Source organism: Nocardioides sp. CER19, assembly GCF_029846275.1.
Classification (GTDB): domain Bacteria; phylum Actinomycetota; class Actinomycetes; order Propionibacteriales; family Nocardioidaceae; genus Nocardioides.
Genome location: NZ_JARVWS010000002.1, coordinates 560251 through 617729, shown reverse-complemented (window position 1 = coordinate 617729; position 57479 = coordinate 560251). Strand labels below are relative to the sequence as shown.

General features: G+C 71.4%; 48 protein-coding genes (2 of these 48 only partly in view). 27 read left to right on the top strand and 21 right to left on the bottom strand.

Going from position 1 to position 57479, the window contains the following annotated elements:
• Positions 1 to 440, bottom strand: partial view of a threonine/serine exporter family protein gene (locus QDS12_RS11430; RefSeq protein ID WP_279879112.1) — the 5' end (the start) only. 931 nt of this gene lie to the left of the window's left edge; the window shows 440 of its 1371 coding nt (coding positions 1–440); the start codon lies at positions 438 to 440; its stop codon lies off the left edge, out of view.
• Between the two features lie 61 nt (positions 441 to 501).
• Between QDS12_RS11430 and QDS12_RS11425 the strand changes: the two genes are divergently transcribed.
• Entirely contained in the window at positions 502 to 1632 is a 1131-nt protein-coding gene (locus QDS12_RS11425) for a glutamate--cysteine ligase (RefSeq protein ID WP_279879111.1), read from the top strand.
• A gap of 9 nt (positions 1633 to 1641) precedes the next feature.
• On the opposite strand, the gene QDS12_RS11420 is transcribed toward QDS12_RS11425, so the two are convergent.
• Genes QDS12_RS11420 through QDS12_RS11410 form a run of 3 tightly spaced genes read right to left on the bottom strand, consistent with a single transcriptional unit; the run spans position 1642 to position 4457 of the window.
• Entirely contained in the window at positions 1642 to 2754 is a 1113-nt protein-coding gene (locus QDS12_RS11420; protein ID WP_279879110.1) for an FUSC family protein, read from the bottom strand.
• A gap of 22 nt (positions 2755 to 2776) precedes the next feature.
• Positions 2777 to 3958 (bottom strand): site-specific DNA-methyltransferase, encoded by a 1182-nt coding sequence (locus QDS12_RS11415; protein ID WP_279879109.1) that lies wholly within the window; start codon positions 3956 to 3958, stop codon positions 2777 to 2779.
• 52 nt (positions 3959 to 4010) lie between these two features.
• On the bottom strand, positions 4011 to 4457 hold the full coding sequence (locus tag QDS12_RS11410; RefSeq protein ID WP_279879108.1) for a hypothetical protein: 447 nt from the start codon (positions 4455 to 4457) through the stop codon (positions 4011 to 4013).
• A 67-nt stretch (positions 4458 to 4524) separates the two neighbouring features.
• Here QDS12_RS11410 and QDS12_RS11405 point away from each other — a divergent pair, with 67 nt between their 5' ends.
• Complete coding sequence (locus QDS12_RS11405) at positions 4525 to 5109, top strand: mismatch-specific DNA-glycosylase (RefSeq protein ID WP_279879107.1); 585 nt, start codon at positions 4525 to 4527, stop codon at positions 5107 to 5109.
• Positions 5110 to 5148: 39 nt separating this feature from the next.
• On the opposite strand, the gene glgC is transcribed toward QDS12_RS11405, so the two are convergent.
• Positions 5149 to 6372: a glucose-1-phosphate adenylyltransferase gene (gene glgC / locus QDS12_RS11400; RefSeq protein WP_279879106.1), complete on the bottom strand. Its 1224-nt coding sequence runs from the start codon at positions 6370 to 6372 to the stop codon at positions 5149 to 5151.
• Positions 6373 to 6394: 22 nt separating this feature from the next.
• Between glgC and glgA the strand changes: the two genes are divergently transcribed.
• The 5 genes from glgA (at position 6395) to QDS12_RS11375 (ending at position 13015) form a co-directional block, all read left to right on the top strand.
• On the top strand, positions 6395 to 7582 hold the full coding sequence (gene glgA / locus QDS12_RS11395) for a glycogen synthase (protein ID WP_279879105.1): 1188 nt from the start codon (positions 6395 to 6397) through the stop codon (positions 7580 to 7582).
• Positions 7583 to 7656: 74 nt separating this feature from the next.
• Entirely contained in the window at positions 7657 to 9291 is a 1635-nt protein-coding gene (locus tag QDS12_RS11390) for an L-lactate permease (RefSeq protein WP_279879104.1), read from the top strand.
• Between the two features lie 2 nt (positions 9292 to 9293).
• Positions 9294 to 9515 carry a hypothetical protein gene (locus tag QDS12_RS11385; RefSeq protein WP_279879103.1) on the top strand — a complete coding sequence of 74 codons (222 nt, stop codon included), beginning with the start codon at positions 9294 to 9296 and terminating at the stop codon, positions 9513 to 9515.
• 18 nt (positions 9516 to 9533) lie between these two features.
• Positions 9534 to 11192, top strand: a complete 1659-nt coding sequence (gene ggt / locus QDS12_RS11380; RefSeq protein ID WP_279879102.1) for a gamma-glutamyltransferase — start codon at positions 9534 to 9536, stop codon at positions 11190 to 11192.
• A gap of 11 nt (positions 11193 to 11203) precedes the next feature.
• Positions 11204 to 13015, top strand: a complete 1812-nt coding sequence (locus QDS12_RS11375; RefSeq protein WP_279879101.1) for an SLC13 family permease — start codon at positions 11204 to 11206, stop codon at positions 13013 to 13015.
• A gap of 55 nt (positions 13016 to 13070) precedes the next feature.
• Here the strand turns inward: QDS12_RS11375 and QDS12_RS11370 are convergent, their stop codons facing one another.
• Positions 13071 to 15380 (bottom strand): immune inhibitor A domain-containing protein, encoded by a 2310-nt coding sequence (locus tag QDS12_RS11370; RefSeq protein ID WP_279879100.1) that lies wholly within the window; start codon positions 15378 to 15380, stop codon positions 13071 to 13073.
• Between the two features lie 217 nt (positions 15381 to 15597).
• Between QDS12_RS11370 and QDS12_RS11365 the strand changes: the two genes are divergently transcribed.
• Entirely contained in the window at positions 15598 to 15963 is a 366-nt protein-coding gene (locus QDS12_RS11365) for a hypothetical protein (protein ID WP_279879099.1), read from the top strand.
• Between the two features lie 7 nt (positions 15964 to 15970).
• Here QDS12_RS11365 and QDS12_RS11360 read toward each other — a convergent pair whose 3' ends face one another.
• Together QDS12_RS11360 and QDS12_RS11355 are read right to left on the bottom strand one after the other, a co-directional pair.
• The gene (locus QDS12_RS11360; RefSeq protein WP_279879098.1) at positions 15971 to 16426 is read right to left on the bottom strand and encodes an HNH endonuclease; all 456 of its coding nucleotides are present in this window, start codon (positions 16424 to 16426) and stop codon (positions 15971 to 15973) included.
• A gap of 168 nt (positions 16427 to 16594) precedes the next feature.
• A complete protein-coding gene (locus QDS12_RS11355) occupies positions 16595 to 17257 on the bottom strand; it encodes a nuclease-related domain-containing protein (RefSeq protein WP_279879097.1) in 663 nt (220 codons plus the stop codon).
• 150 nt (positions 17258 to 17407) lie between these two features.
• Here QDS12_RS11355 and QDS12_RS11350 point away from each other — a divergent pair, with 150 nt between their 5' ends.
• The 3 genes from QDS12_RS11350 (at position 17408) to QDS12_RS11340 (ending at position 21541) form a co-directional block, all read left to right on the top strand.
• Positions 17408 to 18364 carry an alpha/beta hydrolase gene (locus tag QDS12_RS11350; protein WP_279879096.1) on the top strand — a complete coding sequence of 319 codons (957 nt, stop codon included), beginning with the start codon at positions 17408 to 17410 and terminating at the stop codon, positions 18362 to 18364.
• Between the two features lie 105 nt (positions 18365 to 18469).
• Positions 18470 to 20788, top strand: a complete 2319-nt coding sequence (locus tag QDS12_RS11345) for an EAL domain-containing protein (protein WP_279879095.1) — start codon at positions 18470 to 18472, stop codon at positions 20786 to 20788.
• 48 nt (positions 20789 to 20836) lie between these two features.
• Positions 20837 to 21541, top strand: a complete 705-nt coding sequence (locus QDS12_RS11340; protein ID WP_279879094.1) for an HNH endonuclease family protein — start codon at positions 20837 to 20839, stop codon at positions 21539 to 21541.
• A gap of 7 nt (positions 21542 to 21548) precedes the next feature.
• Here the strand turns inward: QDS12_RS11340 and QDS12_RS11335 are convergent, their stop codons facing one another.
• Positions 21549 to 22214, bottom strand: coding sequence for a SprT-like domain-containing protein (locus tag QDS12_RS11335; protein WP_279879093.1), 666 nt, complete (start codon positions 22212 to 22214; stop codon positions 21549 to 21551).
• A 75-nt stretch (positions 22215 to 22289) separates the two neighbouring features.
• Between QDS12_RS11335 and QDS12_RS11330 the strand changes: the two genes are divergently transcribed.
• Positions 22290 to 23654: an NAD(P)-binding protein gene (locus tag QDS12_RS11330; protein WP_279879092.1), complete on the top strand. Its 1365-nt coding sequence runs from the start codon at positions 22290 to 22292 to the stop codon at positions 23652 to 23654.
• A 147-nt stretch (positions 23655 to 23801) separates the two neighbouring features.
• Positions 23802 to 24701 carry a hypothetical protein gene (locus QDS12_RS11325; protein WP_279879091.1) on the top strand — a complete coding sequence of 300 codons (900 nt, stop codon included), beginning with the start codon at positions 23802 to 23804 and terminating at the stop codon, positions 24699 to 24701.
• Here the strand turns inward: QDS12_RS11325 and QDS12_RS11320 are convergent, their stop codons facing one another.
• From QDS12_RS11320 to nrdR, 6 genes are all read right to left on the bottom strand, one after another.
• Positions 24702 to 25529: a class II glutamine amidotransferase gene (locus tag QDS12_RS11320; RefSeq protein ID WP_279879090.1), complete on the bottom strand. Its 828-nt coding sequence runs from the start codon at positions 25527 to 25529 to the stop codon at positions 24702 to 24704.
• 66 nt (positions 25530 to 25595) lie between these two features.
• Entirely contained in the window at positions 25596 to 26864 is a 1269-nt protein-coding gene (locus tag QDS12_RS11315; RefSeq protein ID WP_279879089.1) for a multidrug effflux MFS transporter, read from the bottom strand.
• 116 nt (positions 26865 to 26980) lie between these two features.
• A complete protein-coding gene (locus tag QDS12_RS11310; protein ID WP_279879088.1) occupies positions 26981 to 28504 on the bottom strand; it encodes a hypothetical protein in 1524 nt (507 codons plus the stop codon).
• Between the two features lie 10 nt (positions 28505 to 28514).
• Positions 28515 to 29918, bottom strand: coding sequence for a BTAD domain-containing putative transcriptional regulator (locus tag QDS12_RS11305; RefSeq protein WP_279879087.1), 1404 nt, complete (start codon positions 29916 to 29918; stop codon positions 28515 to 28517).
• A gap of 396 nt (positions 29919 to 30314) precedes the next feature.
• Complete coding sequence (locus tag QDS12_RS11300) at positions 30315 to 33200, bottom strand: vitamin B12-dependent ribonucleotide reductase (RefSeq protein ID WP_279879086.1); 2886 nt, start codon at positions 33198 to 33200, stop codon at positions 30315 to 30317.
• A 179-nt stretch (positions 33201 to 33379) separates the two neighbouring features.
• Positions 33380 to 33898 (bottom strand): transcriptional regulator NrdR, encoded by a 519-nt coding sequence (nrdR, locus tag QDS12_RS11295; RefSeq protein ID WP_279879085.1) that lies wholly within the window; start codon positions 33896 to 33898, stop codon positions 33380 to 33382.
• A gap of 370 nt (positions 33899 to 34268) precedes the next feature.
• Between nrdR and QDS12_RS11290 the strand changes: the two genes are divergently transcribed.
• Both QDS12_RS11290 and QDS12_RS11285 read left to right on the top strand, forming a co-directional pair.
• Positions 34269 to 34625 (top strand): hypothetical protein, encoded by a 357-nt coding sequence (locus QDS12_RS11290; protein WP_279879084.1) that lies wholly within the window; start codon positions 34269 to 34271, stop codon positions 34623 to 34625.
• 69 nt (positions 34626 to 34694) lie between these two features.
• Positions 34695 to 35444 (top strand): tail fiber protein, encoded by a 750-nt coding sequence (locus QDS12_RS11285; protein WP_279879083.1) that lies wholly within the window; start codon positions 34695 to 34697, stop codon positions 35442 to 35444.
• 77 nt (positions 35445 to 35521) lie between these two features.
• On the opposite strand, the gene QDS12_RS11280 is transcribed toward QDS12_RS11285, so the two are convergent.
• Positions 35522 to 36346: a sigma-70 family RNA polymerase sigma factor gene (locus QDS12_RS11280; RefSeq protein WP_279879082.1), complete on the bottom strand. Its 825-nt coding sequence runs from the start codon at positions 36344 to 36346 to the stop codon at positions 35522 to 35524.
• Between the two features lie 208 nt (positions 36347 to 36554).
• Here QDS12_RS11280 and QDS12_RS11275 point away from each other — a divergent pair, with 208 nt between their 5' ends.
• The 6 genes from QDS12_RS11275 to QDS12_RS11250 are packed head-to-tail and all read left to right on the top strand — an operon-like array spanning position 36555 to position 42092.
• Complete coding sequence (locus tag QDS12_RS11275) at positions 36555 to 37409, top strand: STAS domain-containing protein (RefSeq protein WP_279879081.1); 855 nt, start codon at positions 36555 to 36557, stop codon at positions 37407 to 37409.
• Complete coding sequence (locus QDS12_RS11270; RefSeq protein ID WP_279879080.1) at positions 37409 to 37807, top strand: STAS domain-containing protein; 399 nt, start codon at positions 37409 to 37411, stop codon at positions 37805 to 37807. Before QDS12_RS11275 ends, QDS12_RS11270 begins: the two co-directional genes overlap by 1 nt.
• On the top strand, positions 37788 to 38210 hold the full coding sequence (locus tag QDS12_RS11265; RefSeq protein WP_279879079.1) for an anti-sigma regulatory factor: 423 nt from the start codon (positions 37788 to 37790) through the stop codon (positions 38208 to 38210). Before QDS12_RS11270 ends, QDS12_RS11265 begins: the two co-directional genes overlap by 20 nt.
• 2 nt (positions 38211 to 38212) lie before the next feature.
• On the top strand, positions 38213 to 39232 hold the full coding sequence (locus QDS12_RS11260) for a SpoIIE family protein phosphatase (RefSeq protein ID WP_279879078.1): 1020 nt from the start codon (positions 38213 to 38215) through the stop codon (positions 39230 to 39232).
• Positions 39229 to 40545, top strand: a complete 1317-nt coding sequence (locus tag QDS12_RS11255) for a sensor histidine kinase (protein WP_279879077.1) — start codon at positions 39229 to 39231, stop codon at positions 40543 to 40545. The genes QDS12_RS11260 and QDS12_RS11255 overlap by 4 nt, the downstream gene beginning before the upstream one ends.
• Positions 40542 to 42092: a SpoIIE family protein phosphatase gene (locus tag QDS12_RS11250; protein ID WP_279879076.1), complete on the top strand. Its 1551-nt coding sequence runs from the start codon at positions 40542 to 40544 to the stop codon at positions 42090 to 42092. Before QDS12_RS11255 ends, QDS12_RS11250 begins: the two co-directional genes overlap by 4 nt.
• 163 nt (positions 42093 to 42255) lie before the next feature.
• On the opposite strand, the gene QDS12_RS11245 is transcribed toward QDS12_RS11250, so the two are convergent.
• A complete protein-coding gene (locus QDS12_RS11245) occupies positions 42256 to 42615 on the bottom strand; it encodes a LysM peptidoglycan-binding domain-containing protein (protein WP_279879075.1) in 360 nt (119 codons plus the stop codon).
• Positions 42616 to 42843: 228 nt separating this feature from the next.
• Here QDS12_RS11245 and lexA point away from each other — a divergent pair, with 228 nt between their 5' ends.
• The 3 genes from lexA to QDS12_RS11230 all read left to right on the top strand — a co-directional run bounded on the left by lexA (position 42844) and on the right by QDS12_RS11230 (position 46292).
• The gene (gene lexA, locus QDS12_RS11240; RefSeq protein ID WP_279879074.1) at positions 42844 to 43599 is read left to right on the top strand and encodes a transcriptional repressor LexA; all 756 of its coding nucleotides are present in this window, start codon (positions 42844 to 42846) and stop codon (positions 43597 to 43599) included.
• A 196-nt stretch (positions 43600 to 43795) separates the two neighbouring features.
• Positions 43796 to 44653, top strand: a complete 858-nt coding sequence (locus QDS12_RS11235; protein WP_279879073.1) for a phosphatase PAP2 family protein — start codon at positions 43796 to 43798, stop codon at positions 44651 to 44653.
• A complete protein-coding gene (locus tag QDS12_RS11230) occupies positions 44571 to 46292 on the top strand; it encodes an MXAN_6640 family putative metalloprotease (RefSeq protein ID WP_279879072.1) in 1722 nt (573 codons plus the stop codon). Before QDS12_RS11235 ends, QDS12_RS11230 begins: the two co-directional genes overlap by 83 nt.
• Here the strand turns inward: QDS12_RS11230 and QDS12_RS11225 are convergent.
• Positions 46273 to 48168, bottom strand: coding sequence for an ATP-dependent DNA helicase (locus tag QDS12_RS11225; protein ID WP_279880424.1), 1896 nt, complete (start codon positions 48166 to 48168; stop codon positions 46273 to 46275). The two genes, QDS12_RS11230 and QDS12_RS11225, sit on opposite strands and share 20 nt — an antisense overlap.
• A 314-nt stretch (positions 48169 to 48482) precedes the next feature.
• Here QDS12_RS11225 and QDS12_RS11220 point away from each other — a divergent pair, with 314 nt between their 5' ends.
• Complete coding sequence (locus tag QDS12_RS11220) at positions 48483 to 50237, top strand: BCCT family transporter (protein WP_279879071.1); 1755 nt, start codon at positions 48483 to 48485, stop codon at positions 50235 to 50237.
• Positions 50238 to 50388: 151 nt separating this feature from the next.
• Here the strand turns inward: QDS12_RS11220 and QDS12_RS11215 are convergent, their stop codons facing one another.
• Together QDS12_RS11215 and hflX are read right to left on the bottom strand one after the other, a co-directional pair.
• The gene (locus QDS12_RS11215; RefSeq protein WP_279879070.1) at positions 50389 to 51072 is read right to left on the bottom strand and encodes an SGNH/GDSL hydrolase family protein; all 684 of its coding nucleotides are present in this window, start codon (positions 51070 to 51072) and stop codon (positions 50389 to 50391) included.
• A 54-nt stretch (positions 51073 to 51126) separates the two neighbouring features.
• Complete coding sequence (gene hflX, locus QDS12_RS11210) at positions 51127 to 52476, bottom strand: GTPase HflX (protein WP_279880422.1); 1350 nt, start codon at positions 52474 to 52476, stop codon at positions 51127 to 51129.
• Positions 52477 to 52793: 317 nt separating this feature from the next.
• On the opposite strand from hflX, the gene QDS12_RS11205 reads away from it, so the two are divergent.
• Positions 52794 to 55904, top strand: a complete 3111-nt coding sequence (locus QDS12_RS11205) for a hypothetical protein (RefSeq protein ID WP_279879069.1) — start codon at positions 52794 to 52796, stop codon at positions 55902 to 55904.
• Here QDS12_RS11205 and QDS12_RS11200 read toward each other — a convergent pair.
• Complete coding sequence (locus QDS12_RS11200) at positions 55885 to 56661, bottom strand: SDR family oxidoreductase (protein WP_279879068.1); 777 nt, start codon at positions 56659 to 56661, stop codon at positions 55885 to 55887. The genes QDS12_RS11205 and QDS12_RS11200 overlap by 20 nt on opposite strands.
• A 36-nt stretch (positions 56662 to 56697) precedes the next feature.
• Here QDS12_RS11200 and QDS12_RS11195 point away from each other — a divergent pair, with 36 nt between their 5' ends.
• Positions 56698 to 57479: the 5' portion of an alkaline phosphatase family protein gene (locus QDS12_RS11195; RefSeq protein ID WP_279879067.1), read on the top strand. Its footprint extends 166 nt past the window's final position; 782 of the gene's 948 nt are visible here — the first part of the coding sequence; its start codon is at positions 56698 to 56700; the stop codon falls past the right edge of the window.

The following is a 57479-nucleotide window of genomic DNA, read 5'->3' as shown; positions in this document are numbered from 1 at the left end:
AGTACGACGACCGGCCCGGCGCCGCCGAGCTGCACGGCCACACCCGCGGCCATCACGGCGAGTCCCGCCGTGACCGCCCAGCGGTGTCGCCCGTGCCCGGTCGAGATGATCCGGGCGAGCTCGCTGCGGGCGTCCTTGAGATCGACGTCGTCGCGCAGCACCGCGCGCACCAGGTGGTCGACGCGGGTGAGGTCCTCGTAGTCGATGGCCCGCTGCTTGACCTGCCGGGTGGCGAAGACCGGGACCATGTCCGGGCTCTCCTGGTAGGCCATCTCGAGGTTGGTGAACGTGATGTCGACGTCGGCGCTGCGTAGCCCGAGGTGACGCGCCAGCGCCCGCATGGTCGCCGTCACGTCGGCGGCGCCGGCGCCCGATGAGAGCAACAGCTCGCCGACCTTGAGGCAGAAGTCGAAGGTCAGGTTCACCTCTCGTGCGTCCACGCTCGAAGGTTGCCAGGCACGGCAGCGGCATGCACGGCCGGGGGCATGGGAACCTGGGCCCGTGCGGATCGACTTCCATCCGTCCCCGGAGCCCACGCTCGGCGTGGAGTGGGAGCTCGCGCTCGTCGACCGGCAGACGCGTGACCTGTCCAACAACGCAGCCCACCTGTTCGCCCGCGCGAAGGCGCGGATGCCTGACCCCGGCCGCCTCCACCAGGAGCTGCTCCGCAACACCGTCGAGCTCGTGACGGGGATCTGCCCCACCGTCGCCGCCGCGATGGACGACCTGCGCCGCAGCATGGCTCCGGTGGTCTCGGCGTGCGACGACCTCGGCGTCGACCTCTACGGCGCCGGGACGCATCCGTTCGCGAGCTGGACCCAGCAGCAGCTCTCCCCCGGCCACCGCTACGAGGAGCTGATCAACCGCACCCAGTGGTGGGGCCGGCAGATGCTCATCTGGGGCGTCCACGTGCACGTGGGGCTGCCGGCGCAGGAGCGGGTGATGCCGGTGCTGTCCGGGCTGCTCACCTACTACCCGCACTTCCAGGCGCTCTCGGCCTCCAGCCCGATCTGGGCGGGCGTCGACACCGGCTACGCGTCCAACCGGGCGCTGATGTTCCAGCAGCTCCCGACGGCCGGCCTGCCGTTCCAGTTCGAGACGTGGGAGCAGTTCGAGTCGTTCGCGTCCGACCAGCTGACCACCGGGGTCATCGACGAGCTGTCGGAGATCAGGTGGGACCTGCGGCCCTCGCCCCACCTCGGCACGCTCGAGAACCGCATCTGCGACGGTGTCTCGACCTTCGACGACCTGGCCGCCGTCGTCGCCCTCGCCCACTGCCTCGTCGTCGACCTCGACGCGCGGGCCGCGGCCGGCGAGCAGCTGACCACCATGCCGCCCTGGCACGTGCAGGAGAACAAGTGGCGGGCCGCGCGCTACGGGCTCGACGCGATCGTCATCCTCGACGAGAGGTCGAACGAGCGACTCGTCACCGACGACCTGGCCGACCTGCTCGTCCGGCTCGAGCCGGTCGCGAAGCGGCTCGGCTGCGCTCCCGAGCTGGCCTCCGTCGCCGACGTCGTGAGTCGCGGGGCGTCGTACCAGCGGCAGCGCGTGGTCGCCGAGCAGACGCATGGCGACCTGGTCGCGGTCGTCGACTCGGTGGTGCGGGAGCTGCGCGAGTCGCTGCGGTAGGGCTCGTGGTCAGCGCGGCGGGGGCGGCATGGCGTCGGTCGCCTCGAACTGCCCCATCCCGGTGAGCTGCAGCAGGTCGACGATGACGCTGCGCAGCTGCAGCAGGACCCCCTCGGCGGTCATCTCGCTGCTGCGCTCCACGGCGGCCGACGCCTCGCCGAGCGCGAGCAGCGCAGGACGGGCCGCCTCGGCGAACTCCGAGGTGCCGCGCGCCTTGACCAGCTCCTCCGCGAGTACGTCGCTGGCGTCGGCCAGGTCGAAGGCGAGGGTGGCGTAGGACGCCGGTACCGGGCGGCCACGGTAGGCGGCGACCGCCACCTGACGGACCAGGACGCGCGTGCTGCGCAGCGCCCGGTCGAGCGGCTCGACGAGGTCCGCCATGTGCCGCACCGACGGCTTGTGCCTGACCCGGAACGGCGACGAGGCCACGACCGCCATGCCCTCGTCGGCGGCCGCCTGCAGCTCCCGGATCAGACCGTCGGTCGACCGGGCCTCGGCGAGCACGGCCATCCCGTGCACCGCGTCGGCCTCGAGCATGACGTCCCCGGCGGCCCGCAGGAGCTGGGCGATCTTGCGGATGACGACCGCCGCCCGCTCGCGCGGGCGGCGCAGCGGCGCGGCGGGGACGACGGACGCGGCCAGCAGCGCGACACCGCCGCCGACGAGCGCGTCGGTCCAGCGCAGCACCGCCGCACCCGACGTGGGCACCAGCGTCGCCACGAAGATCGACTGGACCGCGGCCTGGTTGACGAACAGCTGCGAGGCATCGAGCAGCAGGGCCGCCGACATCGCGAGCCCGACGATCAGGGTGATCTGCCAGGCACCCGAGCCGAGCCAGCTGACCAGCAGGTCGCCGAGGAGGACACCGATGGCGACGCCGATCGTGACCTCCGCGACCCGCCGCAGCCGCTGGCCGTACGACGTCCCGAGACTGACCACCGCCGCGATCGAGGCGAACAGCGGCGCCTGGTGGCCGAGCACGTCGTGCGCCACGAACCACGCCACGCCGGCCGCGACCGCGCACTGCGCGATCGCCCAGCGCTTCGATCGCCACCGGATGAGGCGGGCCCTGACCGACGTACGCCCCCGGTGGCGCCAACCGTCGAGGACGTCCCGCTGCATGACTCGAATCTTGGCAGAGGGGTCAGGAGCGCTCGTCGAGGCCACCGCCGACCGCGGCGGCCACGGCGCGCAGCCGGGCGCGGGTGATGTCGGCGACGGTCAGCAGGCCGGCGTTGGCGGCATTGGAGCCCGGTCGGGTCGGCTCGGCGGAGTTGACGCTGAGACAGGAGCGGCGACCGCCGTCGGCGACGTTGGCGAGGGCGACCGCGTGACCCGTCGTGCCTGACCCCGCGAAGAAGTCGAGCACCCGTGCGTCGTCCGGCATCGTCGCCAGGATGCGGCGGATCAGGCCGGTCGGCTTCGGCGACTCGAAGACGTGGCCGACCAGCGCCTTGAGCTCCGCGACGGCGGTGTCGGTCGAGCCGACCTCCTCGGCGAGCCAGATCGTGCGCAGCTTCTTCCGCCGCCCGCCACCGTCGACGCCGTGCAGCCAGTCGCGCTGGAACACGTCGACCCGCTCCCCCTGCCGCCCGGCGATCCGGCGGCAGACCAGGTCGTCGGGGCGCTCGTCGATCAGCGGCCGCGACCAGCGCCAGACCGCCGGCCTCCCGTCGCCGAAGACCGGCGTCACCTCGTGGGACCCGTCGAACGGAGCGGTCGCGACGCGGCCGGACTCCGGGTCGCCGTACACGGGGAAGTGGAGGGTGGGGGCGGTGACCGGGTTGAACTTCTTGTTGGTGTTGCGCAGCGGCAGGTGGCGGTAGCGCCGCCCGGCCGCGTCCACGAGCGGGAAGTCGCGCTCGTCGACCAGGTCGGCACTGCTCGCGTCGAGCGCGCAGGTCCGGGGGTCGAGGGCGTAGACGAGGAGGTACTCGTGCGACGTCGCGAACCCGCCGCCGAGCTGGCGGCCCTTGGGGTTGAGGTTGACGACCACCTGCGCGAGGAAGGACTCCTCGCCGAAGACGTCGTCGAGCAGGAGCCGGAGGTACGCCGCCTCGTTGTCGTCGATGCTGACGTAGATCGCCGCCCGCTCGCTCATCACCGCCCGCGCGGCCTCCAGTCGCGGCCGCATCATCGCCACCCACGCGTCGTGCCGGCCGCGGCGCCGGCCGTCGGCGCCACGGATGTCGTCGACGTAGGCGAAGTCGTTGCCGGTGTTGTAGGGCGGGTCGATGTAGACGAGGTCGAACCGCTCGCCCTCCTGCGCCAAGCGACGGAGCACCTCGAGGTTGTCGCCCTCGACGAAGGTGTTCCACGGCTCCACGAACGCACACGCTAGTCATCGCGGCACCGCAGCGGTGGGAGGCGGGCCCGGCCTAGCCCGCCGTGACCACGACGAGCGCCACCGTTGTCACGGGCGCGAAGCACTCCTTCTTCGGGGAGGCGACCGGGTCGGCCCGCACGGCGAGGGGATCGCGCTCGACGGTGACGCCGGGCGGGACGTCGCAGCCGACGCTCACGACCTGCCCGAGGAGCTGTTGTCCGGAGGCGACGGAGATCGCGCCTGCCGCAGCGCGCACCTTCGCCGCCAGCGCCGCTTCGAAGTCCCGGGTGAACGCGGCGACGGCGGCGGCGTCGGGGAGCGGTGTCGCCCGGTCGGCGACCGCTCCGCCGCCGGCCGTCTGCGAGACGAGCCGCTCGCTCGCGACGAAGCCGGTGTCGGGCTGCGCGGTCCGGGTCGCGGGAGCGTCGCCCGGGGACGAGCCATTCCCGCAGGCCGCGAGGAGCAGCACCGCCGTCAGCACACCGAGAAGTCGCGTCATGACGATGAGACGTTATCCCCGTCAGCCTGGTTCCCGGGGCCGGCGTACGCCGTGGCAGGGTGACCGCGTGACCCGCCGCTTCACCCGCGCCGAGCTGGAGTCCTTCCGCGACGCCACCGTCCCCGACCTCATCGGTCCCGACCTGCGCCTGCTGTTCGTGGGCATCAACCCGGGGCTCTGGACGGCCGCGACCCAGACCCACTTCGCGCACCCGGTCAACCGCTTCTACCCCGCCTTGTACGCCGCCGGCATCATCACCCACGCCATCGACCCGGCCGCCGGGATGACCGACGCCGACCGCGCCCACCTCGTCGGCCGCGGCGTCGGCATCTCCAACGTCGTGCACCGAGCCACCGCCCGCGCCGACGAGCTCTCCAAGGCCGAGCTCGTCGAGGGCGGCCTCCGCCTGCAGGAGCTGGTCCGGCGCGAGCGGCCGCGGGTCGTCGCGGTCGCCGGGATCACCGCGTTCCGCTCCGCGTTCGGGCAGCCCAAGTCCCTGGCCGGGCGGCAACCGCATGACCCCGCCTGGGGTGACGCCGAGGTCTGGGTCGTCCCCAACCCCAGCGGCCTCAACGCCCACGAGACCGTCGCGTCCCTGGCCGAGGCCTACGCCGCTCCCGCCCGCGCCGCCGGCGTCCTCCCCGAGGCTTGAGTGTCCCGACCACCCAGGGGTGGTCGAGACACTCAACGGTCAGTCGTAGGGCTGGTCCTTGCCGGCGACGGTGAGGCCGTCCTGGACCACGAACCCCCGTTTGGCGTCCTCCTCGGGGTCGCAGCCGACCCGGGCGCCCGGCGGGATGACGACGTTCTTGTCGAGGATGGCGTTGCGTACGACGGCGCCCTCCCCGACGTGGACGTCGTTCATCAGCACCGAGCCGGTCACGTCGGCGCCCGCGATGTAGACGCCGGGCGACAGGACCGACCGCTGGACCGAGCCGCCGCTCACGACGACGCCCGGCGACAGCAGCACCTCGTCGACATTGGAGTGCACGACCTTCGCGGGCGGGTAGGGACCGTGGGAGGTGTAGATCGGCCAGTCGTAGTTGTAGAGGTTGAACACCGGCAGCGGGGAGACCACGTCGAGGTGGGCGTCGTAGTAGGAGCGCAGCGTCCCGACGTCGCGCCAGTAGCCGCGGTCGCGGTCGGTCGAGCCGGGCACCTGGTTGTCGCGGTAGTCGTAGACGGCCGCCTGGTTGCGGCGCACGAACGCCGGGACGATGTCGCCGCCCATGTCGTGCTTGGAGCCGATCTCGGTGGCGTCGCGGGTGACGGCCTCGACCAGCGCGTCGGCGTCGAAGACGTAGTTGCCCATCGAGGCGAGCACCTCCCCCGGGCTGTCCGGGAGGCCGACCGGGTTCTTCGGCTTCTCGAGGAACTCCCGGATGCGCGGCGGGTCCTCCGGGTCGACGTCGATGACCCCGAACTGGTCGGCCAGCTCGATCGGCTGCCGGATCGCGGCGACCGTGCAGGGTGCGCCCGACTCGCAGTGCGCCTGGATCATCTGCGAGAAGTCCATCCGGTAGACGTGGTCGGCGCCGACCACGACGACGATCTCCGGCTTCTCGTCGCCGATGAGGTTGAGCGACTGGTAGATGGCGTCGGCACTGCCGAGGTACCAGTTCTTGCCGACGCGCTGCTGGGCCGGCACCGAGGCGACGTAGTTGCCGAGCAGCGTCGACATCCGCCAGGTCTGGCTGACGTGCCGGTCGAGGGAGTGCGACTTGTACTGCGTCAGCACCACGACCTGGCGCGACCCGGAGTTGACGACGTTCGACAGCGCGAAGTCGATGAGCCGGTAGGTCCCGGCGAACGGCACGGCCGGCTTCGCACGGTCGGCGGTCAGCGGCATCAGCCGCTTGCCCTCTCCGCCGGCGAGCACGATCGTGAACACTTTCTTGCGAAGAGGCAGTGCCATGTCGAAACGGTAGCGTGACGCCGTGCGCGTCGACATCCTCTCCAAGGAGTATCCGCCCGAGATCTACGGCGGCGCGGGGGTCCACGTCGCCGAGCTGGTCAGGGCGCTGCGGGCCACGAGCGACGTCGAGACGGTCGTGCGCGCGTTCGGTGCGCCCCGCGACGAGCCGGGCACCTTCTCCTACGCCGACCTGCCGGCGCTCAGCGACACGAACGCCGCCCTGCGGACCTTCGGTGTCGACCTGGCGATCGCCGACGCCTGCGCCGGGGCGGACCTGGTGCACTCGCACACGTGGTACGCCAACCTGGCCGGCCACCTGGCCGCCCTGCTGCACGGCATCCCGCACGTCCTGACGGCGCACTCGCTCGAGCCGCTGCGGCCGTGGAAGGCCGAGCAGCTGGGCGGCGGCTACGCCCTGAGCGGCTGGGCCGAGCGGACGGCGTTCGAAGCGGCCGCGGCGGTGATCGCCGTCTCCAGTGCCATGCGCGAGGACGTGCTGCGCGCCTACCCCGCGGTGGACCCCGACCGCGTGCACACCGTGCACAACGGGATCGACACCGACCTGTGGCAGCCCGTCGACGACCCCGACCGGGTGCGCGCGCTCGGCGTCGACCCGGACCGCAGGTCGGTGGTCTTCGTCGGGCGGATCACCCGACAGAAGGGGCTGCCCTACTTCCTGCGCGCGGTCGCCTCCCTCCCCGACGACGTCCAGGTCGTCCTCTGTGCGGGCGCGCCCGACACACGCGAGATCGAGGCCGAGGTCGTCGGCCTCGTCGAGGAGCTCCGCGCGACCCGCTCGGGCGTCGTCTGGATCGCCGAGATGCTGCCACGGGCCGACGTCGTCGCCCTGCTCAGCACGGCGACGGTCTTCGCGTGCCCGTCGGTCTACGAGCCGCTCGGCATCGTCAACCTCGAGGCGATGGCCTGCGAGGCGGCCGTCGTCGCGACCGCGACCGGCGGCATCCCCGAGGTCGTCCAGCACGGTACGACGGGCCTGCTGGTGCCGATCGAGCAGCTGACCGATGGCACCGGGACCCCCGTCGACCCGGCCGCCTACGTCGCCGACTTCTCGGCCGCGCTCAACGAGCTGGTCGCCGAGCCGGAGCGCGCGGCGGAGATGGGCCGGGCCGGCCGGCGCCGGGCGATCGAGGCGTTCAGCTGGGGCGCGATCGCCGAGAAGACCGTGGCCATCTACCGCTCGTTGGTCTGACGGACGGACGCTGTGGCTACAGTGTGAGACGCAGCACAGCTTGACTCGTGATCCTTCTCGGGAGGCTCGTGACGATGGATGTACCTGTCGATGTCCTCCACTGGGTGTTGGCGATCCTGCCGGTCGTGGCGCTGCTCGTCCTCCTCGTGCCACTGCGCTGGCGGGCACCCGAGGCCGCGCCCGTCGCGATGTTCATCGCCGGGATCGTGGCGCTCGCGGCCTTCAAGACGCCCTGGCACACGCTCACCGTGGCCACCGGCAAGGGCGTGTGGGACGCGATCTTCATCCTCTACGTGATCTGGCCGGCGCTGATGCTCTATCAGGTCACCAAGCAGGCGGGCGCCTACGACGCCTTGCGCAAGGGCATCTCGCGGTTCAGCCGCAACGAGCTCTTCATCATCCTCGCGCTGGCCTGGGTCTTCTCCTCGTTCCTCCAGGGCATCGCCGGCTTCGGCGCGCCGGTGGCGGTGGTCGTCCCGCTGCTGATGGCGGTCGGCGTGCGGCCGGTCTACGCGGTGGCGTTCGGCGTGCTCGCCCACGCGTGGGCCCGCTTCTTCGGCACCCTGGGCGTCGGCTGGCTCGCCACCCTCCGGGTCACCGCCGGCGAGGACGGCGAGAACTCCTACGACGTCACCCGCGCCGCCTTCGAGTCCGGCCTGCTGATCCTCATCTCCTGCTACCTCGGCGGCCTGCTGGTCGTCTGGCTCTACGGCCGCTGGCCCGCGGTCAAGCACGCGTGGCCGCTGGTGCTGATCCTCGGCACCATCCTCGGCGTCGGGCAGATGCTCGCGACGTTGTTCAGCCCCGAGCTCTCCACCTTCCTCGCCGCCGCCGTCGCGCTCGTGGCGCTCTACCCGCTCTCGCGCTGGCGCCGCTACCGCGACCCGATCACCGGCATCCCGAACCGGCCCGCGATGGCCGAGCGCGGGCTCGACGCCGAGCAGGAGCACCCGCCGGTGATGAGCCTGGGCTGGTCGGCACTGCCGTACGTCGTCCTGCCGATCGTCACGCTGAGCGCGCTGCTGATCGACCCGCTCAACGACCAGCTGACCCGGTGGCGCGTGGGTCTGCCGTTCCCCGACGTCACGACCGGCTACGGCGTCCACAACGCGGCGATCGACGAGTACTCGCCGATCACGGTGCTCACCCACCCGGGCACGATGCTGCTCGTCACGACGATCGTCGTCTGGATCGTCTACCGCAGCCGCGGCTACTACACGGCCTGGGGGCGCGTCGCCGAGAGGGAGCGGCTCGGCCTGGCGCTGCTCGTCGACGCCATCCCGGCCTCCGTCCCGGTGATCTGCTTCCTGGTGACCAGTCGCATCCTCGACCACAGCGGCCAGACGCTGACCATCGCGCACGGGATCGCCGACGTCTCGCCACCGACGATGTATGCGTTCATCGCGAGCGTGATCGGCGCCCTCGGTGCCTTCATGACGTCGTCGAGCACGGCGTCCAACGTGCTGTTCGGTCGCGTCCAGTACGACGTCGCCCTGCTGCACGACCTGCGGCCCGAGGCGATCATCGCCGCCCAGGCCGCCGGCAGCGCCTACGGCAACGCGGTCGCCCCGGCCAACATCGTCCTGGGCACGAGCATCGCCGGCATCAAGGGCCAGGAGGGCTCGGTGCTGCGGCTGACGATCGGCTGGACGGCCGTCGTCCTGGTGCTCACCGGCATCGCCACCATCATCCTCGTGAACGTGAGCTGACCATGGACAAGAAGCTGATCATCGAGACGACGTCGTTCGCGCTGCTCATCCTCGCCTTCCCCGTGATCAGCCTCGGCACCGACCACGACAGCACCGCGGTCTGGATCCTCGGACTGGTCGCGGTGGTCGTGGCCGGCGTGCTGCCGATCTGGACCCGCTTCATGGACCACTCGACCGACCAGCCCACCGACATGGGCATGGAGTACGACGACCGCACGTCCTAGCCGACCCAGGAGGCGTTGATGAGTCATCCGAACGGCCCGCGCACCGGCCGTCCTCCGACCTGTGCGGCGAACGGCGTCGTGTCCACGCCGCACTACCTGGCCAGCTCCGCCGGGCTCGAGGCGCTCCAGCGCGGCGGCAGCGCCGTCGACGCCGCGATCGCCGCCAACGCGGTCCTCTGCGTCGTCTACCCCCACATGGCCGGCCTCGGCGGGGACGGCTTCTGGCTGGTCGCCGAGCCGACGGGCGGCGTACGGGCCATCGACGCGAGCGGGCCGGCCGCGGCCGGCGCGACGCTCGACCACTACCGGTCGCGCAGCTCCAACGGGGAGATCCCCTCGCGCGGCGCGCTCGCGGCCCTGACGGTTCCCGGTGCCGTCGACGGCTGGCGGCTGGCCCACGAGAGGTACGGCAGGCTCCCGTGGGACTCGCTCTTCCAGGCCGCCATCGGGTACGCCCGCGACGGCATGCCGGTCAGCCGCTCGCTCGCCGACTGGCTGGTCCAGGACCGGCCGATCCTGGAGCGGCAGCCCGAGACCGCTGCCATCTACCTGCCCGGAGGCCGGGTGCTGCGCGAGGGTCGGCGGCTCGTGCAGGCCGACCTCGCCCGCTCCTTCGAGCGGCTCGCGAGCCTGGGCGCGCGGGAGGGCTTCTACGGCGGCAGCACCGCGGAGCGGATCGCCGGGGCGCTGCAGTCGCAGGGCTCGCCGCTGGCCGGCGGCGACTTCGCCGACTACGAGGCGGAGTGGGTGGAGCCGATCACCACGAGCTACCGCGGCTACGACGTCTACGAGATGCCGCCGGCCACCCAGGGCTTCGCGGTGCTGCAGCTGTTCAACCTGGTCGAGGGCTTCGACGTCGCCTCCTGGGGCGACGGCACCGCCGACTACTACCACCACATCGTCGAGGCGGTGAAGATCGCCTTCGCCGACCGCGACGAGTGGCTGACCGATCCCCGGTTCGTCGACATCCCGGTCGAGCGCATGATCAGCAAGGAGTACGCCGACCAGCGCCGCCGCCTCATCGACCCCGAGCGGGCCGCCGACATCAGCGCCGTACCGCCGGGGATCCCCTTCGCCCACCCGCACGAGCGGCGGCCGCCCGACGGTGACACGTGCTACTTCAACGCCGCGGACTCCGACGGGCTGGTCGTCTCGCTCATCCAGTCGATCTACCACGACTTCGGCAGCGCGGTCGTGGGCGCCGACACCGGCATCATCCTGCAGAACCGCGGCGCGTTCTTCTCCCTGGACGAGAACCACCCCAACCACCTGGAGCCCGGCAAGCGCACCTTCCACACCCTGGTTCCCGCTCTGCTCCTCCGGGACGGCCGGCCGCATCTCGCGTTCGGGTCGATGGGCGGCGAGGGCCAGCCGCAGTCGCAGGTGGCGATGGTGACCCGCATGGTCGACTTCGGCTACGACGTCCAGCAGGCGATCGAGGCGCCACGCTGGCTGATGGGCCGCACCTGGGGCACGCCATCGCGCAACCTGTCCCTCGAGGGCCGGATCAGCGACGAGGTCGTCCGGGAGCTCAAGCGGCGCGGACAGCCCGTCCAAGCGGTCACCGACTGGAACGACAACATGGGCCACGCCCAGGCCATCCGCGTCGATCGCGAGGAAGGCTTCTACGAAGCGGGCGCGGACCCGCGCGGTGACGGTGCGGCGCTCGGCTACTGAAGGCGCGCCTGATGAGTGACGTCGCGATCACGCTGTCGATCATCGGGCTGGCGCTGGTGCTCTTCGCCTGGAACCCGGTCCCGGCGGTCGTCGTCGCGATCGGCGCCTCGCTGGCGCTCTACTTCACCGGGGTGCTGACCATGCCGGAGGCGCTGACGGGGTTCGGCGACCCGGTCGTGGTGCTCATCGCCTCCTTGCTCGCCATCGCCGTCGCGGTCGAGCTCACCGGGGTCGGCGCCTGGGCCGGCCAGCTGCTGCTGCGGCGGACCGGCGGCAGCCAGACGACGCTGGTCGTCGCGCTCATGGTGGTCGCCGCGATCTTCAGCGGCCTCATTGGCATGAACGGCGCGGTCGCGGCGATGCTGCCCGTCACCGTCATCATCGCCGTCCGCACCGGGACGCCCCCGTCGCTCCTCATGATCCCGCTCGCGCTCGCCTGCCTGAAGGGCGCGAAGCTCACCCTGCTCGGCTCCCCGGTCAACGTCATCGCGGCCACCCAGGCCGACGAGGCGGGGGCCGGCCACATCGGCTTCTTCGAGTGGGCGATCCTCGGCATCCCGCAGCTGGCCGGGGCCATCCTCATCGTCGTCTTCCTCGGCAAGCGGCTGCTGCCGGTCCGGCAGAGCGAGTCGATCCCCGCCGACTTCAGCGGCCACGCCCAGACGCTCGTGCAGCACTACAACCTCGAGCACGGCCTGCACCGGCTGGTCGTGCCGCCGACCTCTCCCCTCGTCGGGACGGCGCGCCAGGCCCTCGACCTCGCGGCGTACGCCGGCCTGCGGGCCGTGGCCGTCCTCGACCATGAGGACGACCGGCCGCTCGAGAGGGATGCTCTGGAGGCGGGCGACCTGATCCTCGTCCGCGGGGACGGCCACGAGGTCGACCGCCTGGCCGCCGACCTCCGGCTGGAGGTGCGGGAGCACGGCGCCGAGGCGGCCCTGGGCGACGTACTCCTCTCGCGGGACTCGGGGCTGGCCGAGGCCGTCGTCCCGGAGCGGTCGGCGATGATCGGGAGCACCGTCTTCCCGGGCATGACCAGCGCCGACCACGAGGTGATGGTGCTGGCGGTGCAGCGTGGCGGTGCCGAGCTGGTCCGGCCGCGGCTCACCCTCCGCTCCGGCGACCACCTGCTCCTGCAGGGCAGCTGGCCGGCGCTGGAGCGCTACCTGTCCAGCGCCCAGCTGATCGTCATCGACTCCCCCGACGAGGTCCGCACCCAGGCGGTCGCCCTCGGGCGCGGCGCGAAGCGGGTCTTCGCCATCCTCGCACTGCTGGTCGTGCTCCTGGTCTTCGACATCACGCCCGCGCCCATCGCGTGCCTCGTCTGCGCGTGCCTGGTGGTGATCACCCGCGTCGTCCGCCTGCCCCAGGTCTACCGCGGCATCGACTGGAACACCGTCCTCCTCATCGGCGCGATGATCGCGCCCGCGCGGGCCATGGAGAAGAGCGGTGCCGCCGGCATGATCGGCGACCACATCGTCAGCCTGCTCGGCGACCTGGGGCCGACCGCCGTGCTCACCGGCCTCTTCCTGGCGGCGACGATCATCACGCAGTTCATCTCCAACACCTCGACCGCGCTGGTGATGATGCCGATCGCGTTCGCGACGGCGAGCGACATGGACGTCTCGGCGCTGCCGATGGTGATGTCGGTGGCGATGGGCGCGAGCGCGTCGTTCCTGACGCCCTTCGCCAACGGCGTGAGCCTGATGGTCTACGGCCCCGGCGGCTACAGGTTCGGCGACTACTGGCGCATCGGCGTGCCCGTCCTGATCTGGACGATGGTCGTCACCGTCGTGGTGACGCCGCTCTACTGGAGCTTCTGACGACGCAACGCGGCCCCCACACCCGTGAGGGCGTGGGGGCCGCGTGTGTCAGCGGTCAGTTGACCTGGAGGGTCATCGTCCCGTCGGACGTGCTCTGCGAGAGCACCTTGATCTTCGTGCCGGTGCCGGCCACCTTGGTCGAGCCCTGCGGGTTCGACGCGTCGTAGTAGGCGTTCGGGTCCGTGTCGTCGAACGTCGACACGGCCGGCTGCGAGGGCTGGACCAGCGTGTTCGCGACGGTCTGGCCGTTGACGACCGACTCGAGGTGCAGGCTGAGCGGGTCGGTCTTCTGCAGCCCGAAGGTCATGTCGTAGGACTGGATCCGGGCCCGGGCGAGCGCCCCGTTGGACCACTTCAGCGCCTTCGGGTGGGCGTCGACCGGCAGCGCCTGGCCGTAGCCGGGGTGCTGCTTGGTGTTGTTGTCCGAGTAGAGCCCGTTCTTGTACCAGACCAGCAGTCCGTCCTGGTAGGGGAAGCGCTCCACCTGGTCCGGGTGGCTCACGAGCCAGCCGAAGTTGTACGGACCTTCGGCGAGGGTCTTGTCGTAGCCGGCGTAGACCCGGTTCTCGGCGAGGTAGTACTGCTTGAAGGCGGTGTTGTAGCCGCCGCCGCTGATGCCGTAGAAGCCGTAGAGCGTCCAGCCGTCGAAGCCGTTCTCGAAGTCGGTGCTCAGCGCGGTGCCGACGGCCACGTTGTCGACCTTGAGCCCGAGCTCGTGCGAGCCCGGGTCGTTGAACGACCGGAACCGGAGGGTCGCGGTCTGGCCGGCGTACGACGACAGGTCGGCCGTCAGGTCGACCCACTGGTCGCTCGACGTCCCGGTGATGCCGTGACCGTCGTTCTGGTTGTTGGTGTTGACGTCGGTCGACAGGTTGGTCGCCAGCGGGGTGTAGGTCTTGCCGCCGTCGGTCGAGATCTCCGCGTAGGCGTAGTCCCAGTCCTTCTCGAAGGCGTAGTTGACCTTGGCGGTCAGCTGGGCGCCGGCCGGCACGGTGAAGCTCGGCGAGGTGCCGGTGGCGGTGCGGTTGTCGCCGGTGCCCGAGTAGAGGTACTTGTCACCGGAGTACGCCGGCCCGGTCGCCGTGAACGCCTTGCCGTCGGGCAGGTCGACGAAGACCGCCTGCGGCTTCTTCGTCGCGTGGTAGGACGGACCGAGGTCGATCTTCGCCTTCTTGCCGGCCGCGACGGTGGCGTAGTCGAGCCAGCCGAGGAACAGCTTCTCGGTCGCACCCATGTGGTTGGGCGTCGTACCGATGGTGTCCGTGCCGTGGTTCATCCACGAGCCGGAGCTCATGAGGTTCCAGAAGCCGGTGCCGTTGTCGCCGCCTGCGGTGTCGTAGTAGTCCGGCAGGCCGAGGTCGTGGCCGAACTCGTGGGAGAACACGCCGAGACCGCCGTTCTCCGGCTCGGTGGTGTAGTCACGGATCCAGAGGTCGGTGTCACCGATCTTGATGCCGCCGGCGTGCGCGAAGTCGGTCGGACCCTGCTTGCCGCTGGGGTTGACCGCCCAGCGGTGCGACCAGATCGCCCACTCCGGAGCGCCGGCCTCCTCGCCGGTGCCGGCGTGGATGGCCTGGAAGTGGTCGATGTAGCCGTCGGGCTCGTTGAAGTTGCCGTCGCCGTCGAGGTCGTAGCGGTCCCACTGGTCGAAGGACTTCAGGTAGGCGACGATCTCGTCCTTGGTCTTGCCCTGGGCCAGCTGGTCGGCGTACCACGCGTCGGCCGTGTCCTGGATGAACCGGGTCATGTCCTGGTTGGACTCGGTCTGGCCGTAGGAGGCCTCGCTGTTGGGCACGGTGACCCAGTCGCTCACGTCGCCCTGGAGGTCGAAGCGGCCGCTCGACATCTCCTTGTAGACGTCGCGGAAGGACTCGCCGTTCTGGTCCTTCAGGCCGGTGAAGAACATCTCCTTGTAGTGCTCGCGGTCGAACTGCGGCTCCCAGTAGGTGGAGTTGTCGTCAGCAGCCGGCTGCGGGATCTGGTTGTGCACCGGACCGCTGGTCGGCGCGTCCGGGAACCGCGAGTCCCCCTTGTTGCCGAAGTCGACGAGGAAGGTGAGCAGCTGGGCGGTCTGCTGGGTGCCGTACTCGACCCACTGACCGGGGGCGACCTGGACCGCCTGGCCGCCGCCCTTGGCCTGCGGCTTCTTCTCGCCGCGGGCGACCTGCTCGACCGCCGTTTGCTTGAGGGCGCGCCAGTGGCTGGCCTTCGGGTCGGGACGGTCGTCCTGCTTCTGGTGGGCGTTCGGTGCCTGCCCGGCCTCCGCCGGGACCGCGCTGGCCGGCGACAGAGATGCGGGCACAGCAAAAGCCGCCAGCGAGAGGCTGGCGGCCGCACCGATGACGCCCGAGATGCGTCGATTCACGTGTGTGTTCCTCCGAGAACTACGAAGAGGCCCCAGGCCTCGCAAGGGGCGGCCTCTACTTGACCGCCACCGCACCTCATCACGAACTCGGTGAGTTGGTAAAGGTCCTGGACCCAGGAATTTCTCAGGAATCGCTCAGCGTCGGCAGGACGGAGTAGGGCACCTGCCACCTGGATACCGAGATGTCTCCGGCAAGAGTCGACAACCGGGAGGACCGATGGCCGTGACCACCTTCCAGGACCTGCCCCTCGCAGCGCGCGACCGCGAGTGGGACGGCGCCGCCGCCGAGAAGCGGGTCCGCTCGTGGGCGGACGCCGAGGACGGGCCCAACGCGAAGTACCGCGACGCCCACCTCTGGTACGACCCCGACCGCAAGGACAACTTCACCGGCTACAAGCTGCTGTACGCCGACGTGGTCGACGGGAAGCTCCAGGCCGTGCCGCGCGGGATCATCGCGGCGGCCGGCGTGCTCGACGGCGCCCGGGGCGGCGTCGACATCCCGGAGGGCGACGTCGAGCGGGCCAAGAACCACGTGAAGCGCTACTACCGCAAGATGGGCGACGAGGTCCCCTGGGAGAAGTAGCCCCCGGTCACGACCACTCGAGGGCCGCGAGCTGTGCGCGCGTCGGCACGTAGGGCTTGACGCGCAGTGTCATGCCCGCCTCCGCGGGCGTGCGGTTGGCCTTGCGGCCGTTGCAGAGCCGGCAGGCCGCGACGGTGTTGAGCCACGTCCATGGACCGCCGCGCGAGGACGGCACCAGGTGGTCGACGGTGGCGGCGTGGCGGCCGCAGTAGGCACAGCGGTGGCCGTCGCGGCGCAGCACCGACTCGCGGCTGTAGGCGGCGGGCCGGTACATCCAGTGCATGCGTATGTAGCGGACGAGCCGGATGACGCGCGGCCACGGGTGCGGCCCGATCATCCTGTCGTCGTGAGCCTCCTCGACGATCGCCACCTGGCGGAAGAGCATGCGGACCGCGTGCTGGAAGGTCACCTTCCCGAGCGGTTCGTAGGAGGCGTTGAGCAGTGCCACGTTGGTTGCCGCCATGGCACACACCTCCTCTGAATACTCACGGTAGGTGTGTGCGGTCGAACAGCCAAGCGATATGGCGGCCGTCATGCGGAATTCACGCGGCGGATACGCGCCGGGTCAGCGCCCGATCCGAGGGTGATCCGAGGGTGATCCGGGGGCGATCAGCGGGTGACCAACGGGTGATCAGCGCGCGACGGCGCTGGTCGAGTCGATCGGCCGGTCGGGTCCCGCGGCCGCGTCGGCGACCTGCCACAGCCCGACCGAGCCGACGCAGGCGAGCACGATCCCGAAGAGCTGCGCGCGCAGCCACCGGCGTCGCGGCAGGGTGCTGCGCGACCCGGTCCGCGACGAGGCTCCGATCGAGGTGTCCAGGTCGAGCGCGACCAGCTGGCGCTGCGCGTCGTCGAGGACGGTGGGGCCGGTGGTCAGGATCGCGAGCAGGTTGCGGCTCGAGCAGATGACGACGTCACCCGCGACGACGGGGGCGAGCTCGCGGCCGAGGAAGCACACGACCGGCGTGACGTCCTGGGCGTCGAGCAGGCCGGTGAGCGCCCTGACGGCGTTGGCGCCGCGGCCGGCGGCGACGACGACGTCCTGGCGGACGCCGCCCGGGCGCAGCTCGTCGCGGCCGGACATCCACGGTCGCTGCCGAGACTCGACGACGAACACGCCTTGGGGGCCGACCGCGATCTGGAGTGGCGTACGCCGGCCCGGGAACCGGACCCCGTCGAAGACCGTCCACTCGTTGCTGGGCAGCGCGCCGAGGATGGCCGAGGTGGCGGTGTCACCGCTCGTCCGTGGGCCGACGAGTGCCCTGGTGGGCCACTCGCCCGAGTCGTTCGGCATTCCTCTCCCTCGCTAGCGCATGAGGTAAGACCGTAAGCCGGGCCGCTTCCGGATGACAGGCCTTTCGCCGAATGTCGTCACTTCGGACTATGCCCGCTGGTCGGAAGGCCCTGCCCCGCGTCGGGTCGCCGTACGGCAGGCTGAGCCCTCGTGACGTCCCGCGCCCAGACCTCGCTGGCCCCCCGCACGCGCGCCTTCGCCGCGATCCTCAAGCTGCTCGTGTCCGAGCCGGCGAGCGCCGACCAGATGGTCGACCTGCGAGCCAGGCGCGAGCGTCTGCGCCGGACCCCCGCGGGGCAGGTCGTCTTCGGACGGCCGTCCTCGGCCGTCGACACCGCCGACGTCGAGATCGAGACGGGCTCGCGGCTGCACGTCCACCGGCCGACGGGCGCGGCCGGGCCCCTGCCGATCGTCGTCAACTTCCACGGCGGCGGCTGGTGCATCGGTACACCGGAGCAGTCGGCCTGGCTGGCCAGCCACGTGGCCGAGCTGACCGGGAGCGTGGTCGTCTCGCCGACGTACCGACTGGCGCCCGAGCACCCCTACCCCGCCGCCGTCGAGGACGCCTGGGCGGCGCTGTGCTGGGTGGCCGAGCACGCCGCCGAGCTGGGCGGCGACCCCGCCCGGATCGCCGTGATGGGCGACAGCGCGGGTGGCAACCTCGCGGCCGTGACCGCCCTGATGGCGCGGGACGCCGGCGGCCCCGCGCTGCGTGCGCAGGTGCTGGTCTACCCGGCCGTGGAGATGTACGAGCGCTACCCGTCGGAGGAGGCCAACGCGCACCCGCCGGTCCTGACGTCGAAGCAGATGCACACGTTCGGCCACCTCTACCTGGGCGCGTCCTACGGCATCGAGGACTGGCAGGCCTCCCCGATCCGGGCCGCCTCCCACGCCGGGCTCCCCCCTGCACTCATCCTCACCGCCTTCCACGACCCGCTGCGCGACCACGGCGCGAAGTACGCCGAGGTCCTGCGCGCCGCCGGCTCCGAGGCCGAGGTGCGCGACTACAGCGCCGGCATCCACGGGTTCGTCTCACTGCCCGGCGTCGTCCCCGCCGCGCGGGAGGCGCTCTCCGACGTCGCCGCCTTCCTGAACGGCCGGTTGTGACCCATCGACCCGGGACCCTGGTCCCGACCTGGGCCGATCCCCCGTGTCGGGGCCGCACGTACGGGATATTGGGGCGACCGGGTCCATCTAATGGAGAGCTCGCCCATGTCCACCGTGTCCAACGCGGGTGAGGTGTGGAGGTGGCGCTACCACCTCGTCATCCTCGCCATCGGCCTCCTCGTCTTCGGGGTGGCCGCCGTCGACGTCGTCCACGACGGCTTCGGCTGGGACCTCGGGCTCGCGATCCTGGTGGGCGCACCGCTGATCATGGTGGTCGCCCGCTTCCCGATGGTCCTCGACAGCGGTTCGGGCGCCATCGAGGTCGGGTTCGACTCGAGCATCCTGATCTTCCTGATGTGCACGCTCGACCCGTCGGACGCCCTCGTCGCCTGGTCGGTCGGCGTGCTCGCGACGCAGCTGACCACCCAGAAGACGGCCAGCGCCAGGTCCTTCAACATCGGCCTCGGCATGATCGCTGGCGGCCTCGCCACCGCCGTCTACTCGGTCGGCACCGGTGACGCCGTCGGAACGCCGCGCGAGCTGGTGACGATGCTGCTCGCGGCGGCGACCTACTTCATCACCGACTTCGTCCTCTCCGCCGTCTCGGTGACGATCTGGGCGCGGTCGCGGCTGCGACAGGAGCTCCTGCAGCGGGGCACCCTGCTCGCGATCGCCTGCTTCGTGCCGCTGGACTCGCTCGGCTACCTCGGCGCCGTCGTCCAGCGGGCCACGCCGTGGTGGACGCTCAGCCTGCTCGGCGTGCCACTGGTGACGCTGCTGATCGCCACCCGTGCCGTCACGCGCGGCCAGGAGAACGCCCGCCGCCTGACGGTGCTGTTCTCGGCCGCCGTACGCGCGCAGGCACTGGTCGACCGCGAGGCGGTCATCGACTCGCTGCTGCGTGACGCCCGCCAGCTGCTCAAGCTCAAGGACGTCCGGCTCCGCGACGTCCCGCCGGTCGACGGCGCCATCGCGGTGCCCGTGCAGCTCGGCGACGACAGCCGCTGGCTCGTCGCGCGTGCCCGCAACCGCGCCCGCGCGACCGTGGCCGGCGACGAGCAGGCGCTGCGGGCGCTCGCCGCGGTGGCCGCTGACGCCATCTCCCGGCTCGAGCTGACCGACGAGATGGTGCACGTGGCGCGGCACGACCCGCTCACCGACCTGCCCAACCGCGGCATCCTGCTCGACCGGCTGACCCACGCGCTCGCCCGGCAGCGGCACGACCCGGTCGCGCTGCTGTTCATCGACCTCGACGGCTTCAAGCCGGTCAACGACCGCTACGGCCACGCGGTCGGCGACGACGTGCTCGTGCTCCTGGCCACCCGGCTGCGCCGTTGCGTGCGGTCCTCGGACACGGTGGCCCGGCTCGGCGGCGACGAGTTCGCGATCCTGTTCGAGGACGTCGACCGGGTGCTGATGCCGCTGATGTGCGACCGCGTCCTCGGCGCGATCAGCGAGGACATCGACATGGCCGGCCAGACCATCCGGCTCGGCGCGAGCGTGGGCCTCGCCTACGGCGTCGCCGGCGAGAGCGCCGCCTCCCTCCTCCGCAACGCCGACCTCGCGATGTACGAGGCCAAGACCAGCGGCAAGGCCAAGTACGTCGAGTACGAGCCGGCCATGGGCCGGGCCCGGCTCGAGCGCCTGGAGCTCGTCGACGACCTGCGGCAGGCCGTGGACGAGGCCGAGATCGACGTCGTCTACCAGCCGGTCGTCGCCGTCGGGACCGAGGAGATCGTGGGCGTCGAGGCGCTCGCGCGCTGGCGCCGCAACGACGTGCAGGTCGCCCCCGACGTCTTCATCGCCGTGGCCGAGGAGACCGGCCTCATCGTGCCGCTCGGCGAGGTGATCCTCGACAAGGTCGCCGCCGACGCCCCCGCCCTCCTGGCCGCCGCTTCTGGTGACCTGTCGATCAACGTCAACATCTCGGCGGTCCAGCTGCGCGCGCCGGAGTTCATCCAGACCGTGGCCCGGGCCGTGGAGGCGATGCACGGCACGAGGCTCGTCCTCGAGATCACCGAGCGCCAGGGCATCGACCTCGACGACGGCATCCTGGCCGTCATGCGCGGGATCGAGAGCCTGGGCGTGGTCTTCGCGATCGACGACTTCGGCGTCGGGTTCTCCTCCATCAGCTATCTGCACGACCTGCCGGCCCGGATCCTCAAGGCCGACGCAGCGCTCTCCCAGGGCGTCGACCACGACGTCCGCGCCCGGGCCCTGCTGCGCTCGGTCATGCTGATGGGTCGCTCGCTCGGCTACGACGTCATCGTCGAGGGCATCGAGCGGGAGTCCCAGCTGCAGGTCGTGCGCGACGACGCGCCGACGTCCATGGCGCAGGGTTACCTGATGTACCGCCCGATGCCGCTCGCCGACCTGCTCCCGGTCATGCGCCAGGACCAGGACGGGGAGCGGGCCGCGCGCTAGCGGACCCCGGGACATCGACTGTCGGTGCCGTCCGACATCGTGTGCGCCGTGCAGCAGGTTCGGTCGGTCCTCGCGGTCGCCGGACTGCTCTCCCTCTCGGCCTGCGCCAACCTGCAGACGCCGGTGGCGCCAGACCCGGGCCGACCGGTCACCACACCGGCGTCCGCGCCTTCCACGGTGCCGCCGTCGGGCGCGGCGTCGGAGCTGGCGCGGCTGTCGACCGTCGACCGGCACCCGGCCACGCCGGCGTACGACCGCAAGGCCTTCGGCACGGCGTGGGCCGACACCGACCACAACGGCTGCAACCAGCGGGACGACGTCCTGCTGCGTGACGCGACGCCCGGCACGGTCCGCACGCAGCAGCAGGGCCGCTGCGACCACGATGTGCTGGCCGGCACGTGGCACGACGCCTACACGGGCCGCACGCTCACCTTCACCGACCTCAAGGACCCCCGCCAGGCCCAGGCGATCCAGATCGACCACGTCGTACCGCTGGCCGAGGCGTGGGTCTCGGGCGCCGCCGCGTGGCTCCCCGAGCGGCGGCGTGCGTTCGCCACTGATCTCGACGAGCTGCTCGCCGTCGACGGCCCGACCAACATGGGCAAGGGCGACGGCGACCCGGCCGCGTGGCGACCCCGCAAGGCGTTCCAGTGCCAGTACGCCGTCCGCTGGATCGACACGAAGAGCCGCTGGCAGCTCGCGGTGGACGCCAGCGAGCGGCGGGCCCTGCAGGAGATGCTGGGCTCCTGCTGATCCCGTGTCAGGCCGGCTCGACGCCGGCGTGGACGACCTGGAGCACGCCCTCCCTGAGCTTCACGTGGTATCTCGTCCGACCGGACTTCACGACCGTCCCCACCCGGCCGTAGTAGTCGCCGGGCACCGTGATGCGGGCCTTGTGGCCGACGCCCAGCCTGATCAGCCGGCGGCCCTCGCGGAGGGCGCGCAGCTCGTCGGTGTAGTTCGGGTGCATCGCCGCCGGACGGCCGTGGTGCAGCCACTTGAAGACGCGCTCCGGGTGGGGCCGGTCGCGGCAGAGCGTGCAGAGCAGGACCCGCTCCGGACGGCGGTGGCGGTCGACGGAGTGCCCGCGCTCGCACACGCCGACCCACGCGCCCGGCACCGTCGGCGCCTCCTCGGGCACGCACCGCTCTCCCGAGCAGCCGATCCGCCGCGCCGTCGCCACCCAGGCCGGACCGTGCCCGGCACGCGGCCCGGCCAGCGCGTGGGCGATCTCGTGGAGGAGCGTGTCGCGGACCTCGGCCTCGGGGTGCAGCCGGGTGATCGGCGCGGACAGGCCGATCACCTTCTGGCCGTGCCGGCAGACGCCGGCCCGCCGCTTGGCCCGGTCGAGCTCGAACCGCCACCCGACGAGCCCGTGCTCGTCCATCAGCACGTGAGCGAGCTCGCGGGCGCGGGCGAGGTCCATGCCGGGAGAGTAGGACCCGGCGCCGACAGTCCGGGCATCATGGACGCCACGACGCCGGGGTGCGACCGTTGGTCCGTGACGCGCACGATCGAGGCCGACTACGTGGTGATCGGCGCCGGCGCCGCGGGGATGGCGTTCGTCGACGCGCTCACCGACCACGCCGACGTACGCGTCGCGCTCGTGGACCGGCGGCACAGCGTCGGCGGGCACTGGCTCGAGGCCTACCCGTTCGTCCGGCTGCACCAGGCCTCCGCGTTCTACGGCGTGGCCTCCACGGTCCTCGGTGGTGCCATCCAGCAGGAGGGTCCGGAGAAGGGGCTGCACGAGCGGGCCTCCCAGCCGGAGATCTGCGACTACTACGAGCACGTGCTCCGGCGGATGGTGTCGTCGGGGCGGGTCGAGCTCCTCGGCAGCAGCGAGTACGTCGGTGACCGCACCGTGGTCTCCCATCTCTCCGGCGAGCGCCTGACGGTGCCGGCCGGCTGCCGGATCGTCGACGCTCGCTACCTGGCCCCCGTCATCCCGGCGGAGACGCCGCCGCCGTTCGCGGTGGCCGCCGACGCCCACGTCGTGCCGGTCAACGACCTGGTCCGGCTGGACGAGGCGCCGCGCGAGTACGTCGTGGTGGGCTCGGGCAAGACCGCGACCGACGCGATCGTCTTCCTGCTGACCCGCGGCGTGGACCCGGACGCGATCTGCTGGGTGCGACCGCGCGACCCGTGGATGCTCAGCCGGGCCGTCGTCCAGCCCGATCCGGCGGTCTTCCTCGGCATGGCTGCCGACATCATGCGGTCCGCCTCGGACGCGACGTCGCTCGACGACCTCTTCCTGCGGATGGAGGCGGCCGGCATCATGATCCGGATCGATCCCCGGGTCACGCCGACGATGGCCAAGGCGCCGACGCTGGCGACCTGGGAGCTGGACCTGCTGCGCACCGTCGAGAACGTCGTACGCCGTGGACACCTGGAGTCGGTCGACCGCGGCAAGCTGGGCTTCGCCGACGGGTCGGTGAGCATCGCCGACAAGGCCGTGGTGGTGCACTGCGCCGGGGACGGGCTGAGGCTGCGGCCGCCGATCCCGGTCTGGGGCCCGGAGGCGATCACCCTGCAGCCGATCAGGTCGGGCTTCCCGTGCTTCGGCGCCGCGCTGGTCGGCTACGTCGAGGCGACCCGTTCCGACGACGCCGAGAAGAACCGGCTCTGCCCCTCGTCCCCCTACGGGAACTCGCTGGCCGACTGGGCCCGGATGACCGTGCTCGGGACCCGTGCGGCGCAGTCCTTCTCCGCCGAGCCCGACATCAAGGCGTGGGCCGACCGGGTCGCCATCAACCCGGCCCGCGTCCCGCCGGACTACGGCCCGTCGGACGCGCTGGACGGTGTCCTCGAGCGGCTGGCCGCCCACACGCCGGCCGGGCTGGCGCGGCTCTCGTCGCTCATGTGACGGCCCCGGCGTCGTACCCAATAGTGGTGACCCCCGCCCGCACGCGAAGAGCGCCGCTCGCAGCGGAGGAGTCTGGCCCGTGGACACGCAGTCGGCTCGCTCAGCAGCGGGCAGAGCCCCAACCTCCCCCCAATCAGGAGTTTGACGATGCGCGCAACCTTCGACCGCGTCAGCAACCGCGCCAAGCGTGAGCTGATCGCGAAGTTCCCTCCTGCCACGCACTACGCGGAGTCCCGGCGAGCGGCGCAGATGGCCGCCTACCGACCGCGTCTGCGCCCGCTCGACGAGCGCGGCCGGGCGCAGGTGGCGACCCTCGAGCAGTACGGCGCCCTGGTCGGCCCCTGGGACGACCTGGCGCTCCCCGGCATCGACGAGGTCAAGCCACTCCTCAGCGAGCACGCCAAGATGCTCGCCGCGGTCGGACCCGACACACCCGTGGACGGCGACGGCTCCATCTGCCTGTCCCGCGACGACATGCTCTCAGACGAGCGGCTCTTCCAGTGGGGCCTGCAGGACGAGGTGCTCGACCTCGTCGAGCACCACCTGGGCATGCCGGCCTACTACTTCGGCGCCTTGGTCCGCCGCGACGTCGCCGACGCCAAGACCGTCGGCGTGCGCCAGTGGCACCGCGACGTCGAGGACGAGCGCAACCTCAAGATCCTCGTGTGGCTCAACGACGTCGACGACGACGGCGGCCCGTTCACCTACGTCCCGCTCCCCCGCTCGCGGGACGCGGTCCGGGAGCTGCGGTACGTCGGCGGGTTCGTCCCCGACGAGCGGATGGAGGCCGTCGTACCCCGCTCGGAGTGGGTGCAGGCCGTCGGCCCACAGTGGACGGCCGTCATGGCCGACAACTGCCAGATCCTCCACCGCGCCAAGCCGCCGGTCGCCCGCGACCGCTACTCGGTCACGTTCTCCTGGAGCACCCGCGAGCCCCGCAAGGTCATGCCGGCTGCGCCCTGGCGTTCCGACCAGGTCGCTCAGGCCACCCGCGGACTCGGCAGCCGGGCGTTGCAGGCGCTGCCGCCGGCGATGTTCGGGCGGTAGTCAGGCCACCGGGCGGAACGGGAGCATCTCGTCGGTGCCCGGCCGGATGACGCCGACCGACGACTCGGGGACCTCGTTCCAGGCACCCGGGAGGTTTCCGAGGGGCTCGGAGACGACCAGCCGCGTCTCCTCGCCGGCGCGGGCGATGACCTCGTTGTCCGGGTAGAGCTCCTTCAACCGGTCCACGTTGAGCGAGAAGAAGAGACTCCGGGACTTGCCCTCGCTGGAGTACCTGAAGATCCAGATCGACTCGCCGTTGGCGGTGGCGACGGTCATCTGGACCGGGTGCACGATGCCGTGGTCGGCAGCCACCTTCTCCACGAGCCCCACCGCACGCTCGACAGCGCCCACGGGGTCGTCAGTGAGGCCGAAGGACAGCGCCAGGAAGAACAGCATCTCGGAGTCGGTCGAGCCCTCCATGTCGGCGTAGATGGTCGGGTCGACGTGGAGCATGAGGTCGCGCTTCATGTCGTGAAAGTTCGCGAGGACGCCGTTGTGCATCCACATCCAACGCCCCCACCGGAACGGGTGGCAGTTGCTGCGCTGCACAGCCGTCCCCGTGGACGCACGGACGTGCGCGAAGAGCAGGGGGCTGCGGATCTGCCGGGCGATCTCGTGGAGGTTCGCGTCGTTCCAGGCGGGACTGATGTTCTTGTAGATCGCCGGCTCGGGCCCCTCGCCGTACCAGCCGATCCCGAAGCCGTCGCCGTTGGTCGTCGTCGCGCCCATCTTGGAGTCGAGGCTCTGGTCGATGATCGAGTGCACCGGCCGGAAGATCAGGTCCTCCGCCAGGATCGGGTCGCCGTAGTACGCCATCCATCTGCACATGAGGGCACCGAACCACGCCCGACGGGTTCGCGCCCCACCCTGGAAGGGGTGAAGCGCCGAGAGGCGTCAGTGCCCGACGAACGCGTCGGCCTCGCTCGTGTCGATCGCGTGCAGCACGGGCAGCCGTACGCCGAACACGAGAACGACCGCCGAGAGCGCGGTGCTACCGATGATGACCACGGCCATGGCCCCGCTGTCGTTGCCCAGCGCGCCGACGAGCGGCGCGGTGACCGCGCCCAGGCCGAACTGGACGGCGCCGAGGAGGGCGGCCGCGGTGCCGGCGGTCTCACCGTGCAGCGAGAGCCCGAGCGCGGGGGCGTTCGGCCCGGCGAACCCGACGCCGCCGAGCACGACGAACAGCGGGACGAGCATCCCGACGACGCCGCCGACGTCCGCGACGACGACAGCGAGGAGGACCACGGATCCGACCACTGCGACCGCCGTCGAGGCGACGAGGATCTGGGCCGGCGTCCACCTGTTCAGCAGCCACACGTTGACCTGGCTGGCGCCGATGACCGCCACGGAGTTCACGGCGAACACCAGCCCGAACATCTGCTCGCTGAGCCCGTACTGCTCCTGCAGCACGAACGACGACCCGGCCACGTAGGCGAACAGCGCCGACATCATCAGGGCGGCGACGAGCACGAGCGCGACGAACGTCCGGTCACCGAGCAGGGCGGCGTACGCCCGTGCGGTCCCGCGCGCGCCGCCGGTCTGCCGACGCTCGGGCGGCAACGTCTCGGGCAGCCGTACGCCGGCCAGCACGGTGACACCGAGGCCGAGCACGGCCAGTGCCACGAACACGCCGCGCCAGTCGGTCCACCGCAGCAGCTCGCCGCCGACGGTCGGCGCCAGCACCGGGGACGCGCCGATGACGAGGATGAGCCGCGAGATCATCCGTGCGGCCCGCAGCCCGTCGAAGAGGTCGCGGACCACGGCGATCGCCACCACCGACGCCGCGGCCGCGCCGAACCCCTGCAGCACCCGCAGCACGCCGAGCGTCACGACGTCGGTCGCGAAGACACAGGCCAGCGACGCCAGGACGTGCACGAGCGTGCCCGCCAGCAACGGCCGTCGGCGCCCGAAGGCGTCCGAGAGCGGCCCGAGGACGAGCTGCCCGACCGCGAGACCGGCCAGCGTGCCGGTGAGCGTCAGCTGTACCGCCGACGACGTCGTGTGGAGCTCGTCGGTGATGGTCGGCAGGGCCGGCAGGTAGAGGTCGATCGTGAACGGCCCGAGGGCTACCAGCAGCCCGAGCACGAGCGTCAGCCCGAGTGACTCCTGGGGCTCGTCGGTGGTGGCGGCCGCGCTGGGACGCTCGGCGGTCGTCGTCATGAGGTTCTTTCAGCGGTCGGTGTTCGGGGAGCGCGGACACCGGTGTCCCGCTGGTCGGGTCAAGGATCCCACCAGCCGTTTGATTCCCTCGCATCCCGAGCTGGGCGCGGGATGTCTCAGGAGACGTGCAGCACGGTGCCCGAGGCGGCACAGGCCGACTGCGAACCCTGGCGGAGGTCCCCCGCGGGGACCGTCGCCTGCAGCGCGTACCAGCCGGTCGCGTCCAGGTAGGGGTTGAGCGTCAGCGTGTCGGTTCCGTTCATCTTCTGGACCGCGGTCGCGTGGATCGCCCCCGAGCAGCTGCTGGCCGTCACCGCCTGCTTCGTGGCGAACGGGCCGTAGACGTTGAGGGTCACGTCGAAAGGCGGATAGGTGGGTAGGCCCGACAGGCCCACCTGGACCGGTGCGGGACCGGGTGCCATCTCCGTCTTCAGCGCCTTCACCGAGACTGCGGCCACCGCCTTGACCGTGGTGGTCGCCCCGCACCCCGAGACAGGAATCGCCGTGGGAGTGCCTGCGACCGCCACGCGCCAGACGTAGTAGCCGGCGGTGCCTGGCTTGAGGGCCGGCAGGGTGTAGGCGCCGTTGCCCCGCACGCTCGACCTCACGGTCCCGACCGCCGCACCAGCACACTGGACGGCCGAGGCCGCGGCGAAGGGTCCGTAGAGGGTCCCGGTGGCGGAGCGCGTCGTACCGTCGCCGGTCACGGTGGCGGTGACCCGTGCCGGCGAGCCCCGGAGCACGGTGGCCGGGCTGGCCTTGAGACTCAGCGTCTGCGAGCCCCGTACGCCGGCTCGCGTGCCGGCGACGAGTGTCCTCCGGACGCCTCCCTCGGCGGCGGCCGCCTGACGTGAGCGGATCGGCAACCTCAGGTGGAGACGGTGCTCGGGGACCTGTCCCACGGTGGCGGTGATGCGGCGCCACCCGGGCCGGGGAGCCGCGAACCGCGCCACCGCCCTGCCGTTGTCACCGGTCACCGCCCGGACCGGCGCGGCGCCCGTGGCGGCGACCGTCACGGGCAGGCCGGCGGCGGGCCGTCCGTGCCCGTCGGTGACGGTGACCGTCGCCTCGGTCGTGCCGCCGGCGTCGGCGTTCGTCGCCGCCACGCGCGCGCGGTACTGCCCGGCGTGCCGGCGCGACTGGTTGAGCATGATCCGCGCGAACCGCCGCACCGTCGACGGGTCACCCGCCCGGTCGATGCGCCGGGAACCCTGAGCGCCGTTGATCCTCCAGCGGCCGCCGACAAGCAAGGCGTAGACGCTGGCGTCGACGGCGGCCGCCTGCGCGGCGTCGCGGTAGCCGCCGTACTTGGACAGGATCCAGGCCGCGCGCTTCGTCTCGGCGCGCGTGGCCCCGCGCCGACCGTCGAGATCGTCGACGAGGCGGGCGCGCTGGTAACCCGTGCGGTTGGGCAGGCGGGTCGGGGTGACCAGGAAGATCGGCGTGTGCCCGATGCGGTACCCGCCGATCCAGCCCCCGGCCGCGAGGCCGGTGCGAGGGATCGGGTAGCCGGCCCAGCGCGCGGCTGAGTGCGGGGACGACCCGGCGACGACGGTGGGCACCGCGACGAGCGGCACCGCACCCAGGAGGAGGGTGACGAGCAGGAGACCCCAACGGGGGATCGCGGTGGACCGGAACATGACTGCCTCCTCAGCCGACGGGTGGCGGCGGACGGGTGCCGGGGTCCTTCGGCTGGCCGGCGGGGTGAGGTCGTGAGCTGGGATGCGGCTGCGAGCTGCCGCCGCTGGACGGTGGGGCCGGCGCCGCAGGGGTGGTGGACACGGTCGACACCGGGGTCGCGGGGGCCGACCGGGCGCCAGACGGTGATCCGGCAGCCTCGATGGTGGTGCCCGCGCGAGCGTCCACGGGTACGGCGACAGGCGGGCTGGGCACGCGGAGCCGTCCACGCACCGTGGACGCGACCGGCGAGGTCGCCCGCCAGAGGTAGGTCCCCGGTCGGAGACCGCCCAGCGTCAGGGGGCGGCCTTCGGAGCTGCGCACCCACACCCTGCGCACGATCGTCCTGCCGTCGTCCCCGCGAAGCTCGAGACGGACCAGCGCCGGCCGCGTCGCCGTCCGGACCAGGAAGGCGGCACGGCCGCCGGCGGCACCGACGACGCGGACCAGCATCGTGCTCTTGCGGGACACGTGGGCGGCTGGAAGCACCTTCGTCTGCGGGTGCACCGGTGTCGCCGACGCACCGGTGTCGCGACCCGCACCGTCGTCGGCACCGTTGTCGCCGTCACCGGGCGTGAGGCTGACGGCGAGCACGGTGAGCACGGTGAGCGAGGCGGCCAGCAGCAACGCGACCGCACCCAGGAGCCGCACGGTCTTGGCCCGGCCCCGACCACCGGTGGACCCGACCGGCTCACCCGGTCGACCCGCGGTCTCCGCCTCCGGGAGGTCCGACGTCGGGAGTTCAGGATCGACGAGAGCGGCGAACTCCGGGTTCTCCCCTCCCGGGCGATCCGCTGCGGTCCGCGACTCCGCGAAGGCGGACTCGATCAGCTCGAGGACGGCGCTCGACGGCAGGACGCCGAACTCCTCCCTGACGGCGTCGCAGTGGCGGTCGAACTCGAGCAGGGCACTGCCGGGGTCACCACGTCCGAGATGGGCACGGATCGCGAGCTCAGCCGCCGACTCGAGGAGTGGATCGGCGTGGGTGGCGGCGCTCGCCGCATCGACACCGAGCGCCAGGTCACCGGCCTCGAGCGCGTATCGAGCGACCCGCGCCAACGCTCGGGCCCGCAGCCGCTCGAGGCGCTCGCGCTCGGGCAGCACCCACTCGTCGTACCAGTCGGGAAGGAGGGGCTCCCCCACCAGCCGGCCCAGCAGTGCCCCGGCCGAGCCTTCGGCCAGCGCGTCCTCGGTCGCCGCCGCGGTACGCCTGAGCTCGTCCACGTCGACCTCGACGTCAGGATCCAGCCAGACGCCGAGGTGGTCGGCCCGCAGCAGCTCGGGACAGTGCCTCTCTGTCTCGAGAACGGCACGATCCAGGCTCATCAGCGCCCGGTCGTCCGAGCTGTCGGGCCAGAGGAGGCCGGCGACGCGCACCCGGCTGCTTCGTCCGGTGAGGCCGAGCACGGCGGTGACTCGCTGTTGGCGATCGCTCAGAACGATGTGCTCTCCACCGGCGGTCAGCTGCCACCCACCCAGCAGACGCAGGCTGCACCGCACCCGGGCTCTGCTGTGCTGAGTCACCTCTGCCTCCCGAGACCTTGATGACCTCGTGGTGGCGTCACGATGCGCGGCGCCACAGTCCGCCACAACGGCACCAACGATCTTGGCAACGCGGGGCGGAGGGCTGCTGGAACGCCGGTCGGCCATACCCGACATTGGGCACGACCCGCGAACCTCTCGAGGTGTAGCGGCCTACTCGGCCCGAAAGCTGAGGAGCGCCACGGTCACCTGGTGACCGTGGCGCTCCACAGAGGGGCGATCAGTGACTGATCAGCTGCAGCCGCTGGTGCTGCCGCAGCCCTCGCAGACGTAGCACGACCCGGCGGGGCGCATCTTCGTACCGCACGTGAAGCAGAGCGGGCTGTCGACCGCGGTGCCGCTGATGAGCTCGAGGAGCTCGGCGGTGGTGTGGGCGGTCTTGGCGGCCGGAGCGTCCTCGGCGCCGGTGACGTCCTCGACACCCGTCGCGTCCTCGACGACGGTCTCCTCGACGACCTCGGCCTCGATGGTGTGCTCGGGGGAGGCGATGAGCTCGGCCGCCGAGCCGGTCTCCTCGAGGGGCTCGTAGGAGCCGGTCTCGAGGTAGCGCTGGCGCTCGTCGGCGGTGTAGATGCCGAGGGCGGAGCGCTGGTCGAACGGCAGGTAGTCGAGCGCCAGGCGTCGGAAGATGTAGTCCATGATCGACTGGCTCATCCGCACGTCGGGGTCGTCGGTCAGACCGGCCGGCTCGAAGCGCAGGTTGGTGAACTTCGAGACGTAGGTCTCAAGCGGGACGCCGTACTGCAGGCCGATCGACACCGCGATCGAGAAGGCGTCCATGACGCCGGCCAGGGTCGAGCCCTGCTTGCCGAGCTTGAGGAAGATCTCGCCGAGCGAGCCGTCCTCGTGAGCACCGGAGGTCATGTAGCCCTCGGCGCCACCGACCGTGAAGGAGGTGGTGCGCGAGACGCGGGACTTCGGCAGGCGCTTGCGGGTCGGGGCGTAGACGACCTTCTCGACGACCTTCTCGACGACCTCGGTCGCGGAGGCGGCGTCGGTCTTGACCTCGGCCTTGGCGTCGGAGAGCGGCTGGCCGACCTTACAGTTGTCGCGGTAGATCGCGGTGGCCTTGAGGCCGAGCTTCCACGACTCCATGTAGACGTCCTCGATCTCCTCGACCGTGGCCGTCTCCGGCAGGTTGACGGTCTTGGAGATCGCGCCGGACAGGAACGGCTGGACCGCCGCCATCATCCGCACGTGGCCCATCGGCGCCAGGGCGCGCTTACCCATGGCGGTGTCGAAGACCTCGTAGTGCTCCGGCTTGAGGCCGGGCGCGTCGACGACGTGGCCGTTCTCGGCGATGTAGTCGACGATCGCCTCGATCTGCTCCGGCTGGTAGCCGAGCTTCTTGAGCGCACGCGGGATGGTCAGGTTGACGATCTGCATCGAACCGCCGCCGACGAGCTTCTTGAACTTCACCAGGGAGAAGTCGGGCTCGATGCCGGTGGTGTCGCAGTCCATCATGAAGCCGATGGTGCCGGTCGGCGCGAGCAGCGAGGCCTGCGCGTTGCGGAAGCCGTTGAGCTTGCCGGTCTCGACGACGTCGGTCCACGCCTTCGCCGCGGCCTTGATGACCGGGGCGTCGACCGCGTTGACCGAGCGGATCTCGTCGGACGCCGCGCGGTGCTTGCGCATGACGCGCTGGTGCGCCTCGGCGTTGCGGGCATAGCCGGCGTAGGGGCCGACGACGCCGGCGAGCTCGGCGGAGCGCTTGTAGCCCGCACCGGTCATCAGCGAGGTGATGCCGGCGGCCAGGGTGCGGCCGCCCTCGGTGTCGTAGCCGAGGCCGAGCGCCATCAGCAGCGCGCCGAGGTTGGCGTAGCCGATGCCGAGCTGGCGGTAGTCGCGCGTCGTCTGGCCGATCTTCTCGGTCGGGAAGTCGGCAAAGCAGATGGAGATGTCCATCGCGGTGAAGACGAGCTCGCAGGCCTGCTGGAAGCGGACGACGTCGAAGGTGTTGTCCTCGTTGAGGAACTTCAGCAGGTTGAGCGAGGCCAGGTTGCAGGAGGAGTTGTCGAGCGACATGTACTCCGAGCACGGGTTGGAGCCGGTGATGCGGCCCGTCTCCGGGTTGGTGTGCCAGTCGTTGATCGTGTCGTCGTACTGCAGGCCCGGGTCGGCGCACTCCCACGCGGCGACGGCGATCTTGCGGAACAGCTCGCGGGCGTCGACCTCTTCGATGACCTCACCGGTCATGCGGGCGCGCAGGCCGAACTTCTTGCCGTCCTCGACGGCGCGCATGAACTCGTCGGAGACGCGAACCGAGTTGTTGGCGTTCTGGTACTGCACCGAGTGGATGTCGGCGCCACCCAGGTCCATGTCGAAGCCGGCGTCACGGAGGGCGCGGATCTTGTCCTCCTCGCGCGCCTTCGTCTGCACGAACTCCTCGATGTCGGGGTGGTCGACGTCGAGCACGACCATCTTGGCGGCGCGACGGGTGGCGCCACCGGACTTGATCGTGCCGGCCGAGGCGTCGGCACCGCGCATGAAGGAGACGGGGCCCGAGGCGGTGCCGCCGGAGGAGAGCAGCTCCTTGGAGGAGCGGATGCGGGAGAGGTTGAGGCCGGCACCGGAGCCGCCCTTGAAGATGAAGCCCTCCTCCTTGTACCAGTTGAGGATCGAGTCCATCGAGTCGTCGACCGAGAGGATGAAGCAGGCGGAGACCTGCTGGGGCGCCTCGGTGCCGACGTTGAACCAGACGGGGCTGTTGAACGAGAAGTACTGGTGCACGAGCAGCCAGGTGAGCTCGTGCTCGAAGGTCTCGGCGTCGGTCGTGGTGGCGAAGTAGCCGTTCTCCACGCCGCTCGCGACGTACTTCTTCACGACGCGGTCGATGAGCTGCTTGAGGCTCCACTCGCGTACGTCGGTCCCGACGGCGCCACGGAAGTACTTGGTCGTGACGATCGTGGACGCGTTCACCGACCAGAAGTCGGGGAACTCGACGCCCCGCTGCTCGAAGACGGTCTCACCGGTCTTCCAGTTGGTCTGGACGACGTCGCGTCGCTCCCAGGCGATCTCGTCGTAAGGGTGCACACCTTCGGTGCTGAACACCCGCTCGATGTGGAGCCCCGCCCCGGCCGCACCCTTCCGGGTCGTGCCGCTCACCGTCTCGGTCATTCCTCAGTCCCGTCTCGTGACGTTGTCGTGATCTCTGATGGGAAGTCTCCCGGGGACCACCGACAGTGCTGTACGCACGGATTTCCCCGTTCAGTTACAACACCGCGGCAGCCCCCGGTATGCCGCTGTTGGAAGCCCGGGCAGGTCGCTTCCCCACAACCTGCCCGGGCCGTACGTGGTCAGCCCGGTGGGGCTGAGGTGAGCAGCTCGGCAGCCGGGATCTCGGACCCGTCGTCGCTCTGCCGGAACACAGCACGCTCGCTGCGCAGCATCGCGATCTCGTCCTCGAAGTCGTCGGCGCTCTCGAACTGCCGGTAGACGCTCGCGAACCGCAGGTAGGCGACCTCGTCGAGCCGCTTGAGCGGCCCCAGGATGGCCATGCCGACCTCGTGGGCGGGCACCTCTGCGTACCCGCTCGCCCGCAGTGCGTCCTCGACCTCCTGGCCGAGGCACTGCAGCTGGTCCTCGGTGACCGGGCGGCCCTTGCAGGCCTTCCGGGCGCCGGCGATCGCCTTGTCGCGCGTGAACGGCTCGGTCGCGCCCGAGCGCTTCAGCACCGTCAGCTGCATGAGCTCCACCGTGGTGAAGCGCTTGTCGCAGCCCTGGCACTGGCGCCGGCGGCGGATCGAGCCGCCGTCCTCGGCGACTCGCGAGTCGAGGACCTTGGTGTCGGTGTGCCGGCAGTAAGGGCAGTGCATCAGGGTCCTCCTCTCGCGCGTCCCTGGGGACGGATCTGTGGAGACGGTGTGGGTAACCCGGCTCCGGTTGTGCAGTGTCGGCACTCGTTCTGTGCACTAGATGTGGAGAACTACATGCCTGTAACTACTAGATGTAGTGGAACCCTAGCCCGGCCATCGCAAGACGTGTCAAGCCGCTCGGCGTGTCGCGCGGGCGTGTTGCGGTTGTGACCGGTGGGACAGGAGTTTTCGGGCCTTCTCCTCAGCCGGCCGTGTCGCCGGCCGATAGTCGCCTACCGCCACCCGGTCTGCGACGCGGCTCACGTGTGCGATGCACTGATCCGGCGCGTTCAGGTCCGGAGGAGGCGACGGAGGGGTGACAATGGTCGGCGTGACGGAGCAGGAGGGGGTCGGCCGGCCGCCTGTCACGGCCGGCAAGAGGGCAGGGTCACGGAGGAGCGCCCCACCGCCCCGCCGACGTCGACCCGCCGTTCTCGGCTACGCACTCGGCATCACCGTCGCCCTCGTCGCCTGGGGTTACCTCGTCTGGGCGGCGATCGACTTCGGCTCCGACGCCCGCGGCGGCGACGGCCGCGCCTGGTGGTTCCTCGGGCTGGCCGCCCTCGGCGCCGTCGCCTGCCTGTTCGTGGGGCTGATACTCGTCACCCGGCTGGTCCGCACCCTCGGGCGCGACCCGAGCCCCACGCCGACGCCACGGTCGGGCGGCGGCAAGCGCGCCCTGCGCTGAGACATTTTGCCGGGAACCACCCGGTCCGGCCATGTCCCACCTGGGGTGATGGCCGGTTGTATCGACCCCGTGACCAACGTCCTTCGCCACCGCGTCGTCGCCGTCGTGGCCGGCGCACTCGTCCTCGTCGGCCTCGGGTACGGCGCCGCGCTGGCCTCCGGTGCCGGCAGCCCGTCGGCCGTCAGCGTCTGCGTGACGAAGAAGAACGTCGTCGTCGGCGCCCACCGGGGCTCCACCTGTCCCCAGGGCAGCCACAAGATCTCGGTGGGCACCCAGGGGCCGCGCGGTGCGACCGGAGCCACGGGCGCGAAGGGGGCGACCGGCGCCACCGGTCCGGCCGGAGCCAAGGGCGACACCGGAGCAACCGGCGCCACCGGCCCGGCCGGAGCCAAGGGCGACACCGGAGCAACCGGAGCAACCGGCGCCACCGGTCCTGCCGGCGCCAAGGGCGACACGGGCGCCCAGGGGCCGCAGGGGGTTGCCGGCCCGCCGGGACCGGTGGGCGCGACCGGCTTGCAGGGCACGCCCGGGCCCGGCGCCTCTCTCCTGGGAGCCAACACCTCGTGGGCCGCCGCCGGGCGCGGAGCCGACTGCACCATCGGGGATGTGTGGCTGACCGCGGGCGTCGTCTCCTCGGGTGTCCCAGCCGCGGGCCAGATCCTGCCGATCGCCCAGTACACCGCGCTGTTCTCGGTGCTGGGGACGTACTACGGCGGCAACGGGCAGACGACCTTCCAGCTGCCGGACCTGCGGCAGGCGGCGCCCAACGGCCTCACCTACGTCATCTGCATGGAGGGCGTCTACCCCTCACGCAGCTGAGGACAGGACGACGATGCGGCACGTGGCCGGAGCCCGCGCCGCACCGTCGTCTTCGGTTCTGTCCCCTTGAACCGTCTCTAGAGCGTCCAGCTCTCCCCGCGCGCCATCGGGTCGTCCTCGAGCAGCTCGCGCAGCCGACGCAGCACCTTGCTGAGCAGTCGCGAGACCTGCATCTGGGTGACGCCGATGACCTCGCCGATCTCCTTCTGGCTCATCTCCTCGTTGAAGCGGAGCCGGACGATCAGCCGCTCACGCGGTGTCAGGTTCGCCAGCGCCTGCTCGAGCATGAGGCGCACCTCGATGGCGGCCAGGTCGTCGTCGTACGTCGGCAGCAGGTCGGCCAGGCTCGCGCCCTCCTCGACCGTCTCGGTCGGCGCGTCCAGCGACGTGGGCGTGAAGCAGCCACGGATCGCGAGCGCCTCGTCGACCTCGCGCTCGGTCACGCCGAGCACGTTGGCGATCTGCGCCGAGCGCAGCTCGTCGCCCTGGGCGGACGCCTCGTCGCGCACCTGCATCGCCGCTGCCTGGAGCTCCTGCAGGGAGCGCGGCGGGCGCACCATCCAGCCGTGGTCGCGGAACCACCGCTTGAGCTCGCCGCGGATCGTCGGGACCGCGAAGGTCAGGAAGTCGTCGGCCACGTCCGGGTCGAACTTGTGGGCCGCGCGCACCAGTGCCGTGTAGGCGACCTGCTCGAGATCCTCGAGCGGGACGCCGCGACGCGCGTAGCGGCGGGCCAGTGACCGGGCGACACCGGTGTTGACGAGGACGACCTCGGCGAGAAGGTTCTCGCGCTCGGGTCCGTCGACGTCCTTGGCTGCGGCGATCAGGCGGTGGGTCTCACGCTGACGCTGTTCACGCGGAAGCTCCTCACGGAGACCGTGCCATGTGGGGTTGGCGGTCATGTTCCTGACCTTCCCCCCGCCGTCACGACCCGGAACCTCCGCGAACTCGAAATGGCCCCCGGGGGTGAGGGATTCGGGTCTCTCCCTCACCCCTAGGGGTGGATAGCAGACTGAATCGAGGGGGGTAAGAGCCCCGCTACCGCTTCGCTCTGTCAGGATGCGCGGACCTGCCATGACCAGCGGCAGGCCCCGCCGAGGAAGGCAACACATGGACGACCTCCACTCCCCCGACCCCACCGAGCAGAGCTGGGGCTCCCTCCTCCGCACGAACAGGGAGGAAGTACTCGAGAAGTGGACGCAGACGGCAGCGGCCAACCTCGGCGGCCGGATGACCCCGGCCGAGATGGGCCGCGACGTCGACGAGATCTACAGCGCGCTCGTCCGCGCCGACACCGGCGACCAGATCGACATCCGCAGCGCCGCGTACGCCGACCTGCGCAGCCTGCTCACCGAGCTGAGCCGCACGCGTGCCCGCCAGGGGTTCTCCCCGACCGAGACGGCCGTGGGCGTCTACGCCCTGAAGGACGCCGTCCTGGAGATCCTCGAGGCGCACGGTGATCTGCCCGGCTACCGCGCGTTCGCCCGGCTCTCTCGCATCGTCGACGACCTCGGCATGTTCATGCTCGAGACCTACGCGACGACCCGCGAGGCCGTCATCGCCGAGCAGGCCGAGGCGCTGCTCGAGCTGTCGACGCCGGTCGTGAAGCTGTGGGACGGCATCGTCGCGCTCCCGCTGGTCGGCACGCTCGACTCCGCCCGCACCCAGGTCGTCATGGAGGCGCTCCTCCAGACGCTGGTCGACACCGGCTCCGAGCACGCGATCATCGACATCACCGGCGTACCCGCCGTCGACACGCAGGTCGCCCAGCACCTGCTCAAGACGGTCCAGGCCGCGCGGCTGCTCGGCGCCGAGTGCATCATCTCCGGCATCCGGCCGCAGATCGCCCAGACCGTCGTCGCGCTCGGCATCGAGTTCGGCGACATCCACACCAAGGCGAGCCTGGCCGACGCGATCCTCCTCGCGATGCGCCGCTCGGGCCTCGACGTCGTGAAGAGCCGCTGATGGACCGTATCCCGATCCTGCGGATCGGCGACGTCCTGCTCGTCTCCATCCAGATCGACCTCCAGGACCAGACCGCGCTGGCACTCCAGGACGACCTCAGCAGCAAGATCGTCGAGACCGGCGCCAAGGGCGTCCTCATCGACATCTCGGCGCTGGAGATCGTCGACAGCTTCATCGGCCGGATGATCTCGACGACCGCCGCCGTCTCCCGCGTCCTCGACGCCGAGACGGTCGTCGTCGGCATGCAGCCGGCCGTCGCGATCACCCTCGTCGAGCTGGGCCTCACGCTCGACGGCGTACGGACTGCATTGGACGTCGACCGCGGCCTGGCCCTGCTCTCCTCCGCGCTCGGGAAGGCGGGCTCGGATGTGGAAGTCGATGACCTCGCCCACGAGTGAGTCCGAGGCGACCCTCACCCTCGCGATCGTCAACGACGGCGACGTGGTCCGCGGCCGTCAGGCCGTCCGTGACCTGGCCGTCTCGGCGAAGCTGAGCCTGGTCGACCAGACCAAGCTCGTCACCGCGACCAGCGAGCTGGCCCGCAACACCCTTGTCTACGGCGGCGGCGGCGAGCTCCGCGCCTCGATCGTGTCCGAGGGCGGGCGCCAGGGCGTGGAGGTCGAGTTCATCGACGACGGCCCGGGGATCCCGGACCTCGACCTCGCCCTCACCGACGGCTGGACCAGCGGCTCGGGACTCGGGCTCGGGCTCTCGGGCGCCAAGCGGCTCGTGGAGGACTTCGAGGTCGACTCGGCTCCCGGGCGGGGCACGCGGGTCCGCATCGTCAAGTGGAAGCGCTGACCATGCCTGCCGACCTCGCCCCCGGCGGGTCCGTCGGCGACCTCTGGTTCGCCCTCGACGACGTCTCGGCGATCCCGCGCGCGCGTCGCGAGGTGGCCACCCTCGCCCAGCGGCTCGGCTTCAGCGAGGCGCGGACCGGCGAGGCGCAGATCGTCGTGAGCGAGCTCGCCAGCAACGTCGTGAAGCACGCGCGTGGCGGTGACCTGGCGATCGGCGTCGTCGGCCAGGGACCGGCCGCGCTGCTGCGGGTCGTCGCGATCGACTCCGGCCCGGGCAGCCGCGACATCGAAGCCCTCGTCGCCGACGGCGTCTCGACCTCGGGGACGCTCGGCATCGGGCTGGGCGCCGCCCGGCGGCTGGCCACCCACCTGGCGCTCTACTCGGTCCCCGCGGTCGGGACGATCGCCGAGGCGCAGTTCGCCGGCTCGTCCGACGGGGGCGCGATCGACGTGGCCTCGCTGACCCGGCCGCTCGGCGGCACTGGCCCGTGCGGGGACTCGGTCGCTTTCCGCGACCTGCCCGACGGACGGCTCGTGCTGCTCGCCGACGGCCTGGGACACGGTCCCCTGGCCGCCGCGGCCTCGACACGAGCCGTCGAGGTTTTCCAGTCGTCCGCGTCGACCGCACCGGGGACGCTGCTCACCGAGATCAACCGAGCCCTCGGCTCGACCCGCGGCGCGGCCGTGGCCGTCGTACGGCTGGAGGCGGAGGCGGGTCGGATCGTGCACGCGTCCGTCGGCAACGTGGCCGGCCGTCTCCTGGGTGGCGAGCGGAACCGGACGCTCGCGGCCCAGCCGGGCATCGTGGGCCACCGGATGCCGCGGGTCCGGGAACAGGTCGAGACCCTCGACGGGACCCGCATGCTGGTGCTGCACAGCGACGGCATCTCGGAGAAGTGGTCCATCGACTCCATGCCCGGCGCCCTCGACCACGGTCCGGGCGTGCTGGTCGCCGCCGTCCTGCGCGAGGCCGGCGTACGCCGCGACGATGCCAGCGTGCTCGCGGTGAGGACCGCTCCGTGAGCGAGACGCTGACGGTCCTGGTGCTCTCCGGCGAGGACGACGTGTTCGCCGCGCGGCAGGTGGCCCGCGTCTGCGCCGAGGAGCTCGGCCTCGACCGCCTGGACGCGATCCGGGTCGCGACCGCCGTCTCCGAGCTGGGCCGCGAGGTCGTGACGCGCGACGGCGGGCACCTCACGGTCCGCCTCGGGCGCGGCGAGCTGCTGCTGGATCTCGACACGCACTCCGCGCGCGACCTGTGCGGCGTGGCCGGCCCGGTCGGCCGGCTCGTCGATGAGCTCGTCACCGGCGACGGACGCATCACGCTGCTGAAGCGACTGCCGCGCCCGGTCCCGCTCACTCCGAGCATCGTCAGCTCGCTGCGGCACCGGATCCGCGCGCACGCCCCCTCCACGCCCACCGATGAGCTGCGCGAGCAGAACCACGAGCTCATCACCGCGCTCGACGAGGTGCGCCGGCAGAAGGCCGAGCTCGAGGTCGTCAACAACGAGCTCGAGGAGACCAACCGCGGGGTGATGGCGCTCTACCACGAGCTGTCGGCGGAGCTGGACCGCACGAACCAGGGCGTGGTCGCGCTCTACGCCGAGATCGAGGACAAGAACGAGCAGCTGCGCGAGGCCAGCGAGGCCAAGAGCAGGTTCCTGCGCAGCATCAGCCACGAGCTGCGCACGCCCGCCAACTCGGTGCTCGGACTCACCCGGTTGCTCACCGATCCGTCGGGCGCACCGCTCAGCGCGGAGCAGCTCGAGCAGATCGAGTTCATCCGGGCGAGCGCGAGCGACCTGCTGCGGCTCGTCAACGAGCTGCTCGACCTCTCCCGGGCCGAGGCCGGGGCGCTCCGGCCGGACCCCGCGCCCGTCGACCTGGTGGCCCTGTTCGAGGAGCTGCGCGGGCCGACGGAGTCGTTGCTACGACCGGGAGTGCGCCTGGTCATCGGCGACGCGCTCACGGTGACCACCGACGGCGACATGCTCCGGCACGTGCTGCGCAACCTGCTCAGCAACGCCGCCAAGTTCACCGCGCAAGGCACCGTCGAGGTGGCCGCGTCGCGCCAGGGCGAGCTGGTCGCCGTGTCCGTCCACGACTCCGGCGTGGGCATCGAGGACGCCGACCTGGCTCGGATCTTCGAGGAGTTCTACCAGGTCCGCACCCCGCTCCACACCAGCGCCAAGGGGACCGGGCTGGGCCTCCCGTTCGCCCAGCGCGTGGCCCGCGCGCTCGGCGGGTCGATCGAGGTCGAGAGCACGCCCGGGGTGGGCAGCACGTTCACCCTGCTCCTGCCCGTCCAGCCCCCGGCCGCGGCGGCGATCGCATGAGCGACGGAGTGCCGCGCGTCCTCGTCTGCGACGACACCCCGGCGAAGCGCTACGTGATCACCAGCTGGCTGCGCCGCGCCGGCTACACCGTCATCCAGACCGACTCCGTCGCCGAGGCCCTCGAGGTCCTGCGCGAGCAGCCCGTCGACCTCGCCGTCCTCGACGTGCACCTGCCGGACGGCAGCGGCCTCGACATCGCGCACAGGATCAAGTCCGACCCGCAGACCTCCTCCGTCCCGGTCATCCACATCTCCGCGGTCGCCATCGAGACCCACGACCGGGTCGCGGGGCTCGACCGGGGCGGCGACGCCTACCTCGTCGACCCGATCGAGCCGGAGGAGATGCTGTCCACGGTGCGGGCCCTGCTGCGCTCCTCGGGCGCACGCCGCAATGCCGAGGACCTGGCCACCCGGACCGGGCGGCTCAACCGGGCCGCCGTACGACTCCACCTCGCGACGACGATGCCGCGGTTGGTCGAGGCGGCTGCGCGGGCGGCCGCCGAGGTGACCGACGACACCGCCGCGATCCTCGTCCGTCACGATGCCGCCGCCCTGTGGGCGGCGGCGCCTTCCGGTGGCGCCGAGGCGTCGAGCGTCGTGATCGACGAAGCCCGCGCGAAGGCGCTCGTCGAGGCCGCCGAGCGGCCGGTCGCACACTCCTCGGAGCAGCCGTGGTCAGAGGTCCTGCCCGTCGCGGCCGGCGACGAGTGGGCGCTGTGGCCGGTAGTGGGCGCTACCGCGCCGTTGGGCTTCATCGCGGTGCCGTCCGCGAACCTGACCGACACCGTGCGCGGACTCGTCGAGCGGCTCGCCCAGCTCACGTCGGTCGCCGCCGACAACCTGCTCGCGCTCGAGCGCGAGCACCAGACCGCGATGCTGCTGCAGCGCAGCCTCCTGCCAGCGGTCCTGCCCCAGCCGCCGGGCCTGAGCATCGCCGCGCGATATCGCGCCTCCCAACGTCACGCCGAGGTCGGCGGCGACTTCTTCGACGCGTTCACCGTCGACGACGACTGCCTGCTCGTCATCGGCGATGTGCAGGGGCACTCCCTGGAGGCCGCCGTCGTGATGGCGGAGCTGCGCTACTCCTTGCGTGCCTACGCGTACGACGGCCACGCCCCGGCCGACGTGCTCGACCGTGTCGACACCCTGTTGGAGCGCAACGACGCCGAGCTGATCGCGACCGCCTGCATCGCGAAGGTCGCCGCCGACCGACGGAGCCTCGAGATCGTCAGCGCCGGGCATCTCCCGATCCTGCTGTGCCGGGCCGGCGAGACGACGTACGTGGAGACGCCCGGGACCTTGCTGGGCATCGGGATGGAGCACGAGCCGCGGACGATCGGCCTGGAGCCCGACGACCGGCTGGTGCTGGTCACGGACGGGCTGGTGGAACGCCGCGGTGAGGCGCTCGGGGACGGCCTGGAACGCCTCTCCGACGCGGTGCGAGCCGGCCTTCGCCTGACCGCGGAGGGCCTCGCTCAAGAGCTCGCCACGCTCGGCGGGGCGAGCGACGACGACGTCGCCATCCTGGTCGTCGACATCACCGGCTGAGGCCGACAGATGGTCGAGGGGCGGAGCCGTCTTCCCAGCGGCTCCGCCCCTCCCCTGCATAAGACAGGGTTCCCCGTTGATCCCACCGGCTGGGGTCGAGGCAGCCGGCAGAGGTCACCTATTCAGTTGTGCCCGCGGTGCACCGCGGGTGGTCTGGACGCGCTCAGCGCGAGAGCGGGACGCGCAGCTCCTGGCCGGCCTGCAGAGCGCCGCCGGAGAGGCCGTTGAGGTCCTTGATGTGCTCCACCATGTCAGCGGTGTGACCCTGGACCGCGACGGTCTGCGCGATGTCCCACAGCGTCTCGCCCGGCCCCACCTGGATGACGGTCGTCGACTCGGGCCGTTCGGTGGCGGTGGAGCCGTTGGCCAGCACGAAGCCGGCGACCAGCGCGATGGCGAGACCCACGAGGAAGACCACCGCGCGTCCGCGCCGGGTCAGCCGCACCGTCGAACGTCGGGCCGCCGGCCGGCGGGCGGCCGGGCGCTCCTGGATCGCGGTCGGGGTGAGGGTCATCGTGCTCATGGTCAGCTCCTGGGGAAGTAGGGCTTTCGTCGTCGTCGGAAGATGTCTATCGGCGGCCACCGACACTCCTCGTCGACGGCGTTGATCGATCACCTGTTCGATCGAACACATGAGCGAGACTAGAGCAGGTGTTCGAACAGATTCAAGGACTGATTCGAACATTTTTTCGAGACACGCGGTTCGAACAGATGTTTGAAGTCCAGCGCGCCGAGGGTCTACCGTGGGCTCATGAGCACCCAGAGCCCCCGCCGGGGCACCAGGCAGGCCGGCGCGTCGGGGCGCCCGGTGAGCGAGTTGCCGGACGGCCCGCCCGACGCGACGGGTCTCACACCCCGTCAGCAGCGGATCCTCGCCCACCTCAAGGACTGCATCGAGCAGCGCGGCTACCCGCCGAGCATGCGCGAGATCGGCGCGGCGGTCGGTCTCACCAGCACCAGCAGTGTCGCCCACCAGCTGAAGGTGCTCGAGGAGAAGGGCTTCCTCAAGCGCGACCCCCATCGGCCGCGCGCCCTCGAGGTCTTCCTGCCGGAGGTGCTCGCGGCCCGCAAGTCGATCGGCGCCGCGGAGGAGAGCGCGTTCGACGAGACCGACATCGGCGACACCGCCCCGACCGCGCAGTACGTCCCGCTCATCGGCCGGATCGCCGCCGGCGGGCCGATCCTCGCCGAGCAGCACACGGAGGCGGTCTTCCCGCTGCCGAAGGAGCTCGTCGGAGACGGCGCGCTCTACCTGCTCGAGGTCTCCGGTGACTCGATGATCGACGCGGCGATCTGCAGCGGCGACTACGTCGTCGTCCGCCAGCAGCCGACCGCCGAGAACGGCGAGATCGTGGCCGCGATGATCGACGGCGAGGCGACGGTCAAGACCTACAAGAAGAAGGACGGTCAGGTCTGGCTGCTGCCGCACAACCCGGCGTACGAGCCGATCGACGGCACCCACGCCACCATCCTCGGCAAGGTCACCGCGGTGCTCCGCAGTCTCTGACCATCCCCCGATCCGCCACCGCGGCCCCGTCACACCAGACAGGGCCGCGGTGTCATGTGGTCGGAAGCACGTATCAAGGGATACCCCTGATCCCTCCCTGATCTAGGGGTTAATCGGGAAGAAACCGCAGCATCGGCTCCGTTACGCTGACGGGAAATCTCGGATTCCTTTGCGTACACCCAAAGGGGGGAATCGGATGGACTGGCGAGGCCTGAGGGCGCTCCATGCGCGTCGTTCTGGCATTTTCGCCGGCCTTCTCGAGATCTTCCTGATCTTCGCCCTCTGGACGTCCTACACGTTGTCCCGGCTGCTGGCCTCCGACGACATGTCGTCGGCGATGCACCGCGCGCGGGAGATCGTGAAGCTCGAGCGGTACGTCCGCCTCGACTGGGAAGGGCCGATCAACCGGTTCTTCGTCGACCACGACGGCCTCGGCCTCTTCGGGTCCTACTGGTACTCGGCCGCCCACTACATCGTCACGCCCGCCGTGCTGTTGTGGGTCTACCTCTCCCACCGCTCGCAGTACGTCACGCTGCGCCGGGCGCTCCTGGTCGCCACCGTGCTGGCACTCGGCCTCTACCTCATGCTGCCGACCGCTCCTCCCCGCTTCGTCGGCGGCTTCGTCGACGTGCTCAACCTGCACGCCTCGCAAGGCTGGTGGGGTGCCGACGCGTCGGCCCCGCGGGGGCTGGGTCAGTTCACCAACGAGCTCGCCGCGTTCCCGTCCCTCCATGCGGGCTGGTCGCTGTGGGTGGCGATCGCGATCCACGAGGTCACGCGCAACCGCGTCCTGCGCACGTTGGGGTGGACGCACGCGGCGCTCACGGCCGTCGTGATCATCGGAACGGGCAACCACTGGATGTTCGACGTCATCGTCGGCTGGATCGTGGTGCTGGTGGGATGTGTCGCCGTCGCGCCGTTCACGCCTATAGTCGAGACTCGTCCTGCTTCCCCCGCGTCTCGGAGAACACATGCGCCTGCGCCGCTCCGCCCCGTCCTTCCTGCTGCTGACGGGGCTCTGCCTCGGGCTGCTGAGCCCGGCGCGAGCAGCTGAGGACCCGACACCCCACCCGTCCCCGACGGTCGGTCAGGTCGTCCCCGGTGCCGACGGCACGGCCGATGCATCCGGTGACGCGTCCGGTCACGCAGCCGACGGTCTGGCCGACGGCGCCCTGTCGGTGCCCGCCTCCCGGGACGAGGCGGCGCAGTCGCTCGAGGAGGTCCAGGACCTCTTCGGTCCGATGTCGCGCAGCCAGGCCCGCGAGCTGATCACCTCCGGCGGGAGCAAGGACGCCACGATGGCGCTCCGCGACCTGTCGCTGCGGATGGGGTCGCTGTCGAAGAACCAGCAGGGTGCGGTCGACTTCGACGTCTACAAGCGTCCGTGGGGCAACGGCCAGTACAGCATCAAGTGCGAGGCCAACATCTGCGTGCACTGGATCTCGTCGACCAGCTACACCGGCGCCGACGTCGCGAGCGACTCCTACGCCGCCACCGTGCTCGCCACCCTCGTCCACGTCTCCGGCGTCTACCACGACGCCGGCTACCGCTACCCCCGTGCCGACGGCACCCGCGGGGGATCGACGCCCGACGCGCTGAACAAGACGGACGTCTACCTCGCCGACGTCGGCTCGGAGGGCAAGTACGGCTACTGCACGATCGACGCCTCGCGCGGCAGCGACGGCAAGCTGCACCCGGACTTCCCGCCGCCGAACCCTCAGCGCCGATCCGACCTGCCGGCCTTCTGCGTGCTCGACAACGACTTCAAGGCCAGCCAGTTCCCGACCGGTCGCAGCTGGCAGCAGGACCTCGAGGTCACGGCGGCGCACGAGTACTTCCATGCCGTCCAGTTCGCCTACGACTACTTCGAGGACCGCTGGTTCATGGAGGCGACGGCGACGTGGGCCGAGGACCAGGTCTACGACTCGATCAACGACAACCTGCAGTACCTCCGCGGCAGCCAGCTGCGTCACCCGGGCATCTCGCTCGACACCTTCTTCGGCGCCGGCGGGACGCTGCAGTACGGCGACTGGATCTACTTCGCCTACCTGACCCAGCGGCTCCCCGGACGCACCGGTGAGCTGCCCACCCTCGTGCGGCGGATGTGGCAGTACGCCGACTCCGTGACCGGCCCGGACCTCTACTCGGTCCAGGCGATCGCCGCCGCCCTCCGCGAGAAGGGCGCCGACTTCAACCGGCTGTTCGCCCAGTACGCCGCCGCCAACCGGCACCCGGCCAGCGCCTACTCCGACGAGGGCACCCAGCGGCTCTACCCGATCGCGCGGCCGCGCAAGACGATCCGGCTCAAGCCGGGCAAGCGCACCGCCTCGGCGACGTACCGGATCGACCACCTGGCCTCGGCGACCACCCGCTTCGTGCCCCGCGCACTCCCGGCCAAGCGCCACCGGCTGACCCTGTCGGTCAACATGGCCGACAAGCGGTCCGGCTCGTACGCCGTCGCGCTGGTCTACGCCAAGAGCGGCCCGATCACCACGAAGATCGTGCACCTCGGCCGCAAGGGCAACGGGAAGGTGCGGCTGCCGTTCAGCTCGCGGACCGTCGCCCGGGTCGAGCTCGTGCTCGTCAACGCCAACCACGCCTTCTCGCGCTGCTGGGTCAACACGGCCTACTCGTGCTCGGGCATCCCGGCGAAGGACGGCGTCAAGGAGACGCTCAGCGCGAAGGTGAGCTGAGCCTCTTCAGGGCCTGCCGCACGGTGCTGGGGTCGCTGGTCGGCCACATCGGCGGCAGGCTCGCCATCAGGAAACGTCCGTAGCGCGCGGTGGCCAGCCGCGGGTCCAGCACAGCGACGACACCACGGTCGGTCGTCGTACGGATCAGGCGGCCGGCGCCCTGCGCGAGCAGCAGCGCGGCGTGCGTCGCCGCGACCTGCATGAAGCCGTTGCCGCCAGCCTTGTCGGCGGCGCGCTGGCGGGCGCTCATCAGCGGGTCGTCGGGACGCGGGAACGGGATCCGGTCGATGAGCACCAGCTGACAGGTGTCACCGGGCACGTCGAGTCCCTGCCAGAGGCTGAGCGTGCCGAAGAGCACGGTGTGCGGGTCGTTGACGAACTGCGCGGCGAGCTCCGGCAGCTGGGCGTCGCCTTGCGCGAGCGTCGTCAGGTGAGGCAGCCGCTCGCGGACGACCTCGGCCGCCGCCTCGGCCGCGCGGCGGCTCGAGAAGAGGCCGAGGGCACGACCGTCGGCCGCGTCGACCAGCTCCACGATCTCGTCGAGCTGGGCCGGGCCGAGCCCGTCGCGGCCCGGCGGCGGGAGGTGCCGTGCCACGTAGAGGATGCCTTGCTTGCCGTAGTCGAACGGGCTGCCGACGTCGACGCCGAGCCACGGCAGGACGTCCTCGGTCCGCTCGAGGTCGCTGGTCGAGCTCGCCGACACCCGCTCCCCCGGCTTGAGCCCGAGGCTGCCGGCGACGCTGTCGAACTCGCCGCCCAGCCGCAGGGTCGCGCTGGTGAAGACGACCGTCTTCTCCGTCAGCAGCTTGTCGCGCATCGGACCCCACACCTGCAGGGGCGCGACGTGCAGCCGGCTCGGCGCCCGGTCGCCGCCCTCGCTCATCCAGAGGACGTCGTGCTCGGTGTTGGCGGCCATCCGCTCGGCGATCTGGAAGACGTCCTGGACCGTCCCCTTCGCCTGCTGGAAGCCGGCATCGGCGTCGTCCCCCTGCTTCTTCGGGTACGCCGACAGGGTCGACCTCGCCGCGTCGCGGACCAGCACCAGGGCGTCGTGGAGGTCGACCGGCAGCGCCTCGAAGCGCCCGGGGCTGGCGTCGATCATCGCGACTCGCAGCGCATCGGCGGCGTCGGCGAGGTCCTCTGCCTCGTCACCCTCGACGTAGCGCCGGCTCCGGCGGGCGGCCCGCTCGACGTCGAACGAGTTGAGCTCGTCGGTCGCCGCCTGGGTCACCCGGGCGACCAGCTCGTGGGCCTCGTCGATCACCACGGCGTCGTAGTCGGGGATCATCGGGATGCCCTCGATCGCGTCGATCGCGAGCAGCGAGTGGTTGGTGACGATCAGGTGGCTGCGCTGGGCCTTCTCGCGGGCGCGCTCGGCGAAGCACTCCTGGCCGAACGGGCACTTCGCGGCACCGAGGCAGTCGCGGTGGGTGACGCTGACCTGACGCCACTCCCGGTCGTTGTGCCGCGGCGCGAAGTCGCGCTCGCCGGTGCCCTCGTCCTCGGCCTGCTTCTCGGCCCACGCGCGCAGCTCGAGCACCTTCGTGGCCATGTCGCCCATCGGGACGTCCATCTGCAGCATGCCCTGGTCGTCGGGCACGCCCTCGCGGATGCGGTGCAGGCAGGCGTAGTTGGAGCGGCCCTTGAGGACCGCGAAGCTCGTGTCGAGCCCCCTGCCCTTGACCGCCTCGACCAGCCGCGGGATGTCGCGCTCCACGAGCTGGTGCTGCAGCGCCAGCGTCGCGGTGGCGACCACGACCCGCTGGTCGTGGAGCAGGCTGGGCACGAGGTAGGCCAGCGACTTGCCGGTGCCGGTGCCGGCCTGGACGAGCAGGTGCTCCTCCTCGGCGAGCGCCCGACCGACCGCCTCGGCCATCTCGATCTGCCCGGCCCGCTCGGAGCCGCCCAGCGTCTCGACCGCGGCCGCCAGCAGCTCGCGCACGTGCTGCGGGGACTGGTCGGAGGACACCGGAGAACCCTAACCGCGGCCCCCGACAACCGGCCCCGCGACTCCACAGCGCGGCCCGGACCGGTCACGGTGGCGACCGTCACAACGGCTCGCTGACCTGCACTGACTGCCTCGAGAGCGGCGCACTCCGTCGTTCCGGTTACTCCTGGGTTTGGATCGCCGCCCGCACCTTTGAAAACGTAGATGGCCCGTTTCAGGCTCGGACAACTGAAGAGGAATGCATGACAACCCAGCAACACGACCGCACACATCACGTCGTCGACGCGCTCACCACGCCCGCGTCGGACGTCGTGCCGCACCCCGCCCTCGACGTCCCGACCCCACCGCGCTCCCAGCGCGAGGGGCTGGACAAGGTCGTCTTCGGCGTGACGGCGCTGCTCGCCGTCGCCTTCCTGGTGTGGGGCTTCGTGAGCACCGGCTCGCTGGCGGACGCCTCGTCCAGCGCCCTGTCGTGGGTGATGGGCGATGCCGGCTGGCTCTTCGTCCTGACCGCGAGCGGGTTCGTGGTGTTCGTGATCTGGCTGGCCGCGAGCCGCTTCGGCGACATCAAGCTCGGTCGTGACGACGAGGAGCCCGAGTTCCGCACCTCCTCGTGGGTGGCGATGATGTTCAGCGCCGGCATGGGCATCGGGCTGATGTTCTACGGCGTCAGCGAGCCGGTCAGCCACCTGGTCACCCCGCCGCCGGGCACCGGCGACGCGGGCAACGCCGAGGCCGTCCAGCACGCGATGGCGACCACGCTCTTCCACTGGACCCTCCACCCGTGGGCCATCTACGCCGTCGTCGGCCTGGCCATCGCCTACGGCGTCTACCGCAAGGGTCGTCTGCAGCTGATCTCGGCGGCCTTCGAGCCGCTGCTCGGCCGCCACGCCAACGGCAGCTGGGGCAAGGTCATCGACATCCTGGCGATCTTCGCGACCCTGTTCGGCTCGGCCGCGTCGCTCGGCCTGGGCGCGCTGCAGATCCGCAGCGGCCTGCACATCGTCGCGGGCGTCGGGTCGACCGGCAACGCGGTGATCGTCGGGATCATCAGCGTCCTCACCGTGGCGTTCGTGCTCTCCGCCGTCTCGGGAGTCGCCAAGGGCATCCAGTGGCTGTCCAACATCAACATGGTGCTGGCCGTCGTACTCGCCGTGTTCCTGTTCGTCCTCGGCCCCACGGTCTTCATGCTCAACCTCGTGCCGACCTCGATCGGCAGCTACATCCAGGACCTGCCGATGATGGCGGCGCGGACCGGTGCCGAGGGCAAGGACACCCAGGACTGGCTCGCCGGCTGGACCGTCTTCTACTGGGCCTGGTGGCTGTCGTGGACGCCGTTCGTCGGTATGTTCATCGCCCGCATCTCGCGCGGGCGCACCATCCGCCAGTTCGTCACCGGCGTCCTGCTCGTGCCGAGCCTGGTCAGCGTCATCTGGTTCTGCATCCTCGGCGGCGCCGCCCTCGACCTGCAGAAGTCGGGCACCGACATCGCCGGCGCCGGCGGCATCGAGTCGCAGCTGTTCACCACCCTCGACTCCTTCCCGATGGCGAAGGTCGCCTCGGTGCTCGTGATGGTGCTGGTCGGGATCTTCTTCGTGTCGGGCGCCGACGCCGCCTCGATCGTGATGGGCACGCTCTCGGAGCGCGGCACCCAGGAGCCCACCCGCGCGACCGTCGTGTTCTGGGGCGTCGCGACGGGCGCCGTCGCCGCGGTCATGCTGCTCGTCGGCGGCGAGGACGCGCTCAACGGGCTGCAGTCGATCACCATCGTCGCCGCGCTGCCGTTCGTCGTGGTGATGGTCGGCCTGGCCGTCGCGCTGGTGAAGGACCTGCGCTCCGACCCGTTGATCGTCCGCCGCGAGTACGGCCGCGAGGTCGTCCAGCAGGCCGTCATCGCCGGTGTCACCGAGCACGGCGACGACTTCGTCCTCGCTGTCGAGGCCGCCGATCCCGACGCCGAGCAGCCCGACGACGACCTCGAGGCCGCGCCGCGCTGACCCGAGGGCCGATCCCAAAGTGTCACGGTGACAGCTGGCGGTGGGAGTGACAGGTCAGAGGTGTCACTCCACCCGCGGACTGTCACCGTGACACTGTGGCGCGCCCGTCACCGCGGCCGGGCTCTCCGTGCGGGCGGCGGACACGTGTGGGTCAGGCGGGCAGGTGCCGGGCGACCCAGTCGCCGTAGGCGCGGTGTCCGGCGGGCGTGAGGTGCAGCCGGTCGGGGAGGTAGGACAGCCGGGTGAGGCGGATCGACGAGACGTAGTCGACCCCGGCCGCCTTGCTCAGCGATGCCAGCCAGCCGTCCACGCGGCGGGCGCCCGCCAGCCGCCGGGGCGCCGGAGCCGGGCCGAAGACGACCACGTCACGTCCCCCGAGCCGGGACATCAGCAGCCGGAAGCCGTTCCGGACCGCCGCGTACGGCTGGTCGTAGTCGTTGAGCCCGCCCTCGACCACGACGAGGTCGGCGCCATCGGTCGTGCGGGTGCGGGTCGCGTAGGAGACGGCACCGCACGGCGAGGCGTGCGCGCTGAAGCCGGAGCCGGAGAAGCCGTCGACCCGCACGCGGCCGGGCAGACGGGAGGGCCAGCCCCGCTCGGGGTTCGTGAGCTTGTAACCCACCGACCAGGAGTCGCCGATGACGACGATCCTGCGGCCCGAGCCGGAGACGTGCCGCAGCCGGGTGGCGTGCTCTGCCGAGAAGGCATGGCACCCCGCGGCGTGGGAAGCCTCCGCGCGTCCACGCAGCACGACCAGGCCGGCGAGCACGAGCCCGGCGGCGAGGACGAGAGCGAGGAAGACCGAGACAGCGGCCCGGCTGTGAGCGCGAGGCACGGCGTCAATGATCCGCTCGGTTCATGAGTTGCGCATGAAGATCGAGAAAATGCCCTAGACGGCGTATGCGGCGAGCTCGCCGGCCAGCGCCTCGGTCGCGCGACCCTTGACCAGCGTGCCGTCGGCGGTGTGCTCCATCTCGTCGATCTCGCCCTGCTGGTGGATCTTGTTGACCAGGTCGCCGCGGCTGTAGGGCAGCAGCGCCTCGAACGAGACCGCCGGGTGCGGCAGGTCGGCCTCGACGGCCGCGAGCGCCTCCGCGATCCCCTCGCCGGTGTGGGCGGAGACCGCGACGCTGTGCGGCTCCTCCCGCAGCAGCCGCTGGACGACCAGCGGGTCGGCGACGTCGATCTTGTTGATCACGACGAGCTCGGGTACGTCGGCGGCGCCGATCTCGGCGAACACCTCACGCACCGCCGAGAGCTGACCCTCGGGGTCCGGGTGCGACCCGTCGACGACGTGCAGGACCAGGTCGGCATCGGCGACCTCCTCCAGCGTCGAGCGGAACGCCTCGATCAGCTGGTGTGGCAGGTGGCGCACGAACCCGACGGTGTCGGACATCGTGTAGACGCGGCCGTCGGCGGTCGTCGTACGCCGGGTGGTCGGGTCGAGCGTCGCGAACAGCGCGTTCTCCACGAGCACGCCGGCGTCGGTCAGCCGGTTGAGCAGCGAGGACTTGCCCGCGTTGGTGTAACCGGCGATCGCGACGGCCGGGATCTGGTGGCGCTGCCGGGAGGCGCGCTTGGTGTCGCGGGTGCCCTTCATCTCGCGCAGCTCACGGTTGAGCTTGGCGATGCGGCTGTTGATGCGGCGCCGGTCGGTCTCGATCTTGGTCTCACCGGGGCCACGGCCACCGATGCCCACGCCACCGGCGGCCCGGCCGCCGACCTGGCGCGAGAGGTTGCCACCCCAGCCGCGCAGTCGCTGCTTGAGGTAGTTGAGCTGGGCCAGCTCAACCTGCGCCTGGCCCTCCTTGGACTTCGCGTGCTGGGCGAAGATGTCGAGGATGAGCGCGGTCCGGTCGACGACCTTGACCTTGAGCCTGTCCTCGAGGTTCCTCAGCTGCGAGGGGGCGAGCTCACCGTCGCAGATGACCGTGTCGGCGCCGGTGGCCTGCACGATCTCGCCGAGCGCCTCCACCTTGCCGCGGCCGATGTAGGTCGCCGGGTCGGGCGCCTGCCGGCGCTGGAAGATCGCCTCGAGCACCTCGGAGCCGGCGGTCTCGGCGAGCAGTGCGAGCTCGGCCATGGAGTTCTCGGCGTCCTCGACGGTACCCTCGGTCCAGACGCCCACCAGCACGACGCGCTCGAGGCGCAGCTGGCGGTACTCGACCTCGGTGATGTCCTCGAGCTCGGTGCGCAGGCTGGCGACGCGACGCAGCGCGTGCCGCTCGGCGAGCTCCATGGCCCCGATCGTCGGGTCGTCCTCGGGGTCGTCGCCGGTCGCGTCGATGTCGACGACCGTCTCGTCGTCGTCCCAGTCGGCGGTGTCCTCCAGCTCGTCGCGGAGGTTGAAGTCAGGTGCGTTCGTCATACAAGGACAAGGGTACGGCGGCCTGCCAGCGCCGGGCGAACGCTTAACCCCGCCGGAGGACGCCCCGCGCCCACCTAGTCATTTCGGGCTATGCACCCCAGGCCGCAACGGGCTCACACTCGGAAGATGCCACGGTGGCACCACCGGACCCTGGGGACCGCCGTGACGAGCCGAGGGAGGGCAGGCTCGTGACGACGACCGAGGGGACGCCGGACCGGATCTACCAGCGTCTGCAGGACCCCGTGACGGGCCCCCGCAGGCGCCGGACGGCGTACGTCGTCCTCGCGGTGCTCTTCGCCGTCGTCGCCCTCCTCGCCTGGCCGGGCGCCGCTGCGGACCCCGGAGACCGAGCGCTTCCCGACCGATTGCGACTCTCGGTAGCCGGCTCCGCGGCGGTCGCCCATCAGTGGGTGCGCGGCCAGTACCCACTCACCTCGATGACGAAGGCGCTCTGGTGGGACATCCCGTTCGCGCTCGCCTGGGCGGCCTTCCTGGCCCTGGCGGTGCTGCTGGCCGGCCGCTACTTCCGCACCGTGACGATCCGTCACTGGGTCGTGCCGCTGGCCCTCGCCGCGCTGGCGGCGGGCGGCCTCAACGTCGTCGCCGACGTGGTCCTGCTCCAGCAGATCCACGGCGGCTTCCTCCTGGGCTGGCAGATCGCGGCGGTCGCCTCCTGGGGCGGGCTGCTCGTCCTGCTGGGCGTCGTCGGCTACGCGGTCGCGGGCTTCATGTCGGCACTGACCGGGTCAGCGATCACCGAGGCGCTGCACGACGCCGACCGCACCGGGGACGAGAACGACCCGGGCGTCGTCAAGCACGCGGAGCGGGAGACCCGGCACGACGAGCTGGGGCTGGCCTTCTCCGGCGGCGGGATCCGGGCCGCCTCGATCAGCCTCGGAGCGCTCCAGGCCCTCGAGGAGACCGGTCCGGGTCTCGGCTGGGCCCGGGCCAGGTCCGTGACGGCCGTGTCGGGCGGGTCCTACATGACCGGCGGGTGGAGCCTGGCGCGCAGCCTGGACGAGCAGCACCGCGAGCCGGCGCCCTGGACCGACCTGCCGGGCAACGAGCCCGGGCCGGAGGAGCGCCACCTGCGTGCCAACCTCGGCTACCTGCTGTCCAACACCCCACGGCGCAGCTCCCGCGACACGATGACCGACGTCAACGGCGAGGGCGCCCGCGAGCGGGTGCGACTGGACCGGGCGGAGCGCACGCCAGGCGTGCTCGCAACCGTCATCACCGGCATCGTGTTCAACGGCTTCGTCTTCCTGGCGATGCTGTGGACGGCCGCGCAGCTCGCCGGCTGGACCTACCGGTGGTACTACGCCCTCGCCTGCCCGGGCTGGCGCTCGAGCACGCGGGGGCTGGACTTCGCCGCGAACCACGGCTGCCTCACCGCGACCAGCCGACCCGGCTGGCCGGTGCTCGGCTGGCTCGCGATCGGGCTGCTCGGCGTGCTCGTCTGGGTCCTCGCGGCGAAGGTCGCCGAGGTGAGGGGCGCGGCCGTCCCGCCCGCCTGGCTCGCGGTCCCGAAGCTCGTCGGCTACAGCGGGCTCGCGCTCGCGGCCACACTGGCGGTGCTGCTGGCCGGCATCCCGGCGGCGATGGACCTGCTCTGGCGCCCGTTCGGCGCGCACGCCCTGATCACCGGCCTGGTCGCGGTCGTCGGCTGGCTCGGCTCCGGCGCCGCCGTGCTCCGCCTGCTGCGCAAGCCGCTCGCCAACCTCGCGCCCGCCATCGGCGGGACGTTGTTCGGCCTCGCGCTCGCGTACGTCGCCCTCCTCTTCACCCTCGACGGGATGACCGCCGACCCGGCGCAGCGGCACTACGAGCTGATGCTCGTCGTCGTGGTCGGCCTGCTGGTCATCCACTTCCTCGGCGCCATCGAGTTCTGGTCGCTCGCGGCGTTCTACCGCGGCAAGATCCGCGCCGCGTTCGCGACCTACCGGCCGCAGGTCGACGACGAGGCGCGAGTCGTGGCCCGCCCCTACGACAACGGCGGCGGGGCGGTGGAAGGCCGCCGTCCCGAGCCGCTCCTCCACGAGCTCACACTGCGCGACGACCGCATGGAGGGCACGCCGCTGACGATCTGCGCGTCGGCGACGGTCACCGGTAGGAGCATCCGCACCCACGCCGGCATCCCGGCGCTCAGCGTGACGTTCGACCCGCAGGACGTCCGGATGTACGTCCCGCTCGAGGGCGACGGCCGGTGGAAGCAGTACGCCGCGTCGACAGCGTCGATCAGCGAGCTGATGCGCCACCAGCGGCGGCGCTTCTGGACCGGTCTCCGGCCGCGGCTGACGACGATGCTCGCGGTGGGCCTGTCCTCGGCCGCGGTGTCGCCGGCGATGGGCAGGTTCAAGATCGGGCCGGTCAGCATGCTGCTGGCGTTCTTCAACGTCCGCCTCGGGATGTGGATCCCGAACCCGCGCTACGCCGAGAAGCTGGCCGCGGCGCACGTGTCGCTGCCCCGACCCGGGCTGGGCTACCTGCTGAAGGAGTTCATCGGCTTCCACGAGCCGAGCGACCTCTACGTCTACGTCACCGACGGCGGCCACTGGGAGAACACCGGCCTCGTGGAGCTGCTCCGCGACCGGCTCTACCGGGAGGTCGTGTGCGTCGACGCCGACTCCGGGCCCGGCAACACGGCGAAGTCGATCTCGAAGGCCATCGACCTGGCCCAGCTGGAGTGCGGCGCGACCATCGTGCTCAACCTCGACTGCCTGCGCAGCGACCCGCTCCCGACGCCTGGCCGCGACTACTCGCGCCGCTCGGTCAACGTGGGCGTCGTGCGCCGCCGGGTCGGCGACGGCGACCACCTGACCCTGCTCTGGTACACCAAGCCGGCGCTGACCCAGGACATGCCGCCGCAGCTGCTCGCCTACCGCGAGGTCGACCCGACCTTCCCGCGGGTGAGCACGGTCGACCAGTTCTTCCACGTCGCCCAGTTCGCCGCCTACCGCGACCTGGGCCGCTACAACGCCCGCATGGTGCTGCGGGCGCGCAGCGTGCTCGCCGCGCGGATGGCCGAGCACCCGACGTACGACTCGTTCCGGAGCTGGTGCGCGGAGCATGTCAGCACGGGGTCGGACGCGCCGACCGAGGACTGGGTGCTGGCCGAGCTGGTCAGCCTGGTCGACCAGCTCGGCCGGTCGCGACCGTGCGAGCAGGACTACGCCAGCCGTGCGTACGCCGAGCTGCGACTGATCCTCGCGGCCAGCCCGTCGCCGCCTGAGTACGTGCTCCCGGTGCCGGGCGGCGACGGCGTGACGGCGCAGCGGTCTACTTCGGAGGCATCCTGATGCCACCGTCGACGCGGATCGTCTCGCCGTTCATGTAGTCGTTGGTGATCAGCTCGAGGACCATCGAGGCGAGCTCGTCGGGGCTGCCGAGGCGCTTGGGGAACAGGACGTTCCGGCCGAGGTTCTCCTTGAACTCGGCCGGGTTCGGCACGAACTCGTAGATCGGGGTGTCGATGAGGCCCGGCGCGACGGTGTTGACCCGGATGCCCACCGCAGCGAGGTCGCGCGCCAGCGGCAGGGTGAGGCCGACGATCCCGCCCTTGGAGGCGGAGTAGGCAGCCTGGCCGATCTGGCCGTCGAAGGCGGCCACGCTGGCCAGGTTGACGATCGCGCCGCGCTGGCCGTTGGCGTCGGGCTCGTGGCGGCTCATCACCGTGGCGGCCTGCCGGACCACGTCGAAGGTGCCGATGAGGTTGATCTCGACGACCTTCTTGAAGCTCTCGATCGGGAAGGCGCTGTCGATCTGGCCGTCGCGACCGATCGTGCGGATCGCGCTCCCGATGCCGGCCGAGTTGACGCAGGCCTTCAGCGGGGCGATCGAGGCGGCCTGCTCCACCGCGGCGGTGATCTGCTCGGTGTTGGTGACGTCGACCTGGGCGAAGACGCCCTTGATCTCCTCGGCGAGGGCCTCGCCCTTGTCGGCCTGCAGGTCGGCGATGATCACCGTCGCGCCCCGGGCGGCCAGGGCGCGGGCGCAGCCGGCGCCGATGCCGCTGGCGCCGCCGGTCACGATGGCGGTGCTGTTGGTCAGATCCATGGGCGGGACTCTAACGGGAGCGGGTACCGTCCCCAGGTGCGACGTCTCGGCCCCCTGTTCCTGCTCACCGCCCTCCTCTGCCCGCTCCTCGCCGCGTGCGGCGGAAGCGACCGACCCTCCCCGGAGGCGAAGGCGTCGCTGACCGCAGCGTCACCCTCGGTCGCGACGCCCACGCCCTCGGCCCCACCGTCGCGGGAGGGGTCGGGAGTCACCAAGGTGCTCGTCTTCGTCGTCGAGAACCACTCGCTCGCCCAGATGCGGGCGGGCATGCCGAAGACCTACGGCTTCGCGTCGAGGCATGCCTACGCCACGAGCTACCGGGCGACCCGGCACCCGTCGCTGCCCAACTACATCGCGATCGCGGCCGGGTCGACCCTCGGCGTCGCCGACGACGCGAACCCCTCGGCGCACCGGCTGACCGGCAACAACGTCTTCCGCCAGGCGCGCCGCTCGGGCCACACCGCGAAGGTGTACGCCGAGTCGATGCCGCGACCCTGCACGCTGACCAACAGCGGCCGTTACGCCGTCCGGCACAACCCGTGGACCTACTTCTCCTCCGCCCAGGACCGGGCCGCGTGCCGCCGGTACGACGTCCCGGCGACCCGCCTCGCCCACGACGCCGCGACCGGGGCGCTGCCGAACGTCGGCTTCGTGATCCCCGACGTCATCGACGACGCCCACGACGGCACCCTGGCCCAGGCCGACAGCTGGATCTCCCACCAGATCGACGTGCTCACGGCGGGACCCGACTGGAGGGCGGGGCGGCTGGCCATCGTCGTCACTGCCGACGAGGACGACAGGCACAGCGGCAACAAGGT

Bases quoted from the DNA above. Each gene is read 5' to 3' on its own strand.
- QDS12_RS11420 (WP_279879110.1), bottom strand. From the start codon at position 2,754: ATGCAGCGGGACGTCCTCGACGGTTGGCGCCACCGGGGGCGTACGTCG.
- QDS12_RS11410 (WP_279879108.1), bottom strand. From the start codon at position 4,457: ATGACGCGACTTCTCGGTGTGCTGACGGCGGTGCTGCTCCTCGCGGCC.
- glgC (WP_279879106.1), bottom strand. From the start codon at position 6,372: ATGGCACTGCCTCTTCGCAAGAAAGTGTTCACGATCGTGCTCGCCGGC.
- QDS12_RS11390 (WP_279879104.1), top strand. From the start codon at position 7,657: ATGGATGTACCTGTCGATGTCCTCCACTGGGTGTTGGCGATCCTGCCG.
- QDS12_RS11385 (WP_279879103.1), top strand. From the start codon at position 9,294: ATGGACAAGAAGCTGATCATCGAGACGACGTCGTTCGCGCTGCTCATC.
- ggt (WP_279879102.1), top strand. From the start codon at position 9,534: ATGAGTCATCCGAACGGCCCGCGCACCGGCCGTCCTCCGACCTGTGCG.
- QDS12_RS11375 (WP_279879101.1), top strand. From the start codon at position 11,204: ATGAGTGACGTCGCGATCACGCTGTCGATCATCGGGCTGGCGCTGGTG.
- QDS12_RS11365 (WP_279879099.1), top strand. From the start codon at position 15,598: ATGGCCGTGACCACCTTCCAGGACCTGCCCCTCGCAGCGCGCGACCGC.
- QDS12_RS11360 (WP_279879098.1), bottom strand. From the start codon at position 16,426: ATGGCGGCAACCAACGTGGCACTGCTCAACGCCTCCTACGAACCGCTC.
- QDS12_RS11355 (WP_279879097.1), bottom strand. From the start codon at position 17,257: ATGCCGAACGACTCGGGCGAGTGGCCCACCAGGGCACTCGTCGGCCCA.
- QDS12_RS11345 (WP_279879095.1), top strand. From the start codon at position 18,470: ATGTCCACCGTGTCCAACGCGGGTGAGGTGTGGAGGTGGCGCTACCAC.
- QDS12_RS11335 (WP_279879093.1), bottom strand. From the start codon at position 22,214: ATGGACCTCGCCCGCGCCCGCGAGCTCGCTCACGTGCTGATGGACGAG.
- QDS12_RS11325 (WP_279879091.1), top strand. From the start codon at position 23,802: ATGCGCGCAACCTTCGACCGCGTCAGCAACCGCGCCAAGCGTGAGCTG.
- QDS12_RS11320 (WP_279879090.1), bottom strand. From the start codon at position 25,529: ATGTGCAGATGGATGGCGTACTACGGCGACCCGATCCTGGCGGAGGAC.
- QDS12_RS11315 (WP_279879089.1), bottom strand. From the start codon at position 26,864: ATGACGACGACCGCCGAGCGTCCCAGCGCGGCCGCCACCACCGACGAG.
- QDS12_RS11310 (WP_279879088.1), bottom strand. From the start codon at position 28,504: ATGTTCCGGTCCACCGCGATCCCCCGTTGGGGTCTCCTGCTCGTCACC.
- QDS12_RS11300 (WP_279879086.1), bottom strand. From the start codon at position 33,200: ATGACCGAGACGGTGAGCGGCACGACCCGGAAGGGTGCGGCCGGGGCG.
- nrdR (WP_279879085.1), bottom strand. From the start codon at position 33,898: ATGCACTGCCCTTACTGCCGGCACACCGACACCAAGGTCCTCGACTCG.
- QDS12_RS11280 (WP_279879082.1), bottom strand. From the start codon at position 36,346: ATGACCGCCAACCCCACATGGCACGGTCTCCGTGAGGAGCTTCCGCGT.
- QDS12_RS11275 (WP_279879081.1), top strand. From the start codon at position 36,555: ATGGACGACCTCCACTCCCCCGACCCCACCGAGCAGAGCTGGGGCTCC.
- QDS12_RS11270 (WP_279879080.1), top strand. From the start codon at position 37,409: ATGGACCGTATCCCGATCCTGCGGATCGGCGACGTCCTGCTCGTCTCC.
- QDS12_RS11265 (WP_279879079.1), top strand. From the start codon at position 37,788: ATGACCTCGCCCACGAGTGAGTCCGAGGCGACCCTCACCCTCGCGATC.
- QDS12_RS11260 (WP_279879078.1), top strand. From the start codon at position 38,213: ATGCCTGCCGACCTCGCCCCCGGCGGGTCCGTCGGCGACCTCTGGTTC.
- QDS12_RS11250 (WP_279879076.1), top strand. From the start codon at position 40,542: ATGAGCGACGGAGTGCCGCGCGTCCTCGTCTGCGACGACACCCCGGCG.
- QDS12_RS11245 (WP_279879075.1), bottom strand. From the start codon at position 42,615: ATGAGCACGATGACCCTCACCCCGACCGCGATCCAGGAGCGCCCGGCC.
- lexA (WP_279879074.1), top strand. From the start codon at position 42,844: ATGAGCACCCAGAGCCCCCGCCGGGGCACCAGGCAGGCCGGCGCGTCG.
- QDS12_RS11235 (WP_279879073.1), top strand. From the start codon at position 43,796: ATGGACTGGCGAGGCCTGAGGGCGCTCCATGCGCGTCGTTCTGGCATT.
- QDS12_RS11230 (WP_279879072.1), top strand. From the start codon at position 44,571: ATGCGCCTGCGCCGCTCCGCCCCGTCCTTCCTGCTGCTGACGGGGCTC.
- QDS12_RS11225 (WP_279880424.1), bottom strand. From the start codon at position 48,168: ATGGCCGAGGCGGTCGGTCGGGCGCTCGCCGAGGAGGAGCACCTGCTC.
- QDS12_RS11220 (WP_279879071.1), top strand. From the start codon at position 48,483: ATGACAACCCAGCAACACGACCGCACACATCACGTCGTCGACGCGCTC.
- hflX (WP_279880422.1), bottom strand. From the start codon at position 52,476: ATGGAGCTCGCCGAGCGGCACGCGCTGCGTCGCGTCGCCAGCCTGCGC.
- QDS12_RS11200 (WP_279879068.1), bottom strand. From the start codon at position 56,661: ATGGATCTGACCAACAGCACCGCCATCGTGACCGGCGGCGCCAGCGGC.